Below are 52,032 nucleotides of genomic sequence, written 5' to 3'. Positions count from 1 at the left end.
GATGCGGTGCGTCTGCTGTCCGCCACCCGACCCCGTCGGCCCGTCCCGGCCGCTGACCCGTTCTCTGACCGCAGCGCCTCTGCGAAGAAAGGACCCTCGTGAACACTGAGACCAACCCGTCGATCCTCAGCTCCATCTCCGGCTTCGGCATCGGAGTCGGCGACTCCGCTGCCGCCCCGCAGGCCGCGCCCGAGGCCGGTGCGGAGCCGCAGGCCGATTCGCCGGTGCGGGAGGTTGTGATCGTGGGGTCCGGCCCGGCCGGCTACACCGCCGCCGTGTACGCGGCCCGCGCCGAGCTGAAGCCCCTGGTGATCGCCGGCTCCCTCGACGCGGGCGGCGCCCTCATGACCACCACGGACGTGGAGAACTTCCCCGGCTTCCCCGAGGGCATCATGGGCCCGGAGCTGATGACGAACATGCAGGAGCAGGCGGAGCGCTTCGGCGCGGAGCTCGTGTACGAGGATGCGGTGCGTCTGCAGCTGGACGGCGAGATCAAGGAGATCGAGACGGAGTCCGGCGAGGTCCATCGTGCACGCGCGGTCATCATCGCGACGGGATCCGCGTACCGCAAGCTCGGCCTCGCACGCGAGGACGAACTGACGGGCAAGGGCGTCTCCTGGTGCGCCACCTGCGACGGCTTCTTCTTCAAGGACAAGAAGCTCGTGGTGGTCGGCGGCGGCGACAGCGCGGTGGAGGAGGCAACGTTCCTCACCCGCTTCGGTGACGTCACCCTGATGCACCGCCGCGACGAGCTGCGCGCCTCCAAGGCAATGGTGCGCCGCGCCGAGAACGACCCGAAGCTCACCATCATGTGGAACACCGAAGTGACGGAGCTGCACGGCGAGAACGCGCTCACGGGCCTCACGATCCGCGACACGGTCACCGGGGAGACCTCCCAGGTGGAGGCCGATGGGTTCTTCCAGGCCATTGGGCACCTGCCGCGCACTGACCTGGTGAAGGACCAGCTGGAGCTCGATGAGGCCGGGTACATCGCCGTTCAGGGGCGGTCCACGCTGACGAACCTCGAGGGTGTGTTCGCGTGCGGCGACGTTGTGGACCACACGTACCGTCAGGCGATCACCGCGGCCGGCTCCGGCTGCTCGGCGGCTCTGGATGCTGAGCGCTACCTGCTGGCGAAGGACGACGTCTGAGCAGTTCGGACCGCTCCGGCGGTGTGCATGCAGCGGGCAGCGGCGGGGAGGGCCCAGTGGAGGCTTCCCCTGCCGCTGGCGTTCCTGCTGCGGCTGCTCCTGTTGCGCCGGCGGCCGGTGCCCACGTGTCGGCCGTGGTGTTCTGGGCGCGGTGGAGCATTCCCTCCCTGCCGGCAGTGCTGGCGGCGGAGGAGATCGGCCAAGTCATGGGGCCGCGTGTCACGACAGCGAACGTGGATGTGTCCGACGGTTTCCCAACTTCTGATGACCTGAAGCAGTTGCCAGTGTTCTCCAGAAGCCGTCCCGCGCAGCTTCTGGAAGCGGTCGAAGACGACACGGCAGCTCTGATTGGCGATACCGCAACTGAGCGTCGCCTCCCAACATGGCTCCTCATTCCCGAGGCCGGCCTACACGCGGCAGCGGCGCACTCAGCTCCGGGCGGAGAGGGGCATAATGATGGCAGTGACGGCCCTGGCGCACTTGCCGATTCGCCAATCACACTTCTCCGGGGAGCCCGGCCGAAGTACGAGGTCGTCGACGCTATCGAGCGACTGCTGCACCCGTAATCCGTTCATCCCGTCCGCCTGGGTCGCCAGCTGGGCGCCAGGCGTGCCGGACCGCAGCTACTGGCCCCGCGTCTTGTTGGGTCAAGCTCACTTGTCCCCAGCCATCCACTAGGTTATCCACAACCTTGTGGATACAAGTCTGTGCAGATCCCAGGCCGTGCGCTCCGGCCCTCGTCGCGTGCGTTCGCACGGTGAGCACTTCTCAAAGAGCCGAAAATCACCTCTGACCTGCGATTTTACCGCCTATGTGCCATACCGGTTCCACGTGGAACCCCGCTTAGCGATCACTGACGTTGTCACCAACACTGTGGATAACTCGACCGGACCACGTTCTTCCACAATTGATTGCACACTCGTGGATAACAGTCAGCCCCGGGCCGCGGCTCACCGCGATCGCTGGCGTTTCCAGAGGAGAGGCTGGGGGCCAGATGCCGACCCGTGCCCCTACAAAGAGGAATGCGCGTCCCTCACTCTCTCAGCGCAGAGTTCCACGTGGAACGCATGGACCGCGTGGCCAGCAGCAGTGCGAAAGAGCCGCAGGGCCCTCGAGCCCGACCCAATGGTCGCTGTCGCCACCAAGTCGCAGGCACAGGTGTGGCTTGAGGTGAACAGAGCTTGGCGGCACTGACGACGCCGCGCCCTCAGCCGGGTGCTCTTTCAGAACGTTTCCTGTGAAACCGATGGCTTTGGGTATTGCCGTTCATTGGTTGCACGTGAAACATGCCGTCCCGGCAGGGTTGGGGAGCCACCCTCTCGATTCCGATAGCGGCCTCCGCTCTGATCGATGAGACAGAGACGTCATCACAATCGGCACCTCGTCGTAGGGGCACTGGTCCAGCCTTGGCTTTCTACAAACACGTCAGTCGCGTTTCACGTGAAACGAGCACCCCATTCATCGCGCCGGCAACTGTCAGGTGCGCACATAAGCCTCTAACAGGACGAGGGACACCGGTCTGTTCCACGTGAAACATGTCGCCATCGCCGGCGAGGGCGCGCGGCACGTTCATTCCGGAGCTCCGACACTTGCTATCTCGTGCCGCAGGCTGTTTCACGTGGAACTGCCTGCACCGGAAGGAAGCACGCCGGAGAGCCTTCGCACCCTACGCCGCCGAATGTGGCACGTCGTCGAGGATTCACGTGAAACCTCGCACGACCGCAACTTGAGCCAGTGGAGAGTCGCCATGGCCGTAGCGCCCTCCCTGTCGTTCCGTCCCAGTGGTTTCACGTGGAACACACTGTCGCAGACACAGCACCGCAGCATCTCCGCACATTGAGAACTCATTGCCACCGAAGAGCACGACCCCCGATCGACCGAACACAGTGAATCGGGGCAGCGGCTCGGCCAAGGTCGAATTACCATTCCGATTGAATGCCTGCGCCTCTGTTGCCGAGAGCGGTGGTTTCACGTGGAACCGAGTGAGCACAACTACACGTCCACCGCCGTCTCGGCCGAGTTCGCAATGTGTCAATCAACGGGCATGCCCGCAGGGCACAGTCGTCCTATCCGCACAGCAAACGAAGAGGGTCAAGGGTGCATGCCGGTTGGCCGGCACGATGCTGCGTCCTGACTGAGGCCGAACAAGCGTGTTTCACGTGGAACCACTCCGCGGCATTGTCTGCATGCGAACTCCTCCCGCGTTGCGCATCCACACCGTTGCCGTTTCACGTACAACCACGATCAGATGCGGCAACTCAAGAGGGTGGCAGTCAGCTGAACTCCACAGTCGTCCAGCGTCAGGAGGGTGTACCCCATCACTCTGTCGTGTCTACGTGCGCGAAGGTTCTAGTGGAAAGGGTCTGTTTCACGTGAAACCTGAGGACGCTAGCTATCTTTCGCACAAGTGGGTGTCCAGACCCGACTGGAGCAAACCATGACGTCATGTCTATCGAAGTGTTTCACGTGGAACACCTCCAACAACGCGCTGATCAGCACTTATCGGACCGGTTCCACGTGAAACCCGACTCCTGGGACAAGTCACCACACCCTCGGACCGACAGCGAAGCGAATAGGCGCCCCTGGGCGTGGTCCATTACTCAGCAGTTCTACGTGAAACGACCTTTCTGCCGAGTTGGACTCAATGGTCCCGGCACCTGAACTGATTCCTCAAGCACGCCGCTCCTTCCAGACGGAGCGGTGCTACTTTTCGCGATGCCCGCTGAGGATGCGTGGGGACGGGGGCTGAGGTTCCACGTGAAACCTAGCGGCAGATCAGTGCCGCTGTCCTTGTCCACAAGGCGGCCCGAGAGAGGGCGACAAGTCCTGACCAGAGCCCGACCAGTGCCACTATCCGCGCAGGTCAGGGATCGTTTCACGGAGTTATCCACAGAAGAGTGCACACACGTGGATACAGCACTCGAGAGGTGAGATCAGCGCGGGTGAGCACCCTGACGGATCTCGCCCCAAGTCAGTGGACGGAAGAGACAGTCAGCACGGAGCAGCCCGCGGCAACCCAGCCACAGCCAGCACAGCACAGCACAGCACAGCACAGCACAACGCGCCACAGCACAACCGAACACTGCGCAGCACAGACAGCTCACCCGCGCTCGACCCGGACGGACGTGATGGGCAGAGAAAAGGGAGGGCACTCGTCGGCACCCTCCCTTACCAGATGGTAATCAGAACCAGACCGTGACGCTCAGCCCTCGCCGGGCAGGTCATCGGCGTCGATCCCGAGGAGAGACGCCAGGCGATCGAGGTCCTCCATCGAGGAGAACTCAAAGGTGATCTTGCCCTTGCGCTTGCCCACATCGATCCGGACCGGAGCTTCGAAGCGGTTGCTGATGCGGGAGGTCAGGTCCACCACGTGCGGGTTGTAGGTGGTGCGGCGGGGAGTGGATGCACGCCCCGTCGGGCCGCTGCCTGTGGAGATCAGGCGCTCAACAGCGCGGACTGACAGCCCCTCGGCCACCACACGGGCCGCCAGCTCCTCCTGGAGCTTTGGATCGTCCACGGCCAGGAGAGCGCGCGCATGGCCCGCAGAGAGGGCCCCGGAGGCCACACGGCGCTGCACAAGCGGCGCCAGCTTCAGCAGACGCAGCGTGTTGGTGATCTGGGGACGGGAGCGGCCGATGCGCTCCGCCAGTTCGTCCTGCGTGGAACCGAAGTCCTCCAGGAGCTGCGCGTACGCGGCGGCCTCTTCCAAGGGGTTCAGCTGGCTGCGGTGCAGGTTCTCCAGCAGAGCATCGCGCAGGAGGTCATCGTCGCTGGTTTCACGAATGATCGCCGGGATCGAGGTCAGCCCACCGCGCTGCGCGGCGCGCCAACGGCGCTCACCCATGACGAGCTCAAACGATTCGCCGCTCTCCGTGACCGGAATTGGTCGAACCACAACCGGCTGCAGGACGCCGACTTCGCGCAGGGAGTACGCCAGCTCATCGAGCGCTTCCTCATCGAAGACGGTGCGCGGGTTCCGCGGGTTCTCGCGGATCTCATTGATGGGAAGCTCCGCGAACTCGGCACCGGGAACAGCGACGAGATCGTCTGTGTCGATCGACAGCTCCGAGGCGCTGGAGGACTCGTCCTCAGCCCCGGACGCGGGCGCAGCCGCGTCGGGATCGAACCGGCGCTCGTCCTCACCGACCATCACCACATCGTCGTACCCGAAGCCCTCGGTCGCGGACTTCGACGACGCCGCCGGCGCAGGAGCCGCATTCTCGGTATCCGTGCGCTCTGCCGACTCGGCAGCCGGGGCGTCGGTCTGGTCAGCGTCCGGGGTCGCTGCCGTCACGGCCGCCGGAGACTGCTCCGGTGCAGGGGTCGGCGCTGCGGGAGCACGGGTCTCCCCAGCCGGGGAGAGGACCTTCTCCTCCACGCTGGTGCCGGAGGCGTCAGCGTCCTTCTGCTGAGCCGCGGTCGGTGCCGCAGCGGGCCTCGCCGCAGCAGGGGCGGCAGTCGGAGCGGCGGAGGGGGCTGACGTCGGCGCAGCAGCCGGCGCAGCAGCCGGCGCGGGCGCGGCCGCACCTGCAGTGGCGGAACGTTTGGAGGCGGCACGGCGGGACCGGGCAGCGCGCGCCATATCGTTGGCGAGATCGCGCCGACGGGCAGCCGCATCCTCGCGGGGAGCGCCGACGGGATCACCCGAAAAGAACATGTCCACCGGGCGGCTCGAGGCACGACCGGAGGAGGCAGCACCACTGCGGTCCGCCGAGGCGGAGCCGTCAGTGGAGGAATCGGCTGCGGAGCTCTGCGACTGGGATCCGCGGCCTCCGTCGGCCTGCCGACGGGTGCGCAGCGCGGGAGCCGCCTCCTCGGCGGGAGCGGGAGTCGCTGCGGACGCAGCGGTGGGGGCAGAAGCAGCAGTGGGAGCGGACGCGGCGGTGGGGGTCGAGGCCTTCTTCGCAGGCGCAGACTTCTTCGCGGTCGCGCCCGACTTCACCGAGGACGACTTCGCGGCGCTGGACTTCGCGGGGGTCGACTTCTTCTCCGAGGACGCCGTCGCCTTCGAGGACTCGCCGGAGGGGGCCTCCGTCGGCTTCTCAGCTGCCGCTGGCTTCGCCGGCTCCGCCTGCCGACCGCTGGGAGCTGCGCTGGGGATCAGCGCGCCGATCCCGCGACCGAGTCCGCGTTTCTTCGCCATAGTCTTCCTTCATCAGTCTGCTGGAAGCCATGATTCTTCCAGGCCCACGATTGAAGCGCGAACCGCCAGCAGGTCGTTCTGCCGCGCCGCGCGTCGGATAAGTCAGGAACGGGTGGAGATCTCATGCGCCGCCGCGCGGTACGCCAGGGCGCCGGTGCTCCCCGGATCGTAGGTGATCACCGTTTCGCCGTAGCTGGGCGCCTCGGAGATCCGCACCGACCGCGGAATCAGAGTCTGCAGGGTCTGCTCCGGGAAGTGCTCGCGCACATCCTCCGCCACCTGCGACGCCAGCCGGGTCCGGCCGTCGTACATCGTCAGCAGGATCGTGGACACCCGCAGATCCGAGTTCAGATGCTGCTGGATCAGCTCAATGTTCTTCCACAGCATCGCGATGCCCTCGAGCGCGTAGTACTCCGCCTGGATCGGCATCAGCACCTCCCGCGCCGCCACCAGCGAATTGATGGTCAGCAGACCCAGCGACGGCGGGCAGTCGATGAAGATGTAGTCCAGGCGCGGCTCACCCGCCTGCTCCCGGTGTTCGATGTAGGCACGGATCGCGTTCTTCATCCGCGACTCCCGCGCCACCATCGGCACCAGTTCGATCTCCGCACCCGACAGGTCGATCGTGGCGGGCGCGCACTGCAGCGTCTCGAACTGCTCCGAGGGGACCAGGATCTCGTGCAGCGGCTTGTCATCCACCAGGACGTCGTACAACGACGCGATATCGGGATCGTGCTCCACACCCAGCGCCGTGGACGCATTGCCCTGCGGGTCCGCATCGATCAGCAGAACATGCAGTCCGCCCTGCGCCAGCGCAGCCGCCACGTTCACAGCAGTGGAGGTCTTGCCGACCCCGCCCTTCTGGTTCGCCACCGAGATGATGCGGGTCTCCGCCGGCGCCTCGAAGGTGGCGTTCTCCAGCTTCCTGCGCAGCTGGGTGTCCTGCCTCAGCTGCCGCATCAGCGGAGTGTCCTCCTGCGAGCCTTTGCTATTTGCCACCACGGGAGCCTTTCTTCTGCGGACGTGCGGTCACATCAACGCTCACCACTGTAGTGGGAACCTCAATGCCCTCCGCTCGGATCAGCTCGATCCGGGCGTTCTCCCCGCCCAGCCGCTGCAGCGTCTTCTGCGCCTTCTCGATCTCCTGCGGGGCGCTCTGCCCCTTCAGCGCCACGAGCCGGCCGCCCACCCGCACCAGCGGGAGCGTCCACTTCGCGAGCTTGTCCAGCGCCGCAACCGCCCGCGCGGTCACCACATCGAACTCCTGCTCACCGTGCAGCTCCTCCGCGCGGGCCCGCACCACGGTCACCTGCGGGAGCTGCGTGCCGACGGAGTCCTCCTCATCCAAGGCGGCGAGATCCTCCAGGGTCTCCTCCAGCCAGGTGCAGCGGCGCTGCATCGTCTCGATCAGGGTGATGTCGATGTCGGGCCGGGCGATCGCCAGGACCAGGCCGGGCAGGCCAGCGCCGGAGCCCACATCGGCGAGCGTGCGGACGCGCTCGGGCAAGGCCGCAGCAGAGTCGGCGGATCCACCGGACGCAGCGGTTCCGTTGGATGCGGCGGAGCCGTCGGCCCCCTCCGGCGCCTCCAGCGCGCGCACCATGAGCGCGCAGTTGAGCACGTGGCGCTCCCAGATGCGATCGACCTCGCGCGGGCCGATCAGGCCCTGCTCCGCGCCCTTGGTCTGCAGCAGGCGGGCGTAGCGCTCCGCCAGCGGCAGGTTGCGGCCGAACAGCTCCTCAGCCAGCGCACGGTGCTCCGCCGGCGGCGCCAGACGCTCAGTCATGGGGGTAGATCACCACGTGGCGGGTGCCGCCCTCACCATCGGACTCCGAGCGGAGACCGGCGCGCTTGGCGACATCGTGCACCACCTTGCGCTCGAACGGGTTCATGGGGCGCAGCGGCACGGGGATCGTGCCGTTCTTCGCCTGCTCCACCGCCTTCTCAGCCAGCTCCTCCAGCTCGCTGCGGTGGTTCGCGCGGAAACCGCCGATGTCCAGCATCAGGCGCGAACGCTGACCGGTGCGGGCCTGCACTGCCAGGCGCGTCAGCTCCTGCAGCGCCTCCAGCAGTTCGCCCTTCGGCTCGTTCAGCGCGGCGAGCTCGTCGGCACCGCGGATCTCCACGGAGGCGCGGTCGCCGTCCACGTCGATGTCGATGTCGCCGTCCAGGTCAGCGATGTCCATCAGCTCTTCGAGGTAGTCGGCGGCGAAATCGCCCTCCTCCTCGAGGCGCTGCAGGCGGTCGCCTCCGTTGCTGTGGGAGTCCGCGGAGGTCTCCTCAACCTCGGGCGCCTGGTCCTCGCGCAGATCCTCCGGGGTGTCGGCAGTGGGGGTGTCGTTCACAATGGCCTCATTTCACTCGGGTGTGCGGGTTCCACCCACGTGGGGTGGGGCAGCCCGCCTGGGTCGCCGTCAGCGGCGGTTGCGCTTCTTCGCGCTGGACTTCTTCTTGCCGGAGCCCTTCCTGCCGGCTGCGGAGCTGCCGCCGGGATTCTGGGCACGGCGCTTGGCCTGTGCTTCGGCGCGCTGGCGGCGTGCCCGCTCCAGCATCTCCTCATCAGAGAGGCGGCGGCCCTTCTCGTAGCGCTTCGGCTGGACCCGGATCTGCTGCTCCTCGACCGGCTTCTCCACCTTCGCGGGGCGGAAGTCCAGCGGCTCCAGGCCCTTCTTCGCGCGCTTCTCGTTGATGCGCTCGTGGCGGACCTTCTCCGCGTCCGAACCGGGGGTCGGGTTGTTGCGGATCATCCACCACTGCTGGCCGAAGCTCCACACGTTCGTGGTGAGCCAGTAGATCAGCACGCCCAGCGGCATGCCGGGGCCGGTGATGATGTAGATGAACGGAAGAACATAGAGCATGATCTTCTGCATGTTCGCTGCGGGACCCTCGAGGGCCGACGGCGGCAGGTTCTTCATCGTCAGTTCCTTCTGGGTGAGGAACGTGACGGCGCACATCAGCGCGATGATGATGCCGGTGATCAGCTTCGTCTCGATGGTGCCGGAGAGGAAGCTGTCAGCGATCGTGGTGTTGCTGAAGATCGTGGAGGTCGAGGCGCTCTTCGCCAGCTCCGGGGTCATGCCGCCGAAGGTCTCGCCGTAGCTCTTCCCGCCCGGGGAGTGCTCCGGCAGGGTGTAGAACAGGGCGCGGAACAGGCCGAAGAAGATCGGCATCTGGATCAGCAGCGGCAGGCACGAGGACACCGGGGAGGCGCCGTGCTTGCGGTAGACCTCCATGGTCTCCTGCGTCATCGCCTGGCGGGACTCCGGGTCGGTCTTGCCCTTGTACTTCTGCTGCACGGCCCGCAGTTCGGGGCCGGCGATCTGCATGGCGCGGGAGGCGCGGATCTGCTTCGCGAACAGCGGCAGGATCAGGATGCGGACCAGGACGGTCAGACCCACGATCGACAGGATCCAGGTCCAGCCGCTGTTGGGGTCCATCACGAAGGACAGCACCTTGTGGAACTGCACCATGATCCAGAAGACCGCCCATTCGATGGGCATCAGAATCTTTGACATCGGCCTTGTCTTTCTATCCGTCCCGGATGCGCATGACGGTCATGCGAGGGGCGGCGTCGGTCGGGTTCGGGTCTAATCTACAAGTCGTCGCCTGCGCGGTCCTCGGGCCTGCGCAGGGCGCGCGGATTGCTCCACATGCCCGGCGCCGGGGTGGGGTCGAGGCCGCCCCCGGTGAGGGGGTTGCAGCGCAGGATCCGCCACGCGGACAGCACGGTGCCCTTGACGGCGCCGTGGCGGCGCAGGGAGTCCATCGCGTACTGGGAGCACACGGGGGTGAAGCCGCACGCCGGCGGCGTGTACGGCGAGATCCCCCGCTGATAGGCGCGGACCAGGGCGGTGAGGATCGCCGTGGGCCACTGCAGCGGGGAGCGCATGGTGGTGGTCAGGCCGGCCGACGGGTGCGCTGGGCACCGTCGGTGCGCCGCTGCAGCTTGGTGACGGCGGCGGCGACGGCGGATTCGGTCTGCGCGGCGAGGTCCTGGAACTGCACGGACTGGATACCGGGCAGGGCTCGGACCACGCAGGTGGAGCGCGGGGGCAGCAGATGCATGCGCGGCCGCATGATCTCCCGCAGACGCCTGGTCACACGGTGACGGATCACCGAATTGCCGACCTTTTTGGACACGACGAAACCCACGCGGGGCTCATCCTGCTGTCGCGGCCCGCTGGTGTGCGGATCGGGAACAGCCACGTGAACCACCACGTGGGATCGTGCTGCCCTCGTCCCGGTGCGGGACGTGAGGCGGAAGTCGTCGCTGTGGCGCAGACGGTGAGCGGGAGCGGTCACGCTGGGACCGGCTCAGCTCACGCGGACAGCGAAGCGCGGCCCCGCGAGCGGCGTGCGTTGATGATGGCGCGGCCTGCGCGGGTGCGCATGCGGGCGCGGAAGCCGTGCTTCTTGGCGCGGCGGCGGTTGTTCGGCTGGAACGTGCGCTTGGACATCTCGTTCTCCTACGGATCGGTGGCCCCGGGAGGGGCCTGTGGGCGGGGCGGGGCCCCGTGGCTTTTCGGTGGCTGCGCAGCTGCCGGGTTCGCGCGTCGAACCGTCACGGGGAGCGTCGAGGGGAAGTCCCGGTGGCGCAGCACAGACTGATCAAGCGTAGGGCGGTGCGCGGGCAGGGTCAATGGATCCGCGGTGTCTTCGCCCGTCTGTGGGCGGAATCTCACGGGTCGTTCGGGACTGCACCACACCTTATCCCCAATGGCTGACACTTTTCCCCACCATTTGTGGAAAACTGTGTGCACGATCCCCACCGATCCGGCCCTTCCCCATGCCGACCAAGGAGCAACGATGGACAACGCGGCGCCCGACCACGACGAACTGTGGGCACAGTGCATTCAGATCCTGCGCGCCGATCCCGATGTCTCCGACCGCCACATCGCCTTCCTCACCCTCTCCCGCCTCAAGGGCTTCCTCGACGACACCGCCCTCATCGCCGTCCCCTCCGGCCTGGCGAAGGACATCTTCGAAACCGCCATCCGCGACTCGCTGAAAGCAGCGCTCACCCAGGTCACAGGCCGGGACAGCCGCTTCGCCGTCACCATCGACGAGTCGCTCCTGGACTCCCTCCACAGCGACGGCCCCGCGCCGCGGCCCGCCCCGTCGGCCTCCCTGCCGGCACAGCCGGCCCCCTCCGGCCAGTCGACCCCGCCGACCGGCAGCGCAGGCATCGCAGGAGCGGACCCGTCGGCCTTCGCGGCGATGTCCGCGCAGTCCGCCCCCGCGGCGCCGCACACCTCCGAGGATGCGCCCGCCGGCTTCGGCGCGACCGGGGTGCAGCAGCGTCCCCAGCAGCAGCGATCCACACAATCCGCCTCGAATGTGAACAGTTCTGTGGATAACTCTGGGTCGGGGCTCGGATCCTCCACCCGCCTCAACCCGAAGTACACCTTCGACACCTTCGTGATCGGCGCCTCCAACCGCTTCGCGCAGGCCGCCGCCTTCGCGGTCGCCGAACAGCCCGCCCAGGCGTACAACCCGCTGTTCATCTACGGCGGGTCGGGCCTGGGCAAAACGCACCTGCTGCACGCCACCGGCCACTACGCCCTCGGCCTGCAGCCGAACATCCACGTGCGCTACGTCAACTCCGAAGAGTTCACCAACGACTTCATCAACTCCGTCTCCTCCGGTCAGTTCGGCCGCGCGCAGGAGTTCCAGCGCCGCTACCGCGACATCGACATCCTGCTGATCGACGACATCCAGTTCCTGCAGCGCGCCCCCGAGACGATGGAGGCGTTCTTCCACACGTTCAACACGCTGCACAACGCCAACAAGCAGATCGTCATCACATCGGACCTTCCGCCGAAGCAGCTCGGCGGCTTCGAGGACCGCATGCGCTCCCGCTTCGAAATGGGTCTGATGACGGACGTGCAGCCGCCGGACCTCGAGACCCGCATCGCGATCCTCCGCAAGAAGGTCACCGCCGAGGGCAACGACGAGGTCCCCCACGACGTCCTCGAGTACATCGCGCAGAACATCTCCACCAACATCCGCGAACTCGAAGGCGCGCTGATCCGCGTGCAGGCGCTGCATTCGCTGTCCCGCGCGCCGATGGACGTCTCCCTCGCCGAATCGGTGCTGAAGGATCTGCGGATCCACGACGGCGCCGCCGAGATCACCGCACCGCTGATCATCGCGGAGACCTCCAGCTACTTCGGGCTGTCCGTGGATGACATCAAGGGCACCAACCGCACCCGCGCGCTGGTGACGGCGCGGCAGATCGCGATGTACCTGTGCCGTGAGCTCACCGAAATGCCGCTGATGAAGATCGGCGACGAGTTCGGCGGCCGCGACCACACCACTGTGATCCACGCGAACAAGAAGGTGACGCAGCTGATGAAGGAGCGTCGCGCCCTGTTCAATCAGGTGTCGGAGCTCACCGCGCGCGTGAAGGCGAAGGCACAGGAGCACGGCCGCGGCTGATCCGGCGGGCCGACGGGTGCTGCGCGAGCACATTGCGCCGCAGCGGGCGTCCGGCGGTGTCCGCCGCGAATGACACGTCTGTGTTTCAGCAGGCTGGGCCGCAGAACCTCTGGTTTCCGTCCCTCGATTTCATCCACATTGTGGATAACTTTGGGGATACTGTGCATGCATACGGGCCCCGATGTGGATCCTCCCGCAGCACCTGACCGAGCAGCCGCGGACTTATGCCCATGATGTCCACAGAGTTCGATGAGCTCTCCAGAAGCGACCTGAACGACGAAAATCGGTCTGACCAGCAGAAACACCACTTATGCACAGGATCAACAGTCGTCATTAAGGTGAGTGTTTAAGTTTGGTTCACTGTGGGTGTGGACAAGCGGGGCCGGCCGGGCCCTGAGTCGCGGACCGGGCTCGAACACCTGTGCACATGAGCGGAGACGAACGGATGTTCAGAATGACAAGGATGGGATTTTGAACCGCGCGGGGGTCCTCGAAACTGACTACAGTTGACCTTGTTCGCACCGAGACGCACACCAGAGGGCTGCGCCGCTGCGACCATCCGCTTCTGACTGTCACGAAGGAGAGCACACGGTGAGATTCCACCTTGATCGAGATGTCCTGAACGAGGCCGTCTCCTGGGCGACTCGCACGCTCCCCACCCGCCCGGCGATGCCCATCCTGCAGGGTGTCAAGATCGTCGCCGACACCACCGGCGAGCTGAAGCTCTCCACCTTCGACTACGAAGTCAGCGCCCACATCACGCTGCCCGCCGAAGTCGATGAGGCCGGCGAAGTCCTCGTCCAGGGCCGTATGCTCTCCGAGATCGTCCGCGCCCTGCCGAACAAGCCGGTCTCCTTCCAGCTCGAGGGCACCAAGGTGGAGATCCGCTGCGGCTCCTCCCGCTTCACCCTCGCCGTGCTTCCCATCGGCGACTACCCGGCGCTGCCGGAACTCCCGCCCGTGGTCGGCACGATCGACTCCTCGCTGTTCGCGCAGGCCATCAGCCAGGTGTCCATCGCCGCCTCGAAGGACGACGTGGTCCCCCTGCTGACCGGCGTGCGCATCGAGATCGACGGCGAGAAGGTCGCCATGATGGCCACGGACCGGTTCCGCCTCGCAATGCGCGAGTTCACGTGGAACCCGTCGGATCCCTCCGCGGAGATGTCCGCGATCGTGCGCTCGCGCACCCTCACCGAAGTGGCCCGCTCCCTCGGCTCCGGCAGCGTGGAGATCGCACTGAACACCGGCGAGCAGGCCAGCATCATCGGCTTCGAATCCGCCGGCCGCCGCACCACCTCCACCCTCGTGGACGGCGACTACCCGCCGGTGCGCCGCCTCTTCCCGGACAACACGAACTACTCCATGACCGTGGCGACCCAGCCGCTCATCGAAGCGGTCAAGCGCGTCAGCCTCGTCGCCGAGCGCAACACCCCCGTGCGGCTCACCTTCAGCGAAGGCCAGGTCGCCCTCGAAGCCGGCGCCGGTGACGACGCCCAGGCATCCGAGGTCATCGAAGCGCAGGTCGAAGGCGGCGAACTCGTCGTCGGCTACAACTCCGGGTTCCTCCTCGAGGGCCTCGGTGCATTCACCACCGACTTCGTGCAGTTCAAGATGCCCGACTCGATCAAGCCGTCCGTGATCCGCGGGCAGGAGTCGCAGGACGCGGACGCGGACGACTCCTACCGCTACTTGCTGATGCCGATGCGCATCTGACGCGGCGCGCATGCACCTGCGCGTCCTCGACCTGACCGACTTCCGCTCCTACGAGCACGTCACGCTGCAGCTGCGGCCCGGGGTGACCGTGTTCGTCGGATCGAACGGCCAGGGCAAGACCAACCTCGTCGAAGCGGTCTGGTACCTCGCGGCGCTGTCCTCCCACCGCGTCTCCCACGACGCCGCGATGGTCCGCCGCGGCGCCGAGACCGCGATCATCCGCGCCGGATTCGTCCGCGCCGGCCGCGACGTCCGGGTCGATGCGCAGCTCGCGCCCGGCCGCGGCACCACCATCCGCCTCAACGGGCAGGGCCTCTCCCGCCCCCGTGAGGTCCTCGGTCAGGTCCGCGCCGTACTGTTCTCACCGGAGGACCTCGCGCTCATCAAGGGGGACCCGGAGGGCCGCCGACGCTTCCTCGACGAGATCCTGTACGAGATCGCACCGAGGTTCGCCAGCATCCGCGCCGACTTCGACCGTGTGCTGAAGCAGCGCAACTCCCTGCTCAAACAGATGCGGCAGATGCGCCGCGCCGCCGCCCGCACCGGCGGGTCCAGTGGGCACGGGTCCGGACGGTCCAGCGCGGGCCGCGGCCGAGGCCAGCGCCCGTCGGCCGCGCCCCTGCCTGACGGCACCGACCCCGCCGAAGCCGCGCAGACCATGCTGCAGGTGTGGGATGAGCAGCTCGCCCGCACCGGCGCCGAACTGATCCGCGCCCGCCTGCATCTGGTGAACCGTCTGCGGCCGCATGTGGGCTACTCCTATATGAGGGTCGCGACTGATGAGGGCGCCGAAGTGGGGCTTCAGCTGCACCCCGCGGATCGCGGCGCCGTGGCCACGCCCGCGAACATCCGGTACACCTCGAGCGTGCTGGAGGGTAAGCTGCAGGCCGCGTCGGGACCCGTCGGCCCCGATTCCCCCGAGGCGGCGGAGGACCCGGAGGTGGCGCGTGCGGAGAAGAAGCGGGCCGGCGCGGACCCGCCGCTGCCGACCCTGCAGCAGCTGCATGACGCCCTGCTCGAGCAGCTCACCGCCCGCCACGATGACGAGATCGACCGCGGCATCACCCTCAGCGGCCCCCACCGCGACGACATGGAGATCCGCCTGCACGACTTCCCCGCGAAGGGGTACGCCAGCCACGGCGAATCGTGGTCGCTGGCGCTTGCGCTGCGCCTCGGTTCCTACGACCTGCTCACCATCGAGGAGGGCGATCTCGGTGACGGCGAACCGATCCTCATCCTCGATGACGTCTTCTCCGAGCTCGACCAGCACCGCCGGGAGCGGCTCGGCCGCATCATCGCCGGCGCTGAGCAGGTGCTGATCACCACCGCGAACGATTCGGATATTCCGCGGTCGGTGGCCGACGGGTCCGCCGGTGAGCTGACCCTGGTGGATGTGACGAAGGGACGGGCCGAGATCCGCGGCGGGACCAGTGGCTCCGGTCGACCCGGCGGGGCTGGTGGTGGCCGGTGATCCAGCCGCCGAACCCGTACGCGCTGGGCACCTGGCAGAACCCACCGGCCCAGCCCACCGCGCCGAAGGACCCGTTGGCAGCGCCCACCTCGCCGGCGCCGCATGAGCGGGCGAACGAGATGCCGAGCCCCGGCGCCCCACCCGAGCCCGAGGATTGGGATGATGCCAATCCCGTGGGTGATGGCTCCGGTGAGGGCGACGGCGGCGCGGACGAGGCCGACGAGTTCCGCATCGCCCGCGACCCGAACGCGACTGTCCGCGACTTCTCCCGCCCGGACGAGTACGCCCGCCGCGCCCTCAACCACGCCCGCGCCACCGCGAAGCGCTACGGGTACAAACCACGCCGCGGCACCAGTCGCGGACGCTTCAGCACACGCGACGCCACCACCCTCAAGGGCGGGTTCTCCGGGGCCCGGCCCGACGCCCGCGACCCGCAGGGCTTCAAGACGGTGCTGGCGCGCGTGCTCGGCGACCTCGGATGGGAGGACGGAATGAGTCAGGGGCAGGTGCTCGCCGACTGGGAGCAGATCGTGGGGCCGCAGATCGCGCAGCACTGCGAGGTCGCGAGCTTCGAGGACGGCCAGCTCGTTGTTGCTGCGGATTCGTCCGTGTGGGCGTCGCAGCTGCGGATGCTGACCCCGCAGCTCATCACCACGATCCACGAGTATGTGGGCCGGCAGATCGTCACGGAGCTGAAGGTAACGGGGCCGCAGGGAGTCTCGTGGGTGAAGGGCAAGCGGACCGTGAAGTGGCGCGGCCCGCGGGACACCTACGGGTGATGGGTGTTCGTCGGATCAGGGGCTGATTCGCCACAGCTGCTGTGCTGCGGCCACGCTGAATGCTGACAGTCCGCACCGTTCCAAGCTGCTCAACCGGAAAGTCCTTGAGGTTGGCTGTCACGAGCAGGTCTGCTCTGCCCCTCACCGCCGCAGCAACCACATGTCGATCGTCGGGGTCCGGAAGGTCCACTGACTCAACGAACGGTTCCCAGTGATCAACGCATGCGTCAAGGAAAACCTTGTTCATGGTATTCACTCGGCGCCGGGCGCTGCCGGACGCTTTGGTCTGGGGATGGACAGCCTCGATCGCAGCGACTGTCTCCTCCAAAATCCGGTGGTTCCATAGCGGGCGGTACAGCCCCGCCTCAGCCAGTCGTAACAGCAGATCGGCCTGGGTGATCGGCACAAGCGCGCAGGCATCGAGAAGCGCGCTGAACCGTGCCATCAGCTCGTCACAGGCGTGCGCATTCTCGCGGCCGCCAGCGCCTCGACGTACAGGGATGCGTCCGCTTCATACAGGCCCTCGGCCGCGGCTTCAGCAGTCATATCGTCGAGAGCGCTGCGGGAGGCCCGACGCTTCTTCTCCTGGTAGTCCACGAGGTCTTGCAGACGAACGCGCCGATGCCGTCCCCCAGTCGTATAGGTGAAGTCGATTTCTCCGCTCTCGAGGATCTTCACCAGGGTGGGGCGACTGATGCCAAGGAAGTTCGCCGCTTCCTGAGTTGTCAGCGTCTTATCGACGGGAACGACAGTGATGGCTTTGCCTTGTCGCATCGCGTCGACGATCTCGCGGAGCACCGTGTACGCCTCGAGAGGCAGGGGTACGCACTGCCCGTCCGGCCCCACAAGCCCTGCTGGCTCACTGTGCTGAGCCAAGAAGTGGCTCAGGTCCAGCATCTGTTCAAGATCCTCAGGCGGAAGAACAGTGTGGCGAGAACTCGCTTGGGTGGTCATGGCAGGAGAATACGCAGATATTCGAAAAATTCGCAAGGGTTGTCGCGGTGGTGCCGACTACCATCGCGGTATGAGTCCAGTCGTTGCCGCATCTGGCGCTGTGTTTTCCGGGGTCCGATCGATGAACCCGCGCTACCGCGTCCCTGCCCTGGCCAGCGCCGGCAGCCGTTTGTGCTTGGTGTACGACGTCCGGTCTTCTCCACTGGACCTGCCGGGCCCCCACGGGATCGCCGTGCAGCACTCCCTCGATGCCGGCGCCACCTGGATCGACCCACGCTGGCTGCGCGAGCCTCGCCCGGACGGCACCTGGGGCTGCGGCGACCCCAGCCTGATCCCGCGGCTCGCTTGACTGCCCGCCGGCGCGCGCAGCCGCCGGACCCTGCGCCACAACCGCCTATCCGCGCCTGCGCGGAGGAACTGAGTGTGCAAAAAATGGAGTGGAACGCCCTCTGATGCGCTGTGGTGAGTCGATTTCCTCGATTTTGGTCGGAATTTGCACACCACTCGGCTCTTACCCGCCCCTTGCCCCGGCCGTACCGCCGCCCGCCGCGGAACCACTCGCGCCAGGGCATGACACAGGGCGCTGGGCCGGCCGTGATGGCCTGCCCAGCGCCCTTGGTGTCAGGTGCACCGTGCGCCCGCCCGCCTCAGCTCGGCGGCGCCGGGCGCGTGTCGGTCGCGACCACGCGGGTCAGCCCGTAGGCCACGACCACGCGGGACAGCCCGCATGTCGCTTCCGTGCGGGTCAGCGGGTCGGGTTGAACGGCTTCAGTTCAGAGGGCACAACACCTTCGACGATCTGCTTGGCGAGCAGCTTGCCGGAGGCGGGGCCGAGGCTGATGCCCCACATGCCGTGGCCGCCGTTGACGAACACGCGCGGCACGCGGGTGGCGCCGATGAGCGGCTTGGAGTCCACGCAGACGGGGCGGCCGCCGACCCATTCGTCGCGCTTGTCGGTGTAGTCGAGGTGCTCCATGAGGGGGCGGGCGGACTTCTCAAGGGCGTCCACGCGGGAGCGGCGCAGCGGCGCATCCACGTGGTCGAACTCCATGGTGCCGGCGATGCGGAACCGCTCCCCGATCGGGGTGCAGGCCACGCGCTCGCGCGGGAAGTAGTACGGGGTCGGGACCGGGCGCAGCGACGGCTCGGTGACGCCCACGGAGAAGCTGTAGCCGCGGCCGGCCTGCACGATCTTCTTCACGCCGTAGCGCTGCGCGAGTTCGGGCAGCCAGGCGCCGGTGGCGATGACCACGGCGTCGCCGGAGATCGGCTCACCGGAGTCGACCTCAACGGAGACGCCCTTCGGGCCGTGGTGGATGTGGCGGGCCTGGGCACCGATGATGACCTTGCCGCCGCGTGCCTTCACGGATTCGGCGACGGATTCGGTGTAGTTGCCGGGCTCGATGAAGCGCTGCTTGGTGATGTGGACGGCGCGCTGGATGGACGGTGCCAGCAGCGGTGCTTCCTTCGCGAAGTCGGCGTTGTCGAGTTCGCGGAAGCCGACTTCGAGGCCGGCGTCGGCGAAGAGGGTGAGTTCGTTGACGAGGGCGTCGCCGTGCTCGGGGTTCACCCAGGCGGCGATGAAGTCGGTGTCGCGGGTCTTCTCCTTGACGCCTCCGTCGGCCATCTCATCGAACGCGTCGAGGGCGGTGAGGTTGATGGGGACGTACTGCTTGAGCGCCTTGGTCCACTGGCCGGCGGTGCAGCGGGCGGCGAAGCCCATCATGAAGCGGGCGAGGGTGGGGTCCATGCGGGGCTGCACGTACATCGGGGAGGACGGGTCCACGAGGGACTCCATGCCGAACTTCAGCACGGACGGCTCGTTCAGCGGGGCGGAGAGGCCCGGGGTGAGCCAACCGGCGTTGCCCCAGGAGCTGCCGGCGGCGACGCCGGAGCGGTCCAGAACCGTGACCTCGACGCCGTACTCCTGCAGGAACCAGGCGGTGGAGAGGCCCACGAGGCCGGCACCGATGATGACGACGTGCGGGGTGTCCCGCCCTTCGGTGAGGCCGAATTCGGCCGGCAGGGACGTGACGAGCTGGTTGGCCACGGGCTACTCCTTTGCAGCAAAACGATGGGGGCCCGCTCGGATCCGCCGTGACCCCTGTCTCGTCATTATGGAACACCGCTGTGCGTCTGTGGGGTTCAGGAATGAGGGGGATCACAGGCCGACGGATGCTGACCTTCTGAGCGGCCGGAATCCCTTGCGGTTGTTGGGCCCTCGACGGGTCGGGGCGAGCCCTGTGGACCCGCTGGTCACAGCGATGTGGAGGTGTTCGAAGGGCACGCAAGCTCGATGACGGAGGGCCGGTACATGGGGTGGCGACCGGCTCTGCACCAGGCAGGCCGGAAGTGATCGGCATCTCTGGTGCCGAGAAAGGACTTCCATATGTCATACCGTCTTGTGAACCCGAAGACCGGCGAGTCAATGCCCATTGATGCCTATTGCGTTGTTGTGAACGAGGACGACCTCAGTTCGGCTGACCATGACGCGATCCGGGAGGATTGGACGTCTGAGGGGGCGCTGGCTGTCCTCCGGAAGAAGGGCAGCCAGTTCTTCCGCAGTGAGCCTGGGATGCCTGGCCGCCTGAAGCCGGGCCAGGCATCCAGGCTGGTTGAGGTTATGGAGGATCGTGTTGAGGCTGATCGTGAACGTCTGTGCTCGCTGACCGATCTGGATGAGGGGAGCGCGTATGAGGACGTCGTTGATCAGTTGATCGATGACGATGTGCTGCTGGACCATCTCCGGGATCTGGCAGCGGGGGGAGCAGCAACCGAAGGATCTCTGATCTCGGCAGCCGAGGCGTTCCGGAACTATGTGAAGCTCCGTCCTGTGTCGGCAGATGGCGAGGATGGACATATGCCTTTCAGCGCGGTGTCACGTCGGCTGAGGGATCATCTGGTTCTTCTCCCCGATGAGGAGATCACCAAGTTGCTTGCGGCCACGATGACTGACGCTCTCAGGGCTGAGTGGGCGTTGCTCTGTGGTCGAGTGGTTGAAGAGGAGGCCAGTCGCTTCTACGGTCGGTGAGCCCAAGGGACGATGGCTCCCCGCTCTCAGTGGAGGGCGGGGAGCCACCCTACTCATTCTTCAAACTGTCCGGCGAGCTGCCTTGATGACCCTTCAGGGCCGCACGGAGTACCGGTAGATGGGCCTCAACAACGTTGGCAACAATCTCGATGTCTACCCCGAAGTACTGGTGTACCAAGATGTTTCGGAACCCCCGTATCTGAACCCATGGCACTTCGGGGTGATCTTCTGTCAACTCGGGAGGCAAGTGCTTGACGGCTTCACCAATGATCTGGAGGTTGGGTTCGATAGCATCCTCCGCCATCTCCACAGCAACTGGGTCGGTGGCCGATTGGGCGAAAGAAACGTAGCGACTGCACTTGGTGATCGCACCCAGGATGTCATCGACTCGATGTGCAGGCGATCTGGTCATAGCGGCACCGCATCGCGCTCAGCCTGATCAGCCAGGGGAGTCTTCAGCAGTTGGAGCGGGAAGATATCTATGTCGTCGCGGCCGAACAGCTCGCGCGTCTCCTCGAGCAGGCCTGAGGCCCTCATCAGAATGTTCCCGTCAGCCGGATTCATTTCTACAAGAATGTCGATGTCGCTTTCGGGCCCGGCTGTGCCCCGAGCGACGGACCCGAAGATTCTCGGCTTGCTCGCTCCATACCGGTCCAGCAGTGCCATGAGCTCAGAACGACGTGCCTCGAGTAGCTGCCGCAACTCGAGGGTGTGCCTGCTCACCGTCCCCTCAGACATGCCGGTAGCGTAGCAAGGCGCCGAAAATGACGGGAGTCGGGCGTCGGCGGCTGCACCGGTTCAATTGAGTGAGCCCCTTGAGGCAGTGGACAAGTCAAGGCAAGAAGTATCCAACGATGGACGGCACGCCGGTCTGCCGCAGGCTAGCGGCAATCAGAGCCTCGCCGGTGGCGTACCCCAGCTGTTCTGCCGTCGCCCTCGCGCTCCCATGCGAAGCGGCGGGGGTTGATCGACAGCCATGCGGCGCGAAGCTCCTGTAGGCGGCCATGCTGGGATGAGGGAAGCGCGTAGGCGCCTCTTTGGATCTGCGTGAGTGTTCCGGTGTCGTGAAGTCGTCGGATTGCGGTGCGGGAGATTCCTGCCTCGACCGCTTGGCCGGCGGTGACCAGCGACCACTGACCGGCGCCCAGCTGTTCGAGGGTGGCGAGATGGGCGGACATTGGTCACCTCCGGCAACTCAGTTACATCTCGGCGTAACTATCTTGCCGCCGACAGAGCTGCAATGTCACTGACTTGGCACAGCTGTCACTGATCCAGCCCAGCCCGCTCCCGCAGCGCCTCCCACAGTCCCATCTCGTCCACGAGCAGGCGCAGCAGCAGCTGCGGCGGCATCTCGCGCGCGAACTTCAGGACGGCGGCGTTGCCTTCGTCCACGCTCCACTGTGCATCTTCCACGATCCGGAGCATGCCAGCGGTGTTGAGGAAGTCCATCTTCGTGTTCGCTGCAGCGATGGACTGTGCCTTCTCGTCATCGAGCGCCTCCGCGAACAGGCCCTGGGCGAAGCCGACCTTGTACTCGTCCCGCGCTTCGAGGTCACCGAAGTACTTGTTGACCTTCTCGATGATGGCGGCGTGGCTGGAGCGTTCGCGTTCGCGGATCTGCGCCATACCGGCTTCGGTGATGCCGGAGAGCCCGTCGGCCTCGCCGATGTGCAGCTGGAGCTGCTCGTCGCGGAGCTTCTCGAGCTTGTAGTGGGTGAGGACGATGTCGCTGACGTCCACGTCGACCTTCTCCACCGTGTCGTCGGAGAAGTCGCGGAGTTTGCGGGCGAGGAGGTCGGCGAACACGCTGAACTTCTCGTACCGCGGGTCCCCGAAGTTGAGGATCTGGGAGAAGAACGCGTAGCTGGTGACGTACTGGCGCAGCGTGGAGCGGAAGTCGATGAGTTCGTCGCGGGCCTTGGTGTCGCCGTCGTAGATGGCGTCCTGCCAGCGTTTGGCGAACCGGTCCACGGCCTGGTCGAGCGGCCCGGACAGGCCCGCGGGCTTCGCGCCGGCCTTCGTCCACGTCACCCACACCTGTTCCACTTCGGACTGGGTGTAGATGCCGGTGGAGTCGAGCTTCATCAGCATGTTGGCTACGAGTTCCGGGTCGGAGCTGCGTTCGATGCGGGCGTCCTCGTAGTACTCCTGGAACGCTTCTTCGATGCGGTCGGCCTGGTCCACGAAGTCCAGCACGTACGTGTTGTTCTTGCCCGGCATGGTGCGGTTGAGGCGTGACAGGGTCTGCACGGCGGTGATGCCGGAGAGTTCCTTGTCGATGTACATCGCGACCAGCAGCGGCTGATCGAACCCGGTCTGGTACTTGTTCGCCACGATGAGGACGTGCTCGCCGGGCTCGGCGAAGACTTTCGCGAGGTCGCGGCCTTTGAGGCGCGGGTTCATGGAATGTTCGGTCACCGTCGGCCGCTCCACCCCGGGGACGGGTTTGACGTCCGGGTCGGGCACCTCGCCGGAGAAGGCGACGAGGGCCTGCAGGTCGTGTCCTTCGGCTTCGCTGACCTTCTGGAAGTGGCGGGCGTACTCCACGGCTGCGGCGCGGGACTTCGTCACGACCATTGCTTTGGCGCGGCCGCCGAGTTCATGGCGCACCACGCCGTTGAAGTGCCGGATGATTTCGCGGACCTTCTGGTCGATGTTGGTGGGGTGCAGTTCCACGGCCTTGATGTAGGCGCGGGTGCCGGAGCGGATGTCGATCTCGTCGTCGAGGTCCTCCTCGCCTTTGCGGGCGATGCGGGCGGCCAGTTCGTAGGAGGTGTAGTTCTTGAGGACGTCGAGGATGAAGCCCTCTTCGATGGCCTGCTTCATCGGGTAGAGGTCGAACGGCTGCTCTTTCTCGTCCGGTGAGGGTTTGCGGCCGAACAGTTCGAGGGTTTTCGCTTTGGGGGTGGCGGTGAAGGCGAAGAAGGAGATGCGGCCGTAGTCGTCCACGGACGCCGCCATCCGGGTGAGGGCTTCCTGGTCGGAGTCGGCGTCCGCTTCGTCGCCGACGGGTGCCCCGTCGGCCTTCTGCTCCCCGGAGTAGAGGAGCTGTTTGAGGGCGGAGGAGGCGGAGCCGGTCTGGGAGGAGTGTGCTTCGTCGGCAATGACGGCGAAGGTGCGGCCGGCGAGCTGGCCATCACTGTCCTTCATCTTCGCGAGGGCGTAGGGGAAGGTCTGGAGGGTGACGCCGATGATGGGGACGCCGCGGATGAGGGCGTCGGTGAGCTGGTCGGTTTTGGATCCGTCGGCGCGGGTGATGGCTTCGAAGGTGCCGGTGGTGGTGACGAGCTGGTCGACTGCGTCCTGGAGCTGCCGGTCGAGGACCTGCCGGTCGGCGATGACGATGACGGAGTCGAACACTTTGTCGCCTTCGGGGGTGTGGAGGGAGGCGAGCCGGTGCGCTGTCCAGGCGATGGAGTCGGTTTTGCCGGACCCGGCGGAGTGCTGGATGAGGTATTTGTGGCCGGGGCCCTCACGGCGGGCGGCGTGGACGAGGGCGTTGACGGCGCGCCACTGGTGGAAGCGGGGGAAGCGGATCTGGCTGCTGGTGATGCGTTCACCGGTGGTCGGATCGGTGCGTTCGGAGTGGTTGACGTAGATGAACTTCGCGAGGACGGTCAGCCAGGCGTCGCGGTCGAGGACGTCTTCCCAGAAGTAGTGGGTGCGGTGCCCGGTGGGGTTGGGTGGGTTGCCGGCGCCGTTGTTGTGGCCGGTGTCGAAGGGGAGGAAGTAGGTGGAGGGGCCGTCGAGCCGGGTGGTCATGGCGATGGCGGTGTCGCTGACGGCGAAGTGGACGAGGGCGCCGCGCAGCGCGGTGAGGAGGGGTTCGCGTTCGGGCCTGCGGTCGGTGCGGTACTGCTGTTTGGCGGCTTCGAGGCTTTGGGTGAAGCCGGTTTTCAGTTCGATGGTGGCGGTGGGGATGCCGTTGGTGAACAGGACGAGGTCGATGCGGTCGGTTTTGGTGGAGGAGTAGACGACTTCTTGGACCACGCGGAGGCGGTTGCGCTGGTAGCGCTCGGTGAGGCGGGGGTTGCGGTCGTCGGCGGGCGGCATCTGCATCATGGTGAAGGGCCGACGGGCTCCGGGGTAGGAGAATCCTTTCCGGAGCACGTTGAGGGTGCCGCCGCCGTGGGCTTCGGGCATGGCGAGGACGCGGACGAGCCGGTCGAGGATCTTCTCTTCGGCTTTCTTGCGGGCGTCGCCGGTGAGGTCGGCGGGCACGATCCGCTCGTAGTTCTCCGGGTCGGACTCGGAGAGCCAGGCGAGGACGTCTGCGGGGAAGAGGGCGCGTTCTTTGTCGTAGCCGTGGGTGTTCGGGGAGTGCTGCCAGCCGTGGTTCTCCAGGTGGGTGGCGATCTCCTGCTGGAACGCTTTTTCTTTGGCGAGGTCGGTGGCGCTCACTTCTGCTCCTCGATGTCGTCCTGCAGCTGTTCCACTGCGGGGCGGTTCTTCTTCGTGACGTCGATCTGCCCCGTGACCGCGGCGGTGATCAGCGCCGCGCGGCGCTCCTTGGCGAGGGTGATGGCGCGGGTGATATCGGCTGAAGCATCGCGGCTAACTGAGTCCGCGTGGTCGAGATGTTCTACGATGCGTTGCTGTTCCCCGAGGGAAGGAAGCAGGATTCGCATACCTGCGGCGTCAGCCTGATAGATTGTTTTGTGGGTGGAGCCACTCTTCAGACGATCGAACTCTGGACGCATGGCTCGAAACTGATACCAGAGATATTCCGGAATAAGTTCTTTATGTGGCACCCAGTTCCAGAAATCCTGGCTTGTAGCCATAGGACTGGGCATGACGCCAGTGAAGCCCACTGATGCAGTCCGTGACAGTACAACGGTGCCGGCCGGTAGAAGCTCAGCCGCGGAGTTTGCGAGGCCCTCTATAGTGATGCACTCTTCGGTCTCGTTCATGTACTTGCGGTTCTGACGGAGCTGCCAGACGTCTGCAAGGGTGAACCACGGAATTACACGCTCTCCGGACCAGTAATCGGGAGTTGAACGGTTCGGGGTGTGGCCAGTGCGCATGTCGGCGACGCGCCGAATATTGACTACTTTGTAGGGGGTCCGTAGTCCGGGTAGCCATGGGACGGAATTGGCGACATCGTTATGGGCACTGCCTGTAACACCACGTTGGATCGTAGCGACAGCTTTCTCGTCCAGGAGGAAACGCAACCGAGTCTGATCCAGGATGAACGCATCGATCTCGGCGGTCTCGTGGTCGAGGTAGTCGGAGATGCGGTTCTGGACTGCAAGACCTGGGGTTGGGACGGGAAGGTCCTTCATATCGGCTTCGGAGACTCTGCGTAGCCCTCCTGCGCCAGTCATGGAAGCGATAGCCGGTCCTCTGAATAAGTCCGAACGCAAAATATAGGACAGGAACCGTTGGTTCATCAATGGTTTGGGCCGCAGCACCGTCAACTCAGTTGTTGCGAAAGCGGGACCATCGAGTTCAGTGCCGACGATGCCTTTTCCATTCTCAAAGCAGGGCGTCACCTTTGCGTAGGCGACATCGTCTTGGGTGATGAAAGCGTATCCGGTGACTAGCGACGAAGTCTCGCGGAGTTCGGGAGCCAGAGGAAGGTCGAAGTTAGAGATGGTCTCCATCGAGAACAGCGGAAGGAGTCTGTCTGATGAGTGCCGGATCGAGGAAGGGACCGGGGGATTGAACTCTGCGAGATAGCGCAGTCGGGTCATTGGCCATTTGAAGCTCACTTCTTCACCTCCTCGAGGCGGGCGCGGATGCGGCCGAGGACTTCGTCGAGCTCAGCGTCGATCTCCTCCAGGGGTCGCGGCGGCACATACTCATAGAAGTGCCGGGTGAACGGGATCTCCGCACCCTCCTTCGTCTTTGAGTGATCGATCCACGCATCCGGCACCCACGGCTTCACCTCGCGCTCCAGGTACTCCTCAACGTCCTCATCCCACGGCACGTTCTCCGTGTCCCGCAGATCCGCCGACGGCTCCGGCCTGCCCGCCTTCACCACGAGCTCGCCCTCATCGTCATGCTCACCCAGAGCACCCAGAACAGCCCTCAGCTGCGCCGCCGTCAGCTTCAACCCCGCGGCGTCAGCAATCCGGCTGACCCGCTTCGAGAACTCCGCACGCGACGTCGACAGCGCACCGGCATCCGCCTCGCCCGCCTCGGTCAGGCCCTCACGGAACTTCTCCAGCAGGGACCCGTCGGCCTTCGCCATCTGGCGCAGAGCCAGCACCCGCTCAACCCGATCGGGCCCGAACCCATAGTTCAGCCGCAGCGGGCGCTCCACCGTGATCGTCCGGTAGAGGAAATCCTCGATGCGGAATATCTTCGAATGCTTCGACTCCTCAAACGCATCGAACAGGCGCGTCACCTCAGCAATATGCGCCGCACTCAGCTGCCGGCGCTTCGACCCGATCGACTTGCGCATCTTCTCGAACATGCCCGTGGCATCGATGAGCTGCACCTTCCCGCGGCGCTCCCGCGGTTTGTCCTTGTTGAGCAGCCACACGTAGGTTGCGATCCCCGTGTTGTAGAACATGTCCGTGGGCAGGGCAACGATCGCCTCTAGGTAATCCTGCTCCAGCACCCACTTGCGGATATTCGACTCACCACTGCCGGCACCACCGGTGAACAGAGGCGAGCCGTTCAGCACGATCGCACCCCGCCCAGCCGACGCGTTCGGATCCCCCGGCTGCGGCTCCCGCAGCTTCGAAATCAGGTGCAGAAGGAACAGCGTGGACCCGTCGGACACGCGCGGCAGACCGGGCCCGAACCGGCCATCGAAGCCCCGCACCGCGTGCTCCTCCTCCACCACCTTCCGGGACTGCTTCCAGTCCACACCGAACGGCGGGTTCGACAGCGCGAAGTGGAACGTGCGGCCACGGAACGCCGGCTGCGTGAGGGTATTGCCGAGAACAATGTTGTCGATCGGCTGACCCTTCACCACCATGTCCGCCTTGCAGATCGCGTACGACGCCGGATTGATCTCCTGCCCGTACAGCGACACCTCAGCGGTCGGGTTCTCCTCCCGGATCTTCTCATCCGCCATCGTCAGCATCCCGCCCGTGCCCACGGTCGGGTCGTAGACAGCCCGCGAGGCACCGTCCTCAGTCAACCCAACGTCATCCGACGCGAAAAGAATGTCCACCATCAAACGGATAGCGTCTCGCGGGGTATAGAAAGCACCGGCCGCTTTACCCTTCGTGTCGAAGGACTTATACATGATGTGTTCGAACAGGTCGCCCATCTGTGTATCAGGCAGCGCTTCTATGCTCATATCGATGCCTGCGAAGTGCTTGACTGCCTGCCACAAGCGGGAAGCGGAGTCGAGGGTCTTCATCCGCACATCGAAATCGAAGGCATCCCAAATGTCACGGATCGACGACGAAAACGAGCCAACATACTCCATCAACGACTCATAGACATGGTCATCAAGTTGCGCAATGCGCGTCAGATCCAGCCGCGACGAGTTATAGAACGACAAGTCAAACTTCTGCTGCACCTGCCAGTCGATCATCGCATCGCTATACCCCTCCGATTGGAGCTGCGACACTAGGTCAAGTACATCGTTCTTGGTCGGCGCGAGAATACATTCAAGGCGCCGCAATACAGTCAACGGAAGAATGTAGTCCCCGTAATCCTCAGGCTCCACAATGGAGCGCAGAAATTTATCAGCTGTATTCCAAACAACAGTCTGATAAAACGCGGTTAAAGTCATTCGGGGACGCCTCCTTGGACACTCAAAGGGGTATGCGTCCACATTAACTGGGAGAACAGCGAAAGGGTAGGAGGCTCGCTACCTGTTGGTTCCTGGCGGAGCTACGCCGCCGCCCCACCAGCGACCCCGGGTTCACCTGCCGTTCACCGACGGTCGCTGACCAGTTCACCATGGGCGGCTAACGTGATTTCAAAAGATACTTCCTTAACCTTAGCGTCAGGTTCCTGCAGTTCCACCAGCGAAAGCGGTGGAACTGCACCGAAGATAAAGGACGTCGCTGTGACAACCTCACCAGAAGCACCGAATACTTCGAAAACTCCGATGGCTCGCAGGCTTCTCAAGAAGGTCCCGCCTCAGATCCGAATTATCTTCGTCGTCCTCGGATTACTCCTGATCTTCGGGCTGTTCTCCCTAGGGATGCAACTGTTCATGCTCCTGGTCGTAGTGATGTTGGAAGTGCCGTGGGTCGCATCAGGGATTCTCCTCGGGATCTTCCTCATACTGCTCCTCCCAAGCAAGGGGTGGACCGTGTTCGGTACCCTCCTGTTCATAGTCGGGGCCATCGTCAGCGCGTTCACGGACGTCCCTGGCAACCCGATCTACAACGCGCCGTTTGAGGCACTGTTCCTCAACGAGGGCGAATACCTCTCCGCTAGCGTCATCATCGAGCACCCCACCCAAGGCGAAACAGCCGTCACCGGCGACAACATCATCGTGGACACCGACGGAAACAAGCTCCGCGACATCAACGACTTCCTCACGTTCCTCTACCGCCTGGTTCTGTATTCCGTCATCTACGGCGTACTCATCACGCTGCGCGGCTTCCTCGCGAAAATGAAAACCACATCCACGAGCGCCTCCCCTCGCAAGAAAGGGAACGACGAGGCTCACCTCAAGACGCCTTAGGCACGTCGGCGGCGCATCACCAACAACAACGCCATGCCCGCCACAACAGTCACAGCCGCAAGCGCGGCAGGCACAACCTCTGCACCCGTGCGCGCCAGCGCTCCCCCGCTCGATGCAGTGCCAGCGTTATCGGTGGAGCCAACCTCCGATGGGGTGCTTGCGTTGTCGGTGCCGTCAGCGTTGTCGGTGGCGTCCGGTTGCGCTGGGTCGGCTGGCTGCCTGCTGGGGTTTTGTGTTTGCGCTGGTCAGGTCCACGTCGTTAGTGCCATGAGGGCCACCATTGTCGTGGCTGTCATATCTCTTGTGGGATTTTTGTGGGATTCTGGCCCCCATGGTTTTTCTTGACGATGCTGACACCTACCCCGTCGTCGATCAGGAGCGTGTGCCGGCAGAGGAGTGCGGAATTCTCGGGGCGGCGCAGCAGGCGCCGCGGGAACTGCGCATCGAGCACTCGACGATCCAGCTCGAACACCCCGGGCAAGTCGAGCACGAAGCGGTGTGCGGGGATCAGTAGAAGGCCACCTCGGCGCCCCCGTACTCCACGACGGTGTAACCCTCGGTCTCGGTGGCGGCGAACTGCAGGCCCCGACCGTGCTCACGATCCTCCGCCAGCCAGAAGGACACCCCGAAGCGCCAGCGTTCCAGGGGTTCGGACAGCACGCACACGCTGGTCAGCTCAGGTACCTCACCGTCCGGAAATTCCTCCCGGATCCGCTCCCGTGCTACCGCCAACCACTCCGGTGCCTCTTCGAGAGCCTCAGCGATGCGCGCCGTCATCTCCGGTGACAGGGGAACGTAAGCCGCATCGAGGTCATCGGAGAGGATGAGGCGGACCTGCCACTCGCCCGGAATCTCGACGAGCGTCTCGAAATCGTGGAACTCGTAGTTCATGGTGTCTAGTGACCGCGGATGGCGGTGTCCTCCATCATCTCGACGTCATACTGCGAGATCTCGGCGGCCGGGGGCGGTGCGCAGGTCGCCGTGGAGGTCCTCGCACTCCAAGACGGCGTCCGCGTCCACAGGCTCCCGCAACCGGTTACTTCGGGATCCCCGAAGGTGGCATTGACTTGTCATGGGGTGATCTTTGGGGCCACAAATCCGTCAATGAGCGGCCCCGACCAGGAGCCCACATTCCAGACACTTTCCTCGATGAATTGGAAGAAAATGGATGTAAGGCTCTCGTTGAAGGCCGCGATTGGTCCTGTGAGCGCACTCGCCATGATAGAGCTTCCCTTGTGATGAAAACGGTTTGCCGTACTTGTGTTTACAAGAATATAACCGCTCAGAGATTAGGTGGCTGCCCTTAAAGCGCAAGATTTCTCGAGCGATTGTCATGGGCGGTTACCCCTGGAGAGCCTTTTCCGTTTTGTGTTTTGTCTGGCTCGCTATTCTGGCGGGCAAGATCGAAGCCGTCCCCATGAGAGGGCAATGACAACAGCACGTGAATAGCCTCCTCGCTAGTTGAACCAGTCAGGCAGCTAAATCGCAGTTCGCGCGCGTTTGTATCCCTCGTGCTATGAAAGTTTCATAGATCTCCCGCGCCACATGGTCCTTCCCCAGGTCCGGGGCGTGCGCCAGCAGCAGCGTCACCATCAGGTCAATGACATCGCGCGGCGTGAAATGCTCACCCGCCGTCTCGTTCGACGCCTCCGCGAACTTCCGGATCAGCTCCTCGAAGATGTGCCCCATCTTCTCGTTCGAGACAACCTTCGGGTGCAGGTCCACCTTCGCGAAATGCTGCAGCACCTGCAGCAGGAGGTCATGCTGAGCCAGCTCGATGATGCGATCCTCGAACGCGTACTTCTCGAAGATCTCCCGCACGTTCTGACTGAACGAGTTCACGTAGTCGCGAAGGTTCTCCTCCAGATTGTCCGGATCGCCCTGCAGCGACTTCAGATCATGCCGGGACCGGTTATGGAACGAGAAGTCATGGCCAGCGCGGGCACGCAGCATCGCCGCCGGGGGCTCCGGATCCCACTCGCCGTCACCCAGCACCTCCAGCACCTTCGCCTTCGTGGGCGCCAGCACCGAATCCAGACGCGACAGCACCGTGAACGGCAGGATCACATCCCCGTACTGGTGCTGCTTGTACGTGCCGCGGAGGATGTCCGCCGCGGACCAGATGAACTGCGCGTGATTGAACGACACGGGAAAGAGCTCGCTTCCTTGCGGTGACCAAGAGAAGGGGGCGTCAGGAATGCTTGCTCGTTCGCCCCGAAGGTACACCGCAAGGATAGGGGGTCCCCCGTCTTGCCGTGAGGGTTGCTGCCTGGTGTGCTATCAGTGAGCGGATGCTGTCGGTCACTGACATTCATTGGGATCTCAGTGAGATCAAACTCGGCTTCAGTGAGACGATGCGAGGTCTCAGTGAGGCCGCAGTCACTCTCACTGAGCTTCGAGAGCGCCTCACTGAGGAAAATCTTCTCTCAGTGACATAAGATGGAGCCATGGACACTGCACAGGTGCAGCAACGCGTCGACCGCGCACGCGCGCGCTCCTCTGATGACAGCGCTGTCGAGATCAAGGCATCTGCGAAAAACTTGCCCAAGAGCGTCTGGGAGTCCATCTCCGCATTCGCGAACACCAGCGGCGGCCTGATCGTCCTTGGGCTCAGCGAGGACGATGGTTTCACGCAGGCCGACGGTTTCGATCCCTCCAAGGTGGTCAATCAACTCCAAGCGGGGCTGGGAACCGAAGCGCCTAAGGTTCAGCCGGTGCCCAACTACGAGTTGGATGTCATTGACATTGACGGTGGTCAGACTACTGTCGTTGCAGCCCAGATCAGCCGCCTCGACGTGCATCAGGACCTGCCCGGTCCGTGCTTCGTCATCGATAAGGGAATTCAACGTGGCAGCTTTCGTCGCGAGCATGACAGCGACCGTCGACTGTCGCCCTACGAAATCCATCAGATCGGGGAGAGGTGGCAACGTCCAATCGTCGATCGGCAGGCGGTGACCGGGCGCGCCGTCGCCGACTTCGACGAAGAGGCAGTTGAGCGACTGATCAGCCGCCTGGAAAAAGAGAACTCGCGTGCCATCAGTGGAGTGTCAACCACTGCCGAACGCCTAGTAAGGCTCAATGCCGTTACCGCAGGTGGTGAGCCAACTATGGCCGGTTGGCTGACACTGGCCGGATATCCCCAGCAGGAGTTTCCGCAACTGTTCATTGACGTAGCGGTTCATCCGGGAGGAACGAAGTCGAGTGATGCCGAAGTTCGCACAGTAGATCGGCGAATCTGCGACGGACGGATCCCTGACATGATCTCCGACGCTGTTCAGGTCTGCCTGAGGCATCTGTCAGTCCGCACCACCATCGACGGTGTCGAGGGAAGAAATGAATACGAGATCCCCGAGGAAGTTCTGCGAGAGGCGTTCACCAACGCGGTCATGCATAGGGACTACAGCAGCGCCGTGCTCGGGCAACAGGTAGCTGTTGACCTTTTTCGCGACCGGATCGAGATCACCAACCCTGGAGGGCTCTGGGGTGATCGTACAGTCGAGAACATTGCCGACGGTCGATCCACCGCCCGCAACGAGGCCCTGGTGCAGCTCCTTATGCGCGTGCCCATGCGGTCAGGCGGAGTTGTCGCCGAGAACCTTGGGTCGGGTGTCCCACGTATGAACGCCGCCATGCGGGAACACGGGCTCCTCGAACCACAGTTCCGGGCAGAGCCCGGATCGACCTCGGTGACTATCTTTCGGCATGGCTTCCATACAACCGAGTTCCGGAGTTGGCTCGGCACCCGTGAAACCGATGGATTAGGTCGCGACCATATCCGCCTTCTCGCCTATCTCTTCCGGAATGAGAAGGTGAGTGTTTCTGAAGCACGTCACGCACTGCACCTTGACTCCGATGATGTTCGCGTAATCTTGAAGGATTTGGTGGCACGGGGGGTCGTATCCGAGCGGGAGCCGGGACTGTTCGGGATCAACGTCCGGGCCAGGGCTTCGCTGACCGTCACTGAGCAACTCGTGTTCGACGAGATGCATAGCGATCAACCCAGGACGATTGCCCAGCTGGCCCAAGCAACGGGTAAGACAGCGGTCCAGCTACGGCCCGTCCTTCGGTCCTTGGTGGAAAGTGGCCACATCGTAGCGACGGCACCGCCGACGTCCCGTAACCGTGCATATTTGCGGGCTTGAGTCCGCCGCAGTTCGTCAGCGCGCCGAAGCGACCAGCGGTTTCACCATGAACAGGCACGGGTTGTCCTCGCCCCACAGGTCCGTCTCCTCCAGTGGCAGGAACCCGACCTTCTCGTAGAAGCGGCGGGTCTTTGCGTAGCCTTCGTCGGGGTGCGACGCCCCGAGCGTCTTCACCTCCAGCAGCGCCACGCCCCGCTCCCGGGCGTCGGCCTCGATCGCGGCCATCAGCGCGGTGCCGGCACCGCACCCCAAGTACTCCCGGTCCACCGCCATGAAGTGCACCTCTGCGACATGCTCGAAGTGGCGGTCGATGAGGGCCACGCCGATGACGGCCCCGTCGGCCCGCACCGTCCACGTCTCCTTGGTCTCGGCGGCGTCGATGTACTCCTGGTTCGCGTCCGACAGGCCGAACCATTCCGGCAGGGTGGCGATGATCCGCCGAACATCGTCGGGGACGGGCCGGCTGCGCTGCGCAGTCCACTGGGGCATGCGGGGCTCCTTCGTCGAGGGTGGTCCTGTTGATCGTGAGGCCCCGTCGGCCGGGAGGCAACTGATTTTCGGGGGCCGACGGATGCACGCCCGCAATGGCCGATGCGGACTGTGCGCGGGCGGTAAGATCACCTCGGAAGATTTCAAGAAATGGCACCAAGATCCCGACCACTATGTGGTTGAGGATCCGGGCCGGAATCGGAGTCATGGTGATGACAATGTGGAGAATCCGGAGTGAGTGACGAGTTTGAGAATTGGTCGCCGTTCATGGCTGGCCGCTATTGGACCTTTGAAAAAGTGATGGATGCTCTTCGGGCGAATCCGGATCCTGTGGAGCCGGACGGTTGGACGGACTTCCTTTTCGACAGTCTCTCGAACAAGGTCGTTGAGGATCGTGTGGCGATGGCGACCATGATTCTGGATCACGGTGCTGATCCGTCCGTCATTTCGAGGGACGGTGACCGGATCAATTGTTTGCATGTGCTGTTCACGTCCGGTAGCCGGGTGCATGATCCGGCGTTAGAGGCCCCATTGTTGGAACGCCTGCTCGACGGCGGGGCCAGCATGACGCTGCGGTCGCCACGGTTCGGGACGCCTTTCGAGATGATGACGAAGGTCGTTGCGGCAGAGGAATTGCTGTATCCATTCTATGATGTGGTGTTCGCGCGTCCCGATATTGATATGGGTGTGGTGATCGATCCGCCGACGGGAAAGACGCTGGCGCAGAAGCTTCTATCGCCCTTGCGACGTGGTCGCGGACGGATGGAATGCGCCCGGCGTGCGCAGGACTACATCAAGAAGCACGGTCTGCAGGAAGCAGCCGGTGTGAGCGATGAGGACCTGGAAAGGACGCTCAATGAGTGAACCCGTCGAATCCAACTCCAGTGCCGGTGCGTGCGTCCCGCCGAAGTTCCGGGCCTGACACGACGCCGCTGACCCCGTCGGCCTGCGCCTGCTCTCGCCGCCCGGCCGGTCCCCGTCGGCCAGGTCCTGGCCGCCCCGAGCCCGGACCACGTGACCTCGGGGTGACAGGCGGGTTGCAATCCGATCACGGCGCCGGCCCCGCGCCCGGATCCGCGACACCTGCCGCGCCGTCCGCCCGCAACGGTGTGCGCGCAGCGAACTGGGCGGCCGTGATCATCGCCTACATCGTCCTGTTCATCGTGGTCGGCGGCATCGGCACCTCCGTCCTCAAGGACCGCGCCGAGCACTGACCCCGTCGGCCGGGTGAGCTCACCCCGCCCACCCGGCCCGCCCACGCTCGGCGGGCGTATAGCGGCACCCCGTTGTCTATATCGACCTGGTGTGCCGCTATACGCCAATGCTCGCCCTCCCGCTCCGGCCCGGCCGGACGTGGGCGCCCCTCGGCTGCCGCCCGCGCAGCCGTTGGACCCCTCCAGGCGCCTCCAGAAGCCCCGCGGCCGTCCCCCGACCCATACCGACGTGTTCTGTGCCCGATTCGGGCCCTTCACGCGCGTTTGAGAGGGGTATTCCAGCCGCCGATCGGGTAGAATCGTGCAGGTTGAGAATCGGGACGCGCCCTGTGCGGCCCTCCAGGGCCCCGTCGGGAAAACGCGGGCCCGCCAGGAAAAGGGGCCCCGTGGGGACACCACCCGCGCGCCCGCCCGCGCAGAGCGCCCGATCCTTGCACGCGACCAGAAGGAGCTGCTGCGCCAGTGAGCGAAAACACCGCACCCACCCCAGCCGATGCACCCCACTACGAAGCATCGGACATCACGGTCCTCGAGGGCCTCGAGGCGGTGCGCAAGCGCCCCGGCATGTACATCGGCTCCACCGGTGAGCGCGGCCTCCACCACCTCGTCTACGAGATCGTGGACAACTCCGTGGACGAGCACCTCGCCGGCCACGGCTCCTCCATCGAGGTGACGATCCAGGCCGACGGCTCCGTGCGCGTGGTCGACCACGCCCGCGGCATCCCCGTGGACATGCACCCCACCGAGAACAAGCCCGCCGTGGAGCTGGTGCTGACCGTGCTGCACGCCGGCGGCAAGTTCGGCGGCGGCGGCTACGCAGTCTCCGGCGGCCTGCACGGCGTGGGCTCCTCCGTGGTGAACGCGCTCTCCACCCGCCTCGAGGTGGAGATCCGCCGCCAGGGGCACGTGTGGCGCCAGGCGTACGAGCGCGGGGTGCCGACGGGGCCGCTCGACAAGGGGGAGGAGACCGACGAAACCGGCTCCACCCTCACCTTCTGGCCGGACCCGGAGATCTTCGAAACGGTCGAGTTCGACTTCGAAACCCTCCGCAAGCGCTTCCAGCAGATGGCGTTCCTCAACAAGGGCCTGCAGATCTCCCTGACCGATGAGCGCGTCCAGGAGGAGGACGAGGACGAGGAGCACCTCGGCGACCTCGACAACCTCAAGTCCGATGACCCCAAGGACGTGGACGGCATCGAATCCGATGCCGAGCAGCCCGCGGAGCAGAAGGACGCCTCCGCGCCGCGCGTGGTGGTGTACCGCTACGACAACGGCATCATGGACTTCGTCGCCTTCATCAACAAGCAGAAGCGCGCGGAGATCATCCACCCGGAGATCATGTCCTTCGAAGCGGAGGACACCGCGGAGACGATCTCCGTGGAGATTGCGATGCAGTGGACCACCGCGTACAGCGAATCCATCCACACCTACGCGAACACCATCAACACGCACGAGGGCGGCACCCACGAGGAGGGCTTCCGCTCCGCCCTCACCGGCGCCGTGAACCGCTACGCCCGCTCTGCCGGCCTGATGAAGGAGAAGGAGCCGAACCTCACTGGTGAGGACATCCGCGAAGGCCTCACCGCCGTCATCTCCGTGAAGCTCGGCGAGCCGCAGTTCGAAGGCCAGACCAAGACGAAGCTCGGCAACACCATCGCCCGCACGTACGTGTCGAAGGTGATGACCGAGCACCTCGGTGACTGGCTGAACATGCACCCGAACGAGGCGAAGGACGTGGTGAAGAAGGCCCAGTCCGCCGCCGCTGCCCGCGAAGCCGCCCGCAAGGCCCGCGATGCGACCCGCCGCAAGTCCCCGCTGGAGACCGGCGGCATGCCCGGCAAGCTGCGCGACTGCTCCGGCCGCAACCCCGCCGAGTCCGAGATCTTCATCGTGGAGGGCGACTCCGCCGGCGGCTCCGCCGTGCAGGGACGCGACCCGCGCACGCAGGCGATCCTGCCGATCCGCGGCAAGATCCTCAACGTGGAGAAGGCCCGCCTGGACCGCGCCCTCGACAACGCCGAGGTCCGCTCCCTCATCACCGCGTTCGGCACCGGCATCGGCGAGGACTTCGACCCGCACAAGCTGCGGTACCACAAGATCATCCTCATGGCCGACGCCGACGTGGACGGCCAGCACATCTGCACCCTGCTGCTGACCCTCCTGTTCCGCTACATGCGGCCCCTCATCGAACTGGGCCACGTGTTCATCGCGATGCCGCCGCTGTACCGCCTGAAGTGGTCCAACGCCCCCCACGAGTACGTGTTCAGCGACGAGGAGCGCGACCAGCGCCTCACCGAGGGCCGCGCCGCCGGCAAGCGCATGCCGAAGGACAACGGCATCCAGCGCTACAAGGGCCTCGGCGAGATGGACTGGCGCGAGCTGCAGACCACCACCATGGACCGCGATGAGCGCTCCCTCAAGCAGGTGACCGTGGACGAAGCCGCCGACGCCGACGCCATCTTCTCGGTGCTCATGGGCGATGACGTCGAAGCGCGCCGTCGCTTCATCCAGGAGAACGCAAAGGACGTGCGCTTCCTCGACATCTGATGGCAGGCCGACGGGATCCGCAGCGCCCCGGCGCACGACGGAATCCGTCGGCCCCCCGAACGGCAGACGACGAGACTGAGCGCAGATGGAGAGGCACAGAACAATGAGCGATGACGAACTGAACGGCGCAGCCGGCACCGGCCCCAGCAGCGACAGCGGCGAGGGCGGCGCGGACCGCGGCCCGCTGACCGCCCCCGACTCCCTCGAGGTGACCACCACCGAGAGCACCGACATCGACCCCGTCGACGCGGGCGACCAGCTCGTCCAGGTGGACCTCAACAAGGAGATGCAGCGCTCCTACCTCGACTACGCCATGAGCGTGATCGTGGGGCGCGCCCTCCCGGACGTCCGCGACGGCATGAAGCCCGTGCACCGCCGCATCACCTACGCGATGTACGACGGCGGCTACCGCCCCGAACGGTCCTTCTCCAAGTGCGCGAAGGTCGTGGGCGATGTGATGGGCAACTACCACCCGCACGGCGACTCCGCGATCTACGACGCCATGGTCCGCCTCGTGCAGCCGTGGTCAATGCGCTACCCGCTGATCCTCGGCCAGGGCAACTTCGGCTCCGCCGGCGACGACGGCGCCGCCGCACCCCGATACACGGAGTGCAAGATGGCGCCGCTGGCGATGGAGATGGTCCGCGACATCAACGAAGACACCGTTGATATGCAGGGCAACTACGACAACACCATCGACGAGCCCACCATCCTGCCCGCCCGGTTCCCGAACCTGCTCGCCAACGGCTCCTCCGGCATCGCCGTCGGCATGGCGACGAACATTCCGCCGCACAACCTGCGCGAAGTCGCCGACGCCGTCCACTGGCTGCTCACCAACCCCGAAGCCACCAAGGAAGAGCTGCTCGAAGCGTGCCTGGAGCGCATCAAGGGCCCCGACTTCCCCGGCGGCGCCACCATCGTGGGCACCAAGGGCATCGAGGAGGCGTACCGCACCGGCCGCGGCTCCATCACGCAGCGCGCCGTGGTCAGCACCGAGGAGATCAACGGCCGCCTCGCCCTCGTGGTCACCGAACTGCCGTACCTGGTGAACCCCGACAACCTCGCCCGCAAGATCGCTGACCTGGTGAAGCTGGGCCGCCTGCAGGGCATCTCCGACATCACCGACGAGACCTCCGGCAAGACCGGTCAGCGCCTCGTGCTGACCCTGAAGCGGGACGCCGTCGCGAAGGTGGTCCTCAACAACCTGTTCAAGCAGACCCAGCTGCAGGAGAACTTCTCCGCGAACATGCTGGCGCTGGTGGGCGGGGTGCCCCGCACCCTCTCGATCGACTCCTTCATCCGCGAATGGGTGAAGCACCAGATCGAGGTCATCGTGCGCCGCACCCGCTTCCGCCTGAAGAAGGCGGAGGAGCAGATCCACATCTATCGCGGCTACCTCAAGGCCCTCGACGACCTCGACCGCGTGATCGACACGATCCGCCGCTCCCCGGACGCCGACCAGGCCCGCACCGCACTGATGGAGCTGCTGGACATCGACGAGATCCAGGCGAACGCCATCCTCGCCCTCCAGCTGCGCCGCCTCGCCGCGCTGGAGCGCCAGAAGATCATGGAGGAGCACGACCGCCTCGCCGCCCTCATCGAGGAGTACCAGGCGATCCTCGCGTCCGAGGAGCGCCAGCGGGAGATCGTGGGCGAGGAGCTCAGCGAGATCGTGGACCGCTACGGCGACGACCGCCGCACCGAGATCCTGCCGTTCGGCGGCGACATGTCGATGGAGGACCTCATCCCCGAGGAGGACGTGGTCGTCACCATCACCAAGGGCGGCTGGGTGAAGCGCACCCGCACCGACCAGTACCGGGCGCAGAAGCGCGGCGGCAAGGGCGTGCGCGGCGCGTCCCTGCGCGCCGACGACGTGGTGGACCACTTCTTCACCACCACCACGCACCGGTGGATCCTGTTCTTCACCAACCTGGGCCGCGTGTACCGCATCAAGGCGTACGAACTGCCGGAGGCCGCCCGCGACGGCAAGGGCCAGCACATCGCGAACCTGCTGGAGTTCCAGCCGGAGGAGACGATCGCGTCCGTCCTGGTCATCTCCGACTACGACGAAGCGGACTACCTCATCCTCGCCACCCGCTCCGGTGTGGTGAAGAAGACCGCCATGAGCCAGTTCGACTCGAACCGCTCCGCCGGGCTCATCGCCATCAACCTCCGCGAGGTGGAGGGGGCCGACGGGTCCACCGCCATGGACGAGGTCGTGGCGGCGCGCGCCGTCAACGCGGACGACCACCTGATGCTGGTGTCCCGCAACGGCCAGTCCGTGCGGTTCCCCGCCTCGGACGACGTGCTGCGGCCCCTCGGCCGCGTCACCGGCGGCGTGACCGGCATGAAGTTCCGCGACGACGATGAGCTGCTCGCCATGGACGTGGTGCATCCCGGCACGTACGTGTTCACCGTGACCGACTCCGGGTTCGCGAAGCGCTCCCCGGTGGATGAGTACCGGGTGCAGGGCCGCGCCGGCCTCGGCATCAAGGTGGCGAAGCTGCCGAACAACCGCGGCCACCTCGTGGGCGCCGCGATTGTGGAGGAGGATGACGAGGTCCTCGTGCTGATGGAGAAGGGCCGCGTGGTCCGCTCCCGCGTGGACGGCGTGCCGGCGAAGGGCCGCGACACGATGGGCGTGGTGTTCGCCAAGCCCGACCAGGGCGACCGGATCACCCTCGTGAACGTCTTCGCCGAGAGTGAGGACGAGGACGAGGTCGATGAGGCGGAGAAGCCCGACCTGACCGACGCCGACGCCACCGACAGCGCTGACGAGGCCGACGCCTGACCGCGCGGTGAGTACAGCAGGCCGGGCCCGATCACATAGGCTCATCCCGAACACACTCGACATGAGGAGAACTGCGTGAACACGACGGACAGCACCACCCCCCGCGGCTCCAGCAGTCCGGGCGGCTCCAGCAGTTCGGGCAGCTCCGGCGCGGCCGCGGCCGCCGGGTCCGACACCCGCGAAGGCGTGACCCAGAAGCTCTCGAAGGTGCGCGACGCCGTCGCCGGTCCGAAGGGCACGTCCCGCTCCCCGCGGCCGACGGGTTCCGGTCCGGCCGGGTCCGCGTCGAGCGCGAACATTCCCGGCGCGAAGGGCGCTGCCGGCGGCGCCGCGAAGCGGAACCCGCGCCGTGTTCGCCTCACACTGGCGCGTCTGGATCCGTGGAGCGTCATGAAGCTGTCGTTCCTCATCGCGATCGCCGTGGGCGTGGCGACCGTCATCGCCACTGCCGTGCTGTGGATGATGGTCGACGCGATCGGCCTCTGGGACCAGATCAACGAGATCGGCTCGACGATCAGTGAGGACGGCAAGCCGCTGAAGTTCCTCGAGTACTTCCAGTTCGGCAAGATGCTGTCCTACGCGACGCTGTTCTCGATCGTCAACGTCGTCATCATCACCGCGCTGGGCACGCTGTGCGCGTTCCTCTACAACATCGTGGCGGCGCTGCTCGGCGGCCTGAAGGTCACCTTCACCGACAGCTGAGCCCCAGCGGCGGGCGCCGCCCGGCTCCTGCGGCCTCCGTCGGCCCCGTCGGCGCGACTCTCGCGCCCCGCAGCCACCGTTGCCGCCCCGCCGCCGCGCTGTCACCGAGCGGCCACCCACCTGTGGCATGCCTGACACTCCCCGCACATGGTTTGGCCGTGGGCTCGGGGCGGGGTAGAGTTATTCGTCGGTAGGCGATGAGTTCCTGAACGATTCGCACCACCCGGATACGGGCCTATAGCTCAGTTGGTTAGAGCGCTGTCCTGATAAGACAGAGGTCACTGGTTCAAATCCAGTTAGGCCCACTCTCGGAAACGGAGGATCTGATGAAGGTTCTGAAGTGGACACTCGGCCTGGCGGCCGTTGCAGCAGCTGGTGTTGTTGCTTGGCGTCAGAGCGAAGCCGCTCGACTCGAAGAGGATCTGTGGGCTGAGGCTGAGGTCAAGACCTCGCCTTCCACCCGTGACTGAGGTCAGCTAGGCTGACATCACCCTCGGGGGTATGGCGCAATTGGTAGCGCACCTGCTTTGCAAGCAGGGGGTTAGGGGTTCGAGTCCCCTTACCTCCACGTAAGATGAGAAGATCGAAACTTGCCCCGCCTGATGGCGGGGCAGTTTTGTTTCTGCGGTGACGTGGGCCGGGGCATCGATGCGGGTGTGGGCGAGGACGCTGGCTGTGGTCTGCTCGGGGGTGTAGGTGGCGTTCTCTTCGTCGTCGATGGTGATGCGGGTGAACAGGGCGCGGTTGAGGATGCGTCGTTCGGCTGGTTCGCACTTGTTGTAGAGGTCGTTGAGGTCGACCAGGAGTTCGGTGAGCTGTTCCAAGCCTGTTCGGGCCTCGGCGTAGGTGTCGGTGAGGTTGTCGAGCCGTGTGCTGATCTGGTCGAGGCTGGCGCGGATGCGGTCTTGCTCGCTCTTGAGGAGGTCGAGGGGGATCGCGTCGGCGTAGTGAGCTTGGACGAGCTTGAGGCGTTCGGCTTCGAGCTTGTCGCGCTGGGCGGTCAGGAGCTTGCGTTCGTCCTCGCTGGATCCTTCGAGCTGGTCGAACACGTCGTTGAGGACCTTCCGGACGTGCTCAGCCTGGGTCTGGGTCAGGGAGTTGCGCTGGTAGGTGCGTTCGATCTCGGCTTCGGCGCGTTCGGCGAGGATCGCTGAGCGGGTGCAATTGGTGGTCTTGCGGCGTCGTCCGGAGCAGGTGAAGTACTCGTAGCGGTCCCCGGTCTTGTCGCGGGGGCGTTCGATCATGAGCTTGGCTCCGCAGGCGCAGTACAGGGTGCCTTTGAGGTAGTGGTCGTACTTCTGGGGTCGTTCGCCGCGGGCGTTGTTGGCGTCGAGGTTGGTTTGGACCCGCACCCAGGTCTCGGCGTCGACGAGGGGCTGGTGGGTGCCGTCGTAGGCGACGCCGCGGAAGGTGACGGTGCCCTGGTAGTAGGGGTTGGTCAGGATCTTGTGCAGCCCGGTGGTGGTGAGTGGCTTGGCCGGCTGCGAAGGGGTGGGTCGGGTGGTCAGGCCGCGGGCTGTGAGTTCTTTGGCCAGGCGCGACAGGGACCAGTCCCCGGTGGCGTAGGCTGTGAAGGCGAAACGGACGAGGCCGGCGCGTTCGGGGTCGATCTCGATCTCGCGGGACTCGCGTCCTCGGGCGTCGGTGGTGCGGACGTTGAGGTAGCCCAGAGGCGCTTTGGTGGGGGTGCCGCCGATCGCGGCCTTCTGGGTCATGCCTTTCAGGACTTCCTGGGCCAGGTTCAGCGAGTAGAACTCGGCCATGGAGGCCAGGATGCCGTGCATGAGCATCCCTGAGGGGGTCTCGTCGATGTTCTCGGTGACCGAGACCAGGCTGATGTTCGCATCCCGCAGCGCGGCGTGGATCTTGGCGTCATCGAGCCGGTTGCGGGCGAGGCGGTCGACCTTGTTGACGATGCAGTACCGCACCGGATGCGTGGTCGCGTAGTCGAGCATCTCTTGGAGCGCGCGTCGTTGGGCGGTCTTGGCTGACTCACCGGGCTCGATGAACTCCTTGATGATGACCGCACCGAGCTGTTCGGCCTTGCGCTGCGCGGCTTCGCGCTGGGCCGGGATCGACAGGCCCTCTTCCAGCCCATTGCGGGTGGCCTGATCCTTGGTCGAGACCCGCAGGTAGCTGATCGCCGCCACCTTCCCCTCACTCCCGGACGCAGTGGTGTCTGGGCGTGGTGTGGTGCGGGCGAGGCGTCGAAGGCCTGAGATGTCGAGGCCGGAGAGCAGATCGAGTGTCATGGTGACCGCCTTTCACAAGCCCCCACATAACTGGGGGCGGGTGGGGCGCCGGAGGCGGTCACGTCAGAGTCGAAAAGAACACCCCGCGAACGGGGCTTAGCAAGAGTAGGTGCCAACAGCGCCGTAACTTGATTTGGATACAGTTTATCGTTCGGCTACGAGCAGGCGACGAAGATGGGCACCGGACTGCCCGACGGGCTGGTCGCCGGCGGTGCGCAGCGCGATCCGGATCAACACCTCCGCAACCTTCGCGGCATCGATCTCCTCACGCGGCTCATACCGGACGCGCAGGGGCCGATCCGCCTCGACTCGGGCGGTGGTGCGGCGATACCGGCGCACCATCCTCAACCACCCTCGGGACCCGGAACATCGTCGCGAACCTCACCGGTCGCCGGGTCGATCCGGTCATCCAGACTCGCGTAGAAGGCGTCTTCGGCAGCCTGTCGCTCGTTGACCTGGTCGATGACGTATTGGACGAAGTCGGCGTCTCGGTCGGTGATGACGGACTCGTCGTGGGTGGGTTGGGGTCCTTCGCCGGGCCAGGTGGTCTGTCGGGTGGGTCGGTCGCGGTCAAGGCGGGTACCGGAGGCGGTGACCCAGTCACGGAGGCGGTGGCGGGCGTCGGCGAAGTCGCGGTGCCAGCCCAGGGGTGCGGAGCCGTTTTGTTCGGGGTCGTAGGCGCACAGCCAGTGCAGGTGCAGCGCGGACAGCTCCCACAGAAGTTCGGGGTGGCGGTGCCAGTAGGGCGGGATGACCGCGGCGGGTAGGCCGTAGGTGTGGCGGAGCCAGTCGACCCACCGGTTCAGCTCCAGCAGTTCGGCTTCCAGATCCTGCGCCGATAGGAGGTTCCAGTTGATCGGGTGCGGGGGTTCGGGCAGCGCGTTCGCGTCGAACATGTCGGGCTGGTCGTCGAGGATGCCGGGGTCCTCGTACTGGTCGTCGGGATCGGGGCCGTGAGTACTCATGATCAGTCCCCCGGGTCACATGCTGAGGCTGTCGGCTGCGGGCGTGGCCTGGTGGTGCTGGGGTGGTTCGAAGGCCTGCCCAGCCGCCTGACGTTCGAGAGCTTGGCGGGGTGTGCGGTCGACGTCGTAGCGGGTGCGGGCGGTGTCGTGGCCGATCTTCTTGGCGACGAACTCTTCGCCGGCGATGCGTTGTCCGTCGCGTTCGTAGGTGTAGTCGTGGGCGTAGCCTTCGGCGACGAACTGGTCGCCTTTGGTGAAGCGTTCGAAGGCGCGTTCGGCGGTGGCGCGGTAGAGGACGAGGTTGCCGAAGGAGGGTTCCAGTTTGGTGAAGGTGCCGTCTTCTTCGCGTTGGAAGTTCTCCTGGCCGTAGCGGGCGTAGAAGCGGGCATCGCCGCGTTCGGTGTAGGTCAGCTGCGGGTCGGATGCGATGAACCCGGACAGGGATTCCTGGGTGCGGATAGCCATGACGCGGTACCTCTCAACTCGTGGACTGCAGCCCGCTGGTGGTGTGGGCTGCTGGTACCGGTCAGGTGCACCCCGCGACCCCGGTCATGCACGGGGGTTCTGCAGGAGCTGTTCCAGTTCGCGGCGGTTGCGTTTGAGGGTCTCGGCGTCGGGACGGGTGGGCCAGGCGGTCAGGTCGGTGATGATCGGCGGCGCGGAGCGGAGCAGGGTGACGCCGGTGCCGAAGGGGAGGGTGCGGATGCGGTCGGGTGGCAGGATCGGCACCCGCCGTACGGAGCGCTGGTTCGACCTGGTGCCGTGGTCACCGAGGGTGACGGAGTCGGTGTATTCGTCGCGTTCGCCGATGAGGGTGGTGAGGTCTTGGAGGTCGCGACTGTTGGAGGCGCCGCCGAGGATGAGTTTGACGATGGCGGCGTCCCAGATCGCTCCGGCTTGGTGGTCGGACCACTTGTCGCGTGCCTGGGCGAGCGATTGGAGGACGGGTAGGGTGGTGATGCCGGTGCCGCCACCTTCGGCCATCAACGTCGGCAGGGACGGCAGCGGCGCGAGGTTCCCAATCTCATCCAGGGCCAGCAGGAGGGGTGGGTCGAGCCGTGCGCCGGGTGAGCGGGCGGCGAGACGCCGGGCGGTTTCGATGAGGTCTTCGATGAACGCCGCCACCAACGCCGCCGAAGCCCCGGCACCAGCACCCGTGGCGAGCAGGTACAGCGTCCCGGACTCGCGCAGGAAGGTTTCGGGGTCGAATGGGGTCTCGCCCTCGCGGGGTGTGACCGCGCCGAGGACGCGGGGGTCGGCGAGGGCGCCGAGGGCGAGGGCGACGCCTTGCCAGATGGAGTCGCGGGTCTTGGGGTCGGCGTCGATCATCGCCCCCAGCGAGTCCGCCCACCCGGCGGCAGCATCGGGGTGGTTGGTGAGGATCGCGACCGCTTCAGCAGCGGCGGCAGGGTCGAGAGTCCACCGGAACAAGTCCGCCGGCTTCCGAGAGTCCAACGCCGCGGCGTGGAGGAGGGCTTGGAGGGCCGTGCGGGTCTTGCCCTCCCAGAACCCACCCGACTCCACACCACCAGCCGACAACCCGGTGGCAGAAGCCAGCCCGGTCGCGCGGATCATCGCCGTCAGCGGATCCTCACAGCCGCGGACGGGTGACCACCGCATCCCCGCCGGGAGTACTCCGGCCAGGCGCTGGGGATCGAACACCGCCACCGGGCCACGACGCTGCCGGGCGCGGAGGGTGGCGGTGAGATTGTCGGGGCGCGTGCTGGTGGTGACCACGGGGCCGGGGGCGTCGAGGATGGCGGGGATGACGACGTGCAGGCCCTTGCCGGAGCGGGGCGGGCCGATCAGCAGAATCGAGTCCTCCACACTCGCCCACACCCCCTGCCCCTTCGACGACCCGAGCCGATACCCCACCTCACCCGGCGTCGGGTCCTTCAGCGACGGCCGCAACGTCGAGGCCCGTTTCAGGAGAGCTTTGTCGGAGGCGACCTGGGCGACCTCGTGCCGCGTCGTCGTGCCCGCCAACCGATGCGGATCCACCACCTGAGCATGGGAGCGACGCCGCCAGGCGACCCATCCCCAGCCCGCGAGTGCGACCAGCCCGCCCAGAGCGACGATGGTGGTGACCCAATAGGCAACGGGGCTGAGACCAGGCGCCCCCAACGCGACTGCGGGGTTACCGGGGTCGAATAACACCCCGGCACCGGCGGCCCAGCTCGCTGTGGGCTGGGGTGCTCCGGTGAGGAACGCGGCGACCGACCCGGCCGCGCGGAGCACGAGGGTGAGCAGGAACAAGGCGTTGAGGCCGATGAGGGCGGCGTTGGTCAGTTCCTCACCCATCGACCCACTCTGCCGCTGCGAGGTACTCATCGCGTCTCCTGCACGATGACGGTTCCGGAGGCCCGTCCGACCACCACCACCGGACCCAAGGCAGTGTCGGGTGGGGTGATGGTGCCGTTCTCATCCGCCGCGACTTCCTCGGTGATCTGGGCGAGGAGCACCGTCTCACCGGGCAAGAACCCCACCAGCCGGCCCGAATCATCTGTCGGGGGCGCTGGAGTGTCCGCAGCGGCTTCCTCGTCGGCAGGGGCCGGGACGTCCGGCTCGGGTTCGGGGGCGCGGCGTGGTCGGTGGGCGTGGATGATGTCGGTGAAGTGACTCCCGTCGGACTCATACACATCCACTCGCACGGGAATACGGCGCTGCTCGGTGAGGTCATCAAGGATCGCTGCGAAGTCACCCCGATCCCACACCTCACCGGCCGGCGGAAGATGCGGTTGCTGGTCGACGGTCACCGTCAGGGTGCCGGTGATGTCGACGGTGATGACCACGTGCCGCAACACCACCGGCACCGTCTCGCTCGGGTCGTTGCGGCGGTGTCTCAGGGCGGGAAGCTTGGGCATTACTTGACTCCTGCGGTGAGGCGGCGGCTGGTGTCGAACAGCTCCAGCTCGCCGGGGTGGAGCTGGTGCTGGATCACGAACGAGCGGTTCTTGATCCGCCACAGCCCCTGACCCACGCCAAGGTTTGGCAGCAGGGTCTGTTCGGTGCCGGTCAGGCCGAGGGCGGTGGCGGTGGGGCCGAGCTGGTCGGATTCCTGGCGGTAGACGATCCGCGTCTCCGCATTCGCCAACAGACTGTTGGCCAGCGAGCGCATGGCGGAACCTTCGTCGCCGACGTTGTCGAGGTCGGAGAGTTTGTGGAAGATCAGCATGTTCGCGATCCCGTAATGCCGGGCCAGACGCCAATGCGCATCCATCCGCTTCAACAACGCCGGATGGGACATCAGCCGCCAGGCCTCGTCATAGATCACCCACCGCTGCCCACCGTTCGGGTCCAATAGCGCGGATTCCATCCACGCCGAGCTGCAGGTCATCAACACGCTGATGAGGGTGGAGTTCTCGGTCACCCGGGACAGGTCCAGGCTGATCATCGGCAGATCCGGGTCGAACGCCACGGTGGATGGGCCGTCGAACAGGCCAGCGAGGTCACCGGCCACCAGGCGCCGCAGCGCGTGGCCGACCAGGCGCCCGTCTTCAGCCAGGCGCCCGTCGGGGTCGTGGCTGGGGGCGAGGATGTGGTCGACGACCATGGGCAGGATCGGCACCTCGTTCTCCGCCACCGTCGCGGTCAGGGCGAGGTCGATCGCGGTGTGTTCCAACGGCGTCAGCCCCCGCGCCAGCACTGTTTCGGCCAAGGCTCCGATCAGGTCACGGCGCCGGGACGCGACGGTGCTCGCCCACTCCTGGTCGGTGAGCCCACCGGGGCGGTGCCCCTCATCCAGGGGATTCAACCGGCTGTGGAGGCCGTGGCCGAGCACGATCGCCTTCCCACCCACCGCTTCGGCGACCGCGGTGTGTTCGCCCTTGGGGTCGCCGGGAACGTAGACGCGGCGCCCGAACGGCAACGACCGCGTATACAGCGACTTCGCCAACGACGATTTGCCCGATCCGACGATTCCCGCCAGCACCAGGTTCGGGGCGGTGATGATCCCGCGGGCGTAGAGGACCCACGGGTCGTAGACGAAACTGCCACCCGAATACAGGTCCTGCCCGACGAACACCCCATCCGACCCCAGGCCGCCTTCGGCCATGAACGGATACGCCCCGGCCAACGTGGCCGAGGTGTCCTGATGCCGCGGCAACCGCAACGGTCCCGGCGACCGCAACGCCGCCGGCCCCGCCTCGCCCGGCGCCGGCAGAAACGTCGTCGCCTTCCGCTCCTCCCGTTCCGCCAGCGCTTTCGCCTTCGCCGCCTCCCGCTCGACCCTGGCCCGCTCAGCCTGCAGCCGGGCCGCAGCCTGACGACGAGCCTTACGAGCTTTCCGCCGCTCCGCAGCCGGGGACACCAACACCGCAGCGTGCAGCCGTTCCTTCTCGCCACTCACAGCGACCGCCCCACCGAAGACGACGCTGCGCCGCCACCCACCTTGGGTGCGAACCAGTCCGTACCGTCAGCTGCTCGACGCGGAGACTCGGGCGTGACCCCACTGAGAGCGTCCCGTGCCGCCACCACGTCCTCGTCGTAACTGGGGTCAGGGACGGTGTCGGGGTGTTCGCGGACCAGCCCGACATACCCCATCTGCGGGTTGTAGGTCAGAACATACCCGTCGGCCTCGAAGCTGCGATCCCACTGCCCACCCGGCAGCTCGTCGTACACCTCACCGTTCACGAACGCCGCCGCGGTGGTTTCGTCGCCGAAGTCCCACTGCGCCAGATGCGCAATCCCCGCCTGCACCCCCTCTACATCAATCAGCTCCAGCACCTCATCGGCCTCGGGGCCCTGGAGGAACACCACATTCACCCACCGCCGCGAACGCTCGGGCTCAGGGATGGTGTGGGTGTGCCAGGCGATCCGACCGGAGGCTTCGTGCGCGCGCATTACCCGGTCAGCGACCTCATCCAGTCCGTCGGCGGCCTGATGCAACTCATCTGCCGCTGCCAACGCCACCGCCTCCGCCGGCGCGCGGTCATCGGTGAACGCGATGTCGCGGTGATCAGCATGAGCACGAGACAGCTGGTCCAGCACCTGCCGCAACAGCCGCACCGACCCCGACACCTCACCCAACAACCGGTACATGTCAACCGGATCCTCAAACGCGCGAGTCGCGTGCGCCAACCCACGCAACCCCTCATAGGCCTCAGCAGCATCAGCAACCGGATCAACAAACGTCGCCATCCCAACAGTCCTCTCTACGCAGCGGCGGATTGCCTACGAGGGAGGTGCGCTCGGCTGCACGCAGGAAATGTCAGAGGTGGCCGCCAGACTGAAGGCAGCGCAGAGAGGAGAAGACGTGATCGAAACCGTCAAAGCCCTGCCCGGGCTCATCAAGGACTGGAAGACCAACAGTGATCTGATTTACCAACTCGTTGGATGCCTCGCTGGGGTGCTGACAATTGCCGCGTACGTTCGCGAGCAACGCCCCAGTGAGGTTCTCGCAGCCGCCATGAACGCCATTGGGGCTTCGGGGGTCGGAGGGTGGTTCGAGTCCGGCCTCCCACCTTTACTTGCCGAGCCGCATGTTGAGGCAAGCCGCACACTCGTGTCGCTGGCAGCATTGGCTGTCCTGGCGATGCTGATCAAACCATTCTTCAACGCCAAGCGTGACGACTGGCCTATTGACCTTCAGGCTCGAGGACTCTTGGGCTCGCGCGCAGCAGCCACGACGTGGGTGTTGCTCATGCTCGCTGCTCAATTCGCGTCCATAGCGTGGGTGGTCGAGTGGCTGCGTTCACAAGTGCAGGTCGCTGTGATTGTTACCGTCGTGACCGCTTTGATTCTCGGACTGGCATATGTTGCTGCGCGCAGACTCCAGATGCACAGCCTTCTCGATGCTGCTGGCGGCTGGCTCACGCACATGGTGGCGAGAGTAGGCGCAGTCGTGATCATGACGGGATTCGCCTTGGCGTTCGCCGTCATCGGGCCAGTCATAGGTGCCGCATCCTGGCTCTGCACAACAGAGTCTGATGCGTATTCAGATACCAAGCGACGGGTCGCACAAGAACTCGCCCGTTCGCAGCAGCCAACCGGAGCTATCCGGCTGTCGTCGCAACCAGAGGCGTCAGACTTGGCGGCATAGGGGTAGGGCTGCGGCGGTGAAGGCTTGGGCTTGTTGTCCGGCGAGGAGTCGGGTTTCGAAGTTGGCTTGGATCGCGGCTTGTTCGAGGGCTGCGACGTGGGCGTCGAGGTCTTCGATCGTGGTGGCGGTGACGGTGATCAGGCCGGTGTAGCGCAGGATGCCGTGGCCAGCGGTGAGGTCGGCTTCTTGCTGGAGAACATCGTGGTACTCAGCCGTCTGGGCGGCATCCTCGATCTGCCCGATTTTGGCGCGTTGGGCTTGGTCGGAGATGTGCTCGACCTTCTTCTTGCGGATGTCGCGGGCGGCCTGGTCGGACCGCATGGGAGTGCAGATCAGGGAGAACGACCGTTGGATCCCGCTGGAGAGCAGGATGGGTGAGAGGAAACCTGGGTAGACCATGGAGCGCGGCCATTCACTGATCCACAGCACCGCATGGTGGGCGGAATCGGTGCGGATACGACCCCAGGTCTCGTTGACCGCGACCGGTCCGGCGGTAGCGAGTTGCTGGCCGATCTCGCCGTGGCGTTCCAAAGTGGCGGCGATCGCGGGGTCGTAGGCCGAGCGCAGGATCACGGCGATCTGTCCGGGGGTGAGCCAACCGGAAGGGGTGAGGTCGGCTGAGCGGAGCGCGGCGGTAAGGGTGTTCATCTCTTGACGCAGGGCGGCAGCTGCTCCACGGATCCCGCCGCCCGCGGTGCGGATCTGCCTCGCCGCGTTTCTCATGTCGAGGGATACGGAGAGTGTGGTGGCGTGGCGTTCGCCGGCGGGTCCGGCGCGGTCGATGAGTTCGGCGTAGGTAGTGGCAGCCCAGCTCGTGTCCTCGGGCTGGCCATGGGTGGTCCACCATTCGGCGAGCCCGGTGCCGGAGTCGGGCAGGGTACGTTCCAAGATTTGCAGGGTGGCGATCCTGCCGGAGCGGCAGACGGTGGCCAGGACGCGGCCCCAGGCGGTGACGCGGCGTTCTTGTTCGGCGGGGTCGAGGAGCACGAACGCGGGGTGGGTGATTTCGCACACCACCGTGAGCGTGTTCTGGTGGGGGTCGTGGATCATGCCCGCCCCCGTGGTCGGATCCTCGTACTCACGCAGCCGCGCCTGGTCTCCAGGTAGGGCGAGGGTTCCGGCGGGGCGTGGGGTGACGATGCGACGCCGGTAGAGGAGTTGGCCGATGGTGGTGCGGTAGACCCACCAGCCGGCCACGGGCACCCACTCAATGACCGGGCGTCCCGCGACAGGTACCCAGGTGAGGAGGACGGCGGTGGCCCAGATGGGGGCGGTGTAGGCCAGCCACATCCCGCCCCCCGCGTACAGGGCGGTGACGATGGTGGCGATCGCGATCCCGACGGTGACCAGCTGGGCCGCGGACAGGCCAAGCAGGATGCCGCGGCGGGTCAGGCGGGAGAATTTCACCGGCACCAGCTCCGAACCGGTCGCCTCCGGGTCGTGGCTGTTGTTCTTGTTGCGGCGGCTCATGACTGCGGCTCCTTCCCTGCACTCGGTGGTGGGGTGTCAGCTGGTGGCGGGTTCGGCACCGGCGCGGACGGCGCCACCTGCTCACCCCCACTCGGTGAAGACGACCCCGGTTGTGAGCTTGAGGGGCTGGGAGGGGCG

General features: G+C 65.6%; 48 protein-coding genes and 2 tRNA genes. 23 read left to right on the top strand and 27 right to left on the bottom strand.

All coding sequences use genetic code 11. The features are described 5' to 3' along the window. Positions 1-224: 224 nt before the first annotated feature. Together trxB and MHY20_RS07520 are read left to right on the top strand one after the other, a co-directional pair. Positions 225-1,151: a thioredoxin-disulfide reductase gene (gene trxB, locus MHY20_RS07525; RefSeq protein WP_239375990.1), complete on the top strand. Its 927-nt coding sequence runs from the start codon at positions 225-227 to the stop codon at positions 1,149-1,151. A gap of 125 nt (positions 1,152-1,276) precedes the next feature. Further along, positions 1,277-1,717: a hypothetical protein gene (locus MHY20_RS07520; RefSeq protein ID WP_239375984.1), complete on the top strand. Its 441-nt coding sequence runs from the start codon at positions 1,277-1,279 to the stop codon at positions 1,715-1,717. A gap of 2,636 nt (positions 1,718-4,353) precedes the next feature. Here MHY20_RS07520 and MHY20_RS07515 read toward each other — a convergent pair. The 8 genes from MHY20_RS07515 to rpmH all read right to left on the bottom strand — a co-directional run bounded on the left by MHY20_RS07515 (position 4,354) and on the right by rpmH (position 10,751). Next, positions 4,354-6,294: a ParB/RepB/Spo0J family partition protein gene (locus MHY20_RS07515; protein ID WP_239375982.1), complete on the bottom strand. Its 1,941-nt coding sequence runs from the start codon at positions 6,292-6,294 to the stop codon at positions 4,354-4,356. Between the two features lie 102 nt (positions 6,295-6,396). Further along, entirely contained in the window at positions 6,397-7,254 is an 858-nt protein-coding gene (locus MHY20_RS07510) for an AAA family ATPase (RefSeq protein ID WP_183377349.1), read from the bottom strand. Between the two features lie 28 nt (positions 7,255-7,282). Then, positions 7,283-8,080 carry a 16S rRNA (guanine(527)-N(7))-methyltransferase RsmG gene (gene rsmG, locus MHY20_RS07505; protein ID WP_239375980.1) on the bottom strand — a complete coding sequence of 266 codons (798 nt, stop codon included), beginning with the start codon at positions 8,078-8,080 and terminating at the stop codon, positions 7,283-7,285. Then, positions 8,073-8,534, bottom strand: a complete 462-nt coding sequence (locus tag MHY20_RS07500; protein ID WP_239375988.1) for a R3H domain-containing nucleic acid-binding protein — start codon at positions 8,532-8,534, stop codon at positions 8,073-8,075. The genes rsmG and MHY20_RS07500 overlap by 8 nt, the downstream gene beginning before the upstream one ends. Before the next feature lie 174 nt (positions 8,535-8,708). Then, the gene (gene yidC / locus MHY20_RS07495) at positions 8,709-9,809 is read right to left on the bottom strand and encodes a membrane protein insertase YidC (RefSeq protein WP_183377345.1); all 1,101 of its coding nucleotides are present in this window, start codon (positions 9,807-9,809) and stop codon (positions 8,709-8,711) included. Between the two features lie 77 nt (positions 9,810-9,886). Then, positions 9,887-10,183: a membrane protein insertion efficiency factor YidD gene (yidD, locus tag MHY20_RS07490; protein WP_239375978.1), complete on the bottom strand. Its 297-nt coding sequence runs from the start codon at positions 10,181-10,183 to the stop codon at positions 9,887-9,889. Between the two features lie 8 nt (positions 10,184-10,191). Beyond that, the gene (gene rnpA / locus MHY20_RS07485) at positions 10,192-10,596 is read right to left on the bottom strand and encodes a ribonuclease P protein component (RefSeq protein ID WP_183377343.1); all 405 of its coding nucleotides are present in this window, start codon (positions 10,594-10,596) and stop codon (positions 10,192-10,194) included. A 17-nt stretch (positions 10,597-10,613) separates the two neighbouring features. Then, positions 10,614-10,751, bottom strand: coding sequence for a 50S ribosomal protein L34 (gene rpmH, locus MHY20_RS07480; RefSeq protein ID WP_183377342.1), 138 nt, complete (start codon positions 10,749-10,751; stop codon positions 10,614-10,616). A 349-nt stretch (positions 10,752-11,100) separates the two neighbouring features. Between rpmH and dnaA the strand changes: the two genes are divergently transcribed. The 4 genes from dnaA to MHY20_RS07460 all read left to right on the top strand — a co-directional run bounded on the left by dnaA (position 11,101) and on the right by MHY20_RS07460 (position 16,695). After that, the gene (gene dnaA / locus MHY20_RS07475) at positions 11,101-12,732 is read left to right on the top strand and encodes a chromosomal replication initiator protein DnaA (protein ID WP_183377341.1); all 1,632 of its coding nucleotides are present in this window, start codon (positions 11,101-11,103) and stop codon (positions 12,730-12,732) included. 591 nt (positions 12,733-13,323) lie between these two features. Then, positions 13,324-14,445, top strand: a complete 1,122-nt coding sequence (gene dnaN, locus MHY20_RS07470) for a DNA polymerase III subunit beta (RefSeq protein WP_183377340.1) — start codon at positions 13,324-13,326, stop codon at positions 14,443-14,445. 10 nt (positions 14,446-14,455) lie between these two features. Continuing rightward, positions 14,456-15,916 (top strand): DNA replication/repair protein RecF, encoded by a 1,461-nt coding sequence (recF, locus tag MHY20_RS07465; protein ID WP_239375976.1) that lies wholly within the window; start codon positions 14,456-14,458, stop codon positions 15,914-15,916. Continuing rightward, positions 15,913-16,695 carry a DciA family protein gene (locus MHY20_RS07460; RefSeq protein ID WP_239375974.1) on the top strand — a complete coding sequence of 261 codons (783 nt, stop codon included), beginning with the start codon at positions 15,913-15,915 and terminating at the stop codon, positions 16,693-16,695. The genes recF and MHY20_RS07460 overlap by 4 nt, the downstream gene beginning before the upstream one ends. Here the strand turns inward: MHY20_RS07460 and MHY20_RS07455 are convergent. Both MHY20_RS07455 and MHY20_RS07450 read right to left on the bottom strand, forming a co-directional pair. Continuing rightward, the gene (locus MHY20_RS07455) at positions 16,601-17,140 is read right to left on the bottom strand and encodes a PIN domain-containing protein (RefSeq protein WP_239375972.1); all 540 of its coding nucleotides are present in this window, start codon (positions 17,138-17,140) and stop codon (positions 16,601-16,603) included. The two genes, MHY20_RS07460 and MHY20_RS07455, sit on opposite strands and share 95 nt — an antisense overlap. Further along, complete coding sequence (locus MHY20_RS07450; protein ID WP_239375970.1) at positions 17,140-17,649, bottom strand: helix-turn-helix domain-containing protein; 510 nt, start codon at positions 17,647-17,649, stop codon at positions 17,140-17,142. Before MHY20_RS07450 ends, MHY20_RS07455 begins: the two co-directional genes overlap by 1 nt. A gap of 70 nt (positions 17,650-17,719) precedes the next feature. On the opposite strand from MHY20_RS07450, the gene MHY20_RS07445 reads away from it, so the two are divergent. Next, complete coding sequence (locus MHY20_RS07445) at positions 17,720-17,998, top strand: sialidase family protein (RefSeq protein WP_239375968.1); 279 nt, start codon at positions 17,720-17,722, stop codon at positions 17,996-17,998. A 396-nt stretch (positions 17,999-18,394) separates the two neighbouring features. Here the strand turns inward: MHY20_RS07445 and MHY20_RS07440 are convergent, their stop codons facing one another. Then, positions 18,395-19,699: an FAD-binding oxidoreductase gene (locus tag MHY20_RS07440; RefSeq protein WP_239375966.1), complete on the bottom strand. Its 1,305-nt coding sequence runs from the start codon at positions 19,697-19,699 to the stop codon at positions 18,395-18,397. Between the two features lie 339 nt (positions 19,700-20,038). Between MHY20_RS07440 and MHY20_RS07435 the strand changes: the two genes are divergently transcribed. Beyond that, positions 20,039-20,680 carry a hypothetical protein gene (locus MHY20_RS07435; protein WP_239375964.1) on the top strand — a complete coding sequence of 214 codons (642 nt, stop codon included), beginning with the start codon at positions 20,039-20,041 and terminating at the stop codon, positions 20,678-20,680. A gap of 49 nt (positions 20,681-20,729) precedes the next feature. On the opposite strand, the gene MHY20_RS07430 is transcribed toward MHY20_RS07435, so the two are convergent. From MHY20_RS07430 to MHY20_RS07410, 5 genes are all read right to left on the bottom strand, one after another. Continuing rightward, on the bottom strand, positions 20,730-21,092 hold the full coding sequence (locus tag MHY20_RS07430) for a HepT-like ribonuclease domain-containing protein (RefSeq protein WP_239375962.1): 363 nt from the start codon (positions 21,090-21,092) through the stop codon (positions 20,730-20,732). Further along, on the bottom strand, positions 21,089-21,418 hold the full coding sequence (locus tag MHY20_RS07425) for a nucleotidyltransferase domain-containing protein (protein WP_239375960.1): 330 nt from the start codon (positions 21,416-21,418) through the stop codon (positions 21,089-21,091). Before MHY20_RS07425 ends, MHY20_RS07430 begins: the two co-directional genes overlap by 4 nt. A 525-nt stretch (positions 21,419-21,943) precedes the next feature. Continuing rightward, positions 21,944-25,081, bottom strand: a complete 3,138-nt coding sequence (locus MHY20_RS07420; protein WP_239375958.1) for a type I restriction endonuclease — start codon at positions 25,079-25,081, stop codon at positions 21,944-21,946. Continuing rightward, positions 25,078-26,391 (bottom strand): restriction endonuclease subunit S, encoded by a 1,314-nt coding sequence (locus MHY20_RS07415; protein WP_239375957.1) that lies wholly within the window; start codon positions 26,389-26,391, stop codon positions 25,078-25,080. Before MHY20_RS07415 ends, MHY20_RS07420 begins: the two co-directional genes overlap by 4 nt. Then, positions 26,388-28,376: a type I restriction-modification system subunit M gene (locus tag MHY20_RS07410; protein WP_239375956.1), complete on the bottom strand. Its 1,989-nt coding sequence runs from the start codon at positions 28,374-28,376 to the stop codon at positions 26,388-26,390. The genes MHY20_RS07415 and MHY20_RS07410 overlap by 4 nt, the downstream gene beginning before the upstream one ends. Before the next feature lie 279 nt (positions 28,377-28,655). On the opposite strand from MHY20_RS07410, the gene MHY20_RS07405 reads away from it, so the two are divergent. Further along, positions 28,656-29,282, top strand: a complete 627-nt coding sequence (locus MHY20_RS07405) for a hypothetical protein (protein ID WP_239375955.1) — start codon at positions 28,656-28,658, stop codon at positions 29,280-29,282. A gap of 331 nt (positions 29,283-29,613) precedes the next feature. Beyond that, positions 29,614-29,796: a hypothetical protein gene (locus tag MHY20_RS07400; protein WP_049050027.1), complete on the top strand. Its 183-nt coding sequence runs from the start codon at positions 29,614-29,616 to the stop codon at positions 29,794-29,796. Here the strand turns inward: MHY20_RS07400 and MHY20_RS07395 are convergent. Further along, the gene (locus MHY20_RS07395) at positions 29,790-30,173 is read right to left on the bottom strand and encodes a hypothetical protein (protein ID WP_016663416.1); all 384 of its coding nucleotides are present in this window, start codon (positions 30,171-30,173) and stop codon (positions 29,790-29,792) included. The genes MHY20_RS07400 and MHY20_RS07395 overlap by 7 nt on opposite strands. A 24-nt stretch (positions 30,174-30,197) precedes the next feature. Here MHY20_RS07395 and MHY20_RS07390 point away from each other — a divergent pair, with 24 nt between their 5' ends. Continuing rightward, on the top strand, positions 30,198-30,521 hold the full coding sequence (locus MHY20_RS07390) for a hypothetical protein (protein ID WP_239375954.1): 324 nt from the start codon (positions 30,198-30,200) through the stop codon (positions 30,519-30,521). 231 nt (positions 30,522-30,752) lie between these two features. Here the strand turns inward: MHY20_RS07390 and MHY20_RS11770 are convergent, their stop codons facing one another. After that, entirely contained in the window at positions 30,753-31,430 is a 678-nt protein-coding gene (locus MHY20_RS11770; RefSeq protein WP_239375953.1) for a type I restriction-modification system subunit M, read from the bottom strand. 299 nt (positions 31,431-31,729) lie between these two features. Here MHY20_RS11770 and MHY20_RS07380 point away from each other — a divergent pair, with 299 nt between their 5' ends. After that, positions 31,730-33,424 (top strand): ATP-binding protein, encoded by a 1,695-nt coding sequence (locus tag MHY20_RS07380; protein ID WP_239375952.1) that lies wholly within the window; start codon positions 31,730-31,732, stop codon positions 33,422-33,424. Between the two features lie 15 nt (positions 33,425-33,439). Here MHY20_RS07380 and MHY20_RS07375 read toward each other — a convergent pair whose 3' ends face one another. Further along, a complete protein-coding gene (locus MHY20_RS07375; RefSeq protein WP_239375951.1) occupies positions 33,440-33,913 on the bottom strand; it encodes a GNAT family N-acetyltransferase in 474 nt (157 codons plus the stop codon). A gap of 234 nt (positions 33,914-34,147) precedes the next feature. On the opposite strand from MHY20_RS07375, the gene MHY20_RS07370 reads away from it, so the two are divergent. From MHY20_RS07370 to MHY20_RS07325, 10 genes are all read left to right on the top strand, one after another. Further along, positions 34,148-34,777, top strand: coding sequence for a hypothetical protein (locus MHY20_RS07370; protein WP_239375950.1), 630 nt, complete (start codon positions 34,148-34,150; stop codon positions 34,775-34,777). 173 nt (positions 34,778-34,950) lie between these two features. Then, on the top strand, positions 34,951-35,127 hold the full coding sequence (locus MHY20_RS07365) for a hypothetical protein (protein WP_239375949.1): 177 nt from the start codon (positions 34,951-34,953) through the stop codon (positions 35,125-35,127). Between the two features lie 462 nt (positions 35,128-35,589). Then, positions 35,590-37,674 (top strand): DNA topoisomerase (ATP-hydrolyzing) subunit B, encoded by a 2,085-nt coding sequence (gyrB, locus tag MHY20_RS07360; RefSeq protein ID WP_239375947.1) that lies wholly within the window; start codon positions 35,590-35,592, stop codon positions 37,672-37,674. 103 nt (positions 37,675-37,777) lie between these two features. Continuing rightward, complete coding sequence (gyrA, locus tag MHY20_RS07355) at positions 37,778-40,465, top strand: DNA gyrase subunit A (protein ID WP_239375945.1); 2,688 nt, start codon at positions 37,778-37,780, stop codon at positions 40,463-40,465. 75 nt (positions 40,466-40,540) lie between these two features. Continuing rightward, positions 40,541-41,167, top strand: coding sequence for a DUF3566 domain-containing protein (locus MHY20_RS11765; protein WP_239375943.1), 627 nt, complete (start codon positions 40,541-40,543; stop codon positions 41,165-41,167). Between the two features lie 231 nt (positions 41,168-41,398). Then, a tRNA-Ile gene (locus MHY20_RS07345) sits at positions 41,399-41,472 on the top strand. A 21-nt stretch (positions 41,473-41,493) separates the two neighbouring features. Beyond that, positions 41,494-41,637, top strand: coding sequence for a DLW-39 family protein (locus tag MHY20_RS07340; protein WP_239375941.1), 144 nt, complete (start codon positions 41,494-41,496; stop codon positions 41,635-41,637). A 25-nt stretch (positions 41,638-41,662) separates the two neighbouring features. Continuing rightward, positions 41,663-41,735 (top strand) — tRNA-Ala (locus tag MHY20_RS07335). 22 nt (positions 41,736-41,757) lie between these two features. Further along, on the top strand, positions 41,758-42,321 hold the full coding sequence (locus MHY20_RS07330) for a hypothetical protein (RefSeq protein ID WP_239375939.1): 564 nt from the start codon (positions 41,758-41,760) through the stop codon (positions 42,319-42,321). Between the two features lie 628 nt (positions 42,322-42,949). Then, on the top strand, positions 42,950-43,114 hold the full coding sequence (locus tag MHY20_RS07325; protein ID WP_239375937.1) for a hypothetical protein: 165 nt from the start codon (positions 42,950-42,952) through the stop codon (positions 43,112-43,114). Between the two features lie 449 nt (positions 43,115-43,563). On the opposite strand, the gene MHY20_RS07320 is transcribed toward MHY20_RS07325, so the two are convergent. From MHY20_RS07320 to MHY20_RS07290, 7 genes are all read right to left on the bottom strand, one after another. Beyond that, the gene (locus tag MHY20_RS07320; RefSeq protein ID WP_239375935.1) at positions 43,564-43,761 is read right to left on the bottom strand and encodes a hypothetical protein; all 198 of its coding nucleotides are present in this window, start codon (positions 43,759-43,761) and stop codon (positions 43,564-43,566) included. A gap of 2 nt (positions 43,762-43,763) precedes the next feature. Further along, on the bottom strand, positions 43,764-44,315 hold the full coding sequence (locus tag MHY20_RS07315) for a DUF4913 domain-containing protein (protein WP_239375986.1): 552 nt from the start codon (positions 44,313-44,315) through the stop codon (positions 43,764-43,766). Positions 44,316-44,399: 84 nt separating this feature from the next. After that, positions 44,400-44,849, bottom strand: a complete 450-nt coding sequence (locus tag MHY20_RS07310; protein ID WP_239375933.1) for a single-stranded DNA-binding protein — start codon at positions 44,847-44,849, stop codon at positions 44,400-44,402. Between the two features lie 84 nt (positions 44,850-44,933). Further along, on the bottom strand, positions 44,934-46,715 hold the full coding sequence (locus tag MHY20_RS07305; protein WP_239375931.1) for a TraM recognition domain-containing protein: 1,782 nt from the start codon (positions 46,713-46,715) through the stop codon (positions 44,934-44,936). After that, positions 46,712-47,248, bottom strand: a complete 537-nt coding sequence (locus tag MHY20_RS07300) for a hypothetical protein (RefSeq protein WP_239375929.1) — start codon at positions 47,246-47,248, stop codon at positions 46,712-46,714. The genes MHY20_RS07305 and MHY20_RS07300 overlap by 4 nt, the downstream gene beginning before the upstream one ends. After that, complete coding sequence (locus MHY20_RS07295) at positions 47,248-48,732, bottom strand: ATP-binding protein (RefSeq protein ID WP_239375927.1); 1,485 nt, start codon at positions 48,730-48,732, stop codon at positions 47,248-47,250. The genes MHY20_RS07300 and MHY20_RS07295 overlap by 1 nt, the downstream gene beginning before the upstream one ends. After that, positions 48,729-49,523, bottom strand: a complete 795-nt coding sequence (locus MHY20_RS07290) for a hypothetical protein (protein WP_239375925.1) — start codon at positions 49,521-49,523, stop codon at positions 48,729-48,731. The genes MHY20_RS07295 and MHY20_RS07290 overlap by 4 nt, the downstream gene beginning before the upstream one ends. Positions 49,524-49,638: 115 nt before the next feature. On the opposite strand from MHY20_RS07290, the gene MHY20_RS07285 reads away from it, so the two are divergent. Further along, positions 49,639-50,424: a hypothetical protein gene (locus MHY20_RS07285; RefSeq protein WP_239375923.1), complete on the top strand. Its 786-nt coding sequence runs from the start codon at positions 49,639-49,641 to the stop codon at positions 50,422-50,424. Here the strand turns inward: MHY20_RS07285 and MHY20_RS07280 are convergent. Then, a complete protein-coding gene (locus MHY20_RS07280; RefSeq protein ID WP_239375921.1) occupies positions 50,407-51,894 on the bottom strand; it encodes an SCO6880 family protein in 1,488 nt (495 codons plus the stop codon). The two genes, MHY20_RS07285 and MHY20_RS07280, sit on opposite strands and share 18 nt — an antisense overlap. Positions 51,895-52,032 lie beyond the last annotated feature (138 nt).

The sequence above is a fragment of the Helcobacillus sp. ACRRO genome, from assembly GCF_022347125.1.
GTDB classification, from domain to species: Bacteria; Actinomycetota; Actinomycetes; order Actinomycetales; family Dermabacteraceae; genus Helcobacillus; species Helcobacillus massiliensis.
This window is presented reverse-complemented; position numbering and strand designations above follow the sequence as displayed.

Bases quoted from the DNA above. Each gene is read 5' to 3' on its own strand.
- MHY20_RS07375 (WP_239375951.1), bottom strand. From the start codon at position 33,913: ATGCCCCAGTGGACTGCGCAGCGCAGCCGGCCCGTCCCCGACGATGTT.
- MHY20_RS07515 (WP_239375982.1), bottom strand. From the start codon at position 6,294: ATGGCGAAGAAACGCGGACTCGGTCGCGGGATCGGCGCGCTGATCCCC.
- yidC (WP_183377345.1), bottom strand. From the start codon at position 9,809: ATGTCAAAGATTCTGATGCCCATCGAATGGGCGGTCTTCTGGATCATG.
- MHY20_RS07310 (WP_239375933.1), bottom strand. From the start codon at position 44,849: ATGGCTATCCGCACCCAGGAATCCCTGTCCGGGTTCATCGCATCCGAC.
- MHY20_RS07380 (WP_239375952.1), top strand. From the start codon at position 31,730: ATGGACACTGCACAGGTGCAGCAACGCGTCGACCGCGCACGCGCGCGC.
- MHY20_RS07435 (WP_239375964.1), top strand. From the start codon at position 20,039: ATGTCATACCGTCTTGTGAACCCGAAGACCGGCGAGTCAATGCCCATT.
- MHY20_RS07340 (WP_239375941.1), top strand. From the start codon at position 41,494: ATGAAGGTTCTGAAGTGGACACTCGGCCTGGCGGCCGTTGCAGCAGCT.
- dnaA (WP_183377341.1), top strand. From the start codon at position 11,101: ATGGACAACGCGGCGCCCGACCACGACGAACTGTGGGCACAGTGCATT.
- MHY20_RS07510 (WP_183377349.1), bottom strand. From the start codon at position 7,254: ATGCGGCAGCTGAGGCAGGACACCCAGCTGCGCAGGAAGCTGGAGAAC.
- MHY20_RS07395 (WP_016663416.1), bottom strand. From the start codon at position 30,173: ATGAACTACGAGTTCCACGATTTCGAGACGCTCGTCGAGATTCCGGGC.
- MHY20_RS07320 (WP_239375935.1), bottom strand. From the start codon at position 43,761: ATGGTGCGCCGGTATCGCCGCACCACCGCCCGAGTCGAGGCGGATCGG.
- MHY20_RS07445 (WP_239375968.1), top strand. From the start codon at position 17,720: ATGAGTCCAGTCGTTGCCGCATCTGGCGCTGTGTTTTCCGGGGTCCGA.
- rpmH (WP_183377342.1), bottom strand. From the start codon at position 10,751: ATGTCCAAGCGCACGTTCCAGCCGAACAACCGCCGCCGCGCCAAGAAG.
- MHY20_RS07280 (WP_239375921.1), bottom strand. From the start codon at position 51,894: ATGAGCCGCCGCAACAAGAACAACAGCCACGACCCGGAGGCGACCGGT.
- MHY20_RS07315 (WP_239375986.1), bottom strand. From the start codon at position 44,315: ATGTTCGACGCGAACGCGCTGCCCGAACCCCCGCACCCGATCAACTGG.
- yidD (WP_239375978.1), bottom strand. From the start codon at position 10,183: ATGCGCTCCCCGCTGCAGTGGCCCACGGCGATCCTCACCGCCCTGGTC.
- recF (WP_239375976.1), top strand. From the start codon at position 14,456: ATGCACCTGCGCGTCCTCGACCTGACCGACTTCCGCTCCTACGAGCAC.
- MHY20_RS07410 (WP_239375956.1), bottom strand. From the start codon at position 28,376: ATGACTTTAACCGCGTTTTATCAGACTGTTGTTTGGAATACAGCTGAT.
- MHY20_RS07305 (WP_239375931.1), bottom strand. From the start codon at position 46,715: ATGAGTACCTCGCAGCGGCAGAGTGGGTCGATGGGTGAGGAACTGACC.
- MHY20_RS07400 (WP_049050027.1), top strand. From the start codon at position 29,614: ATGGTTTTTCTTGACGATGCTGACACCTACCCCGTCGTCGATCAGGAG.
- MHY20_RS07300 (WP_239375929.1), bottom strand. From the start codon at position 47,248: ATGCCCAAGCTTCCCGCCCTGAGACACCGCCGCAACGACCCGAGCGAG.
- gyrA (WP_239375945.1), top strand. From the start codon at position 37,778: ATGAGCGATGACGAACTGAACGGCGCAGCCGGCACCGGCCCCAGCAGC.
- MHY20_RS07430 (WP_239375962.1), bottom strand. From the start codon at position 21,092: ATGACCAGATCGCCTGCACATCGAGTCGATGACATCCTGGGTGCGATC.
- MHY20_RS07290 (WP_239375925.1), bottom strand. From the start codon at position 49,523: ATGGCGACGTTTGTTGATCCGGTTGCTGATGCTGCTGAGGCCTATGAG.
- MHY20_RS07325 (WP_239375937.1), top strand. From the start codon at position 42,950: ATGAGCATCCCTGAGGGGGTCTCGTCGATGTTCTCGGTGACCGAGACC.
- MHY20_RS07450 (WP_239375970.1), bottom strand. From the start codon at position 17,649: ATGACCACCCAAGCGAGTTCTCGCCACACTGTTCTTCCGCCTGAGGAT.
- MHY20_RS07455 (WP_239375972.1), bottom strand. From the start codon at position 17,140: ATGGCACGGTTCAGCGCGCTTCTCGATGCCTGCGCGCTTGTGCCGATC.
- rsmG (WP_239375980.1), bottom strand. From the start codon at position 8,080: ATGACTGAGCGTCTGGCGCCGCCGGCGGAGCACCGTGCGCTGGCTGAG.
- MHY20_RS07425 (WP_239375960.1), bottom strand. From the start codon at position 21,418: ATGTCTGAGGGGACGGTGAGCAGGCACACCCTCGAGTTGCGGCAGCTA.